The sequence below is a fragment of the Nonomuraea sp. NPDC050643 genome, assembly GCF_040654715.1.
GTDB lineage: Bacteria > Actinomycetota > Actinomycetes > Streptosporangiales > Streptosporangiaceae > Nonomuraea.
In genome coordinates this window covers 57,672-113,922 of record NZ_JBFAIM010000035.1, presented here as the reverse complement: position 1 = coordinate 113,922, position 56,251 = coordinate 57,672, and the positions used below count along the sequence as shown (strand labels likewise).

The window sequence follows — 56,251 nt, the reverse complement described above, 5'->3', positions numbered from 1 at the left end:
TTGGCGGGCACGCACTTGTCGACCTCGACCCGCTGCCCCGCGGCCATCGACACGTAGGCGGCGGTTACCGCAGCTTGCCGGAACCCCGATTGAACGCGACACCGTCGTCATTCGGCCGTCGGCTCGGCTTCACCGCACGTCGCACCCGCTGTCCGGGACGTGTCCGGCCGCGGGCGGCCCTGTCGTGGCGTCGGGTCAGCCGTCCCGGGGCAGCGGATGCGTACGTTCCCCGCCGGGCTCGTCCTTGGCCTCCGCCGCCGGGCCCTCGCCGCCCTGGCCGTTCTCGTCGTCATCGAGGTAGGCCTCCGGCACCTCGGGCGGGACCGGGACGAGCTCCTTGCGGGTCACGAACGTGTCGAGCAGCGAGAGCAGCATGGCCACCACCGGCACCGCCAGCAGCGCGCCCACCGCCCCGAAGAGCTGCGCCCCCAGGATCACACCCGCGAACGCGACGCCCGGATGCATGTTCACCGCCCGCCCGCTGATGCGCGGCTCCAGCGTCAGGTTCTCCACCTGCTGGTACAGGATCGCCCAGGCCAGCGCCGCCACCCCGATCCAGGGCTGGGGCGAGACCAGGCCCACGACGGTGGGCAGCGCGATCGCGATGTACGTGCCGATCGTGGGCACGAACTGGGCCACGATGCCCGTCCACACGGCCAGGGCCAGCCACGAGGGCATGCCGATCAGCAGGAACACGATGGCCGAGGTGGTGCCGTTGATCGTGGCCAGGATGAGCCGGGCGGAGACGTAGCCGCCGGTCTTGACCAGCGACACGTCCCACACGGTGAGGAAGACCTGCTGGACGCGGCCGGGCAGGAGCTGGGCGAGCCAGCGCCGCAGCCGGGGGCCGTCGGCCGAGAAGTAGAAGGTCAGCAGCAGCAGGGCGAAGGTGTTGAACACCGCCGCGGTGATCGTGCCGAGCAGGCCGAGTACGCCGCCGACCAGGTCCTGGGCATAGGTGGCGGCCTGTTGGGGGGTCAGGTTGATGGAGCTGAGGATGGTGGAGATGTCGTACTTCGTACCGAACCTGGCGTTGATCCAGTCGATGGCACCGGTGACCACCTCGGGCAACGCTCGAACCAGTAACGCGGCCTGCTCGATGAACAGGTTGCCGAACAGGAAGAGGAAGATCCCCGTGAGGACGGCGATCCCGATCATCACGAGGACGGCCGCGGCGCCGCGGCGCATGTGCTGGGCCAGCCGGCCCACCGCGGGCTCCATCGCCAGCGACAGGAACCAGGCCATCACCACGATGACGACCAGCGAACCCGCGTCCGTCAGGATGAAGCGGATGAGGTAGACCACGACGACGACGGCGACGATGACGAACCCGACCCGCCACACGTTGAAGGCGGACAGGACCACCTGGACCGGGCGGGCCGCCTCGGGGCGGGACTCCCGGGGCTCGATCGGCTTGCTCATGGCACTCTCCTGACCGAACCGCGCGGCGATATGCCTCACCAGTATCTCCCTCTCCGCCCGGCCATGATCGAACCGCCCCGGGCGTGGTTCGCCCGCGACGGGCGCCCCTGTCGATCTCATGACGGCCCGTCCGGTGTTCCGGCCTCGCCGGCCAGGCGGCGGAGGTAGGCCGCGAGCCGCGTGGTGTCCTGGGTGTCCCAGGTGCTCGTGAGGCGGGCGAAGACCTCTTCCTGATAGGCATGGGCGCCGGTCAGGATCTCCGTACCGGCCGGGGTGATGGTGAGCGTCGCCCGCCTGCCGTCCTGCTCGGATGAGGCGCGGACGACACAGCCGTGCCTGACGGCCTCGCTGATCATGCGGCTGGCGCCGGATCGGTCGAGCCCGAGCTCGTGGGCGACGTCGGTGACCGACACCTCGCCGAGCCTTGACGAGGCGGCGTCGATGGCCTCCAGCACCAGGATGTCCTGGACGCGGCTCATGTCGCCGGTGACCTCGTCGGCGGCGGCCATCACCCAGCGGCGCGACCAGAAGCGCACCAGCCGGAACAAGGCCGTGCCCGCTCCGGCGAGGTGCGCCCGGTCCGGAGCGGGGACGGCCTCGGCGACGGGTGCGTGCTGGTCGTGCGGTTCGGGGATCATCGTGTACGGCTCCAAGTTTGCGTGCGTTTCGCAAGCATCTTAACGTGTGCGAAACGCACGCCCACGGAGGCAGGTCATGTCCCCTCACGCCGGAGGCGGGCGGCTGCCGGGCCGCCCGCCTCCTCAGCGGTGGATGGTCAGGGCACGGGTCAGCAGTCGATCCGGATGCTGCTGGCCTGGTTGCGGTGGTGGGAGTGCAGGTTGACGCCCTGCCCGTTGTTGACGATCGAGGTCATGTAGTCGTTGCCGTAGTAGTCGCTGTAGAGGTGGATCGTTCCGCCCCCTCTGTTGCGGACCGACTCGATGTTGTTGTCGAGCCAATGTCCGCTGAGGTTGAAGGGGAAGCCGCCGACGCTGCAGTGAGGCGCGTCCCATCTGCTGCCGCCACCGTTGGTTCCCGTCCAGAAGCAGCCGTAGCCGCTCGGGCAGTCGCCGAAGGCCAGCAGGCCGGCGCCGCCGGCCGAGCCGGCGGCCGACGACGGGGCCGCCAGGCCCAGCACCGCGAAGGTCATCGCGGCGAACGTGATCAGGATCTTTCGCATGTGTCCCCTCGTTTCGGATGGCATTGCTGCGATCTCCGTTCAGGCCGGCACTCTCGATCCCGCGGCTGAACACCAGCCCCCGTTGTGGTCCCTGGACCGCGGACGATCCGGCCTGTACGACCTGGTTCTAGTGCCGGCGGGAGTTGTCCGGCAGCCCCTGCGCGCAGCGCCGAACAACGCACGGACAACGTGACGGAGATGAGCGTGATCTGTGGCCCCCGACACAGACGCGGACCGCGCCGGTGCTTGACAATGCAGACGGATTTGATCTCGCCCAGGGGGTGATCGGGATGCCACGTCCCGAGCGTCTGATCGATCCGGCGGACGGGGTGGTTCCGCGGCTCGCGGTCGAGCTGCGTGCGCTGCGCCGGACCGCGGGTAACCCCAGCTACCGGGAGCTGGCGCGCAGGGTCCACTATTCGGCCACGACGCTGGCGGAGGCCGCGGGCGGTGTCCGGCTGCCGACGTTGCAGGTCACGCTGGCCTACGTACGGGCCTGCGACGGGGACGTCACCGCCTGGGAGGCGCGCTGGCAGGCCGCCGCGGCCGAGCTCGACGCCCAGGCCGAGATCAACGGCGCGGATGCGCGCCCGCCCTATCTGGGGCTGGCGGTCTACGGCCCGCGGGACGCCGACCGGTTCTTCGGCCGGGAGCGGATGCTGGCCGTGCTCGTCGAGCGGCTGGGCCGGCAGCGGTTCGTGGCGGTGGTGGGGGCATCGGGGTCGGGCAAGTCGTCGTTGCTGCGCGCCGGGCTACTGCCCGCCCTGGCGGCCGACGACCGGCTCGCGCTGCTGTTCACGCCGGGCGCGCATCCGCTGCACGAATGCGCCGTACGGCTCGGCGCCGAACTGGGGCTGGCGCCCGGCAAGCTGGTCACCGACTTCGGCGATCATCAGCGCAATCTCGGCCTGGCGGTGCGCCAGTCCCTGCTCGCGCGACCGCCCGGCCACGAGGCGTACCTGGTCGTCGACCAGTTCGAGGAGACGTTCACGCTGTGCGCGGACGCGACCGAACGGGAGCAGTTCATCGCCGCGTTGGTGGCGGCGGCGCGTGACGCCGACAACCGGGTGCGGGTGGTGCTGGGGCTGCGAGCCGACTTCTACGCCCCGTGCGCTCGCCGGCCGGTGCTGGTCGAGGCGTTGCAGGATGCGCAGGTCCTGGTCGGGCCCATGAGCGACGACGAGTTGCGCCAGGCCGTCACCCAGCCGGCCGCCCGCGCCGGGCTTGTCGTGGACGACGCGCTGGTGGCGACGATCCTCGCCGAGGCGGGCGACCGGCCGGGCGCGCTGCCGTTCGTCTCGCACGCGCTGTGGGAGACCTGGCGGCGGCGCCGCGGCAAGGAGATGACGCTGGCCGACTACCGGGCGGCGGGCGGCCTGGACGGCGCGATCGCCCAGTCGGCCGACCGCGTCTACGCCGACCTGGACGAGGAGCGGCGGCGGACCGCCCGGGCGATCCTGCTGCGGCTGACCGCGCTGGGGGAGGGCACCGAAGACACGCGGCGGCGCGTGAGCCTGGACGAACTCGGCCAGGACGGGCACAGCGTCGAGGTGCTGCACCGGCTGGCCGCCGCCCGGCTCATCACCCTCGGCGACGACACCGCCGAGATCGCCCACGAGGCGCTCATCGGCGGCTGGCCGACCCTGCGCGAATGGCTGGCCGCAGACCGCGACGCGCTGCGGGCGCACCGGCGGCTGACCCAGGCCGCCGCCGACTGGCGCGACCAGGGGCAGGACGAGGCTCTGCTGTACCGGGGGGCGTCCCTGGCCGCCTGGCGGAGCCGGGATCCGGCGGGACTGAACGAGATCGAGCGGTCGTTCCTGGCCGCCAGCGTGGTCAGGAACGACCGCGAGCAGAGGCACGGGCGGCGCCGCCGCCGGCTGGCGCTGGCCGGGCTGGGTTCCGCCCTCGCCGCGGTCAGCCTGCTCGCCACCGTGGCGGTCGTGCAGGCCGGTCAGGCCGCCGACGAACGCGACCTGGCCCGCTCGCGCCAGGTCGCGGCCGACGCGCGCGGGCAGTTACCGGCGGATCCGGAGCTGGCGCTGCTGCTGGCCATCGAGGCGGTGGAAATCCGGCCGACCGCTGAGGCGGAGGCGGTGCTGCGCCAGGCCGTCGTGGACGCGCGCGCCCAGGTCACGCTGCCCACGGGCCAAGGGCGGAGCCTCGGCGTGGCCTACAGTCCGGACGGCCGCAAGCTGGTCACCACCGGCGACGACGGCACGATCCGGATGTGGCAGCGGTCCGGCGGCACCTGGACCGGGCCTGCCACGCTGGGCCGGCACGACCGGCCGTCATGGAACCCCGTGTTCAGCCGCGACGGCCGGCACCTGGCCACCGGAGGCAACGACGGCACGGTCAGGATCTGGGACCTGACCGGCCGCACGCCACCACGGATCCTGCGCGGCCATCGCGGGTTCGTCTTCAACGTGGCCTTCAGCCCCGACGGCCGCCGCCTGGCGAGCACGGCCGACGACGGGGTGCGGATCTGGGACCTGGCCGCCCCGCGCCGGACCGTCCTGCTGGCCGATCACCACGGGCCCGCCTACGGCGTCGCCTTCAGCCCCGACGGCAGCCGCCTGGCCACCAGCGGATTCAAGGACGGCACCGTACGCGTCCGCGATCTGGCCCGCCCGCACAAGCCGCTGGCGGTGCTGCGGGACAAACCCGGCACCCAGGGACACCTGACCTTCAGCCCGGACGGCACGCGCCTGGCCGGCACCGGCGCGGACGGCAGGGTCCGGCTCTGGGACCCCACAGGGAAGCGCGACACCGTGGTGCTACCGCTGCACGACGGCTCGGTGCTCGGGCTGGCCTTCAGCCCGGACGGGCGCATGCTGGCCAGCAGCGGCCAGGACGGCGCCGTCAAGCTCGCCGGCCTCGCCGGGACCGCCAACCCCATCGTCCTGCGCGGCCACCGCGGCGAGGTCTGGTCGGTGGCCTTCAGCCCCGACGGGCGGCACCTGGCCACCACCGGCACCGACGGCACCCTGCGGCTGTGGTCGGCCGCCCTCCCCGGCGACCCCACCGTGCTGCGCGGACACGAGGGCGCGGTGTGGACGGCCGCGTACACGGCGGACGGCTCCCGCGTTCTCAGCGGTGGCGCGGACGCCACCGTACGGCTGTGGCGGCCAGGCGACGGCGGCGGCACCGTGCTGCGCGGGCATCGCGACGAGATCCTCGCCCTCGAGTCCAGTCCCGACGGGCGGCTCATCGCCAGCGGCGACCACAGCGGCGGCCTGCGACTATGGGACTCCGCGTCCGGCGTGTCCCAAGCCCTGCCCTCCATCCAGGGCCCGCTGTGGAGCGTGGCCTTCAGCCCCGACGGCCGCCGCCTGGCCGCCACCGGAAGCGAGCGCTCCGTGCACGTCTGGCCCCTCCCCTCCCCGGCCCGCCCCCTCGTCCTGCGCGGCAACGGAAGCGAACTGCGCCAGATCGACATCAGCCCCGACGGCCGGCGGCTGGCCGGCGCGGGCTCCGACGGCGTCGTCCGCATCCAGCCCATCGACGCGGGCGGCCAGGTGACCGCCCTGCGGGGGCACCAGGGCCCGGTCTTCAGCGTCGCCTTCTCCCCGGACGGGCGGCGCCTCGCCAGCGGCGGACACGACGGCACCCTGCGCATCTGGCCGGTGGGCCAGGCCGGCGATCCCCTCGTCCTGCGCGGCCACCAGGGCATCGTCTGGAGCCTGGCCTTCAGCCCCGACGGCCGCCGCGTGGCCACCGCCGGCAGCGACGGCACCGTACGCCTGTGGGACGTCACCGGCGGCGGGCAACCGGTCGTGTTCACCGGCTACCAGGCCACCGTCGAGAACGTCTCCTTCAGCCGGAACGGGCGGCACCTGCTGACGGCGCACGACGACGGGACCGTGCGCATCCAGGAGTGCGTGGTGTGCGGCTCCCTCGGCGAGGTGCTCGCCCTGGCCACCGCGAAGACCACCCGCACGCTGACCGCCGACGAGATCAAGCTCTTCGGACTGGACCGGTAGGGCCGGCCGCACGGGGTGCCGGTACGCGGCACAGGACGAGATGGCCCCGGTGTCACGCCATGCGCTCGACCATGGTTGGATCCCTGTGACCGGGCACCGCGTCACCCACGCAGACAGGGAGGAAGCATGGCAACCCCTACGCGATGGGGAATCCTCGCCACCGGGAACATCGCCGCCTCGTTCGTCGCCGACCTGGCGCTGCTGCCGGACGCGGAGGCCGTGGCCGTCGGCTCCCGCCGTCTCGACACGGCCACGACGTTCGCGGCCGAGCACGGGATCCCGCGCGCGTACGGCTCCTGGGCCGAGCTGGCCGCCGACCCCGACGTCGACGTCGTCTACGTGGCCACCCCGCACGTGGCGCACCACGCGGCGGCCCACCTGTGCCTGTCCGCCGGCAAGCCGGTGCTGTGCGAGAAGCCGATCACCCTGGACCGGGCGAGCGCGGCCGACCTCGTGGCGACGGCGCGCGGGCGAGGACTGTTCCTGATGGAGGGCATGTGGACGCGCACCCTGCCGGCCGTGCGCCGGATGCGGGAGCTCGTCGCGGACGGCGCGATCGGCGAGGTGACCGCGGTCTACGCGGATTTCGCGATCAGCGGCCCGTTCCCTCCGGGCCACCGGCTCCGCGCCCCCGAACTGGGCGGCGGCGCCCTGCTGGACCTCGGCGTCTACCCGGTCACGTTCGCGCACATGTTCCTCGGCGTGCCGAGCCGGATCAGCGCCATGGCCACGCTGACCCCCGAGGGCGTCGACGCGAACACCGCCATGACGTTCGGCTACGACAGCGGCGCACTCGCGGTCCTGCACTGCGGCATCGTGGGCGGCAGCCCGGTGTCGGCGACCGTGGTGGGCACCCGCGGCCGGATCGTCGTACCGGCGGGCTTCTTCCGGACGACCGGCTTCACGCTGGTGCGCGGTGGGGAGAGCGAAGAGGTGACGTTCCCCCGGCGCGGCAACGGGCTCGGCTTCGAGGCGGAAGAGGTCATGGCCTGCCTCGCGGCCGGCCGCACCGAGAGCGATCTGGTGCCGCTGTCCACCACCCTCGACGTGATGGGCATCCTCGACGAGGTACGCGCGCAGATCGGGCTCACCTATCCGGCGCCCGTCCCGGCCGGCTGAACGCGCCGCCCGCCGGTCGGGGCGACCTGGTTTCCGAGAGGGCTGAGCAGGCATTTCTCTCACTTGGCGGTAAGTGGAGGGTATCGACCGGTTACGGCATTAGCGTGGGTGAGCGGGCGGAGAGTTCCCTTCCGCTCGCGGTTCCCGAAGCAGACAGGACGACGCCGTGAACGAGATGCGCGCAGCCCTCTACGACCGCTACGGCCCGCCGGAGGTGCTGTACGAGGGCAAGGTGCCCATGCCGGCCGTCAAGCCCGATGAGGTGCTGGTCCGTGTCCGCGCCGTCAGCGTCAACGGCGGCGAGTTGGCGGGCCGGACCGGGAAATTGCGCCTGGTGACGGGGCGCCGCTTCCCCCAGCGCGCCGGGATCGACTTCGTCGGCGAGATCGCCGAGCTCGGCCCCTCGGTGACCGGCCTCCGCGAGGGGGAGCGGGTGTGGGGGTTCCTGGGGCGGACGACCTTCGGCAGCGCGGCCGAGTACGTGTCCGTCCGCCCTCGGCAGATCGCTCCCGCCCCGGCCGGCCTCACGCCGGTGCAGGCCGTCTCCCTGCTGGCGGGTGGAACGACCGCGATCACCGCCCTGCGTGACAAGGCCCGTCTCAGGAAGGGCGAACGCCTCCTCGTACGCGGCGCCAGTGGCGGCGTCGGCAGCGTCGCGGTCCAGATCGGCAAGGCTTTCGGCGCTCACGTCACCGCCCTCGCGGGCCCGCGGAACCTCGGCTTCGTTCGCGGCCTGGGCGCCGACGAGGTCCTCGACTACCAGGCGACACATCCCTCCGAACTGGGCGCGTTCGACGTCATCATGGACACCGTGGGCACTCAGCACCCCGCCTACCGCCGGCTGCTGGCTCCGGGCGGACGCATGGTGGCCATCGCCTTCGACATCGCGAGCCCGCTCAGCAGCCTGTCCTACATCCTCGGCTCCGCCGTCCACGGCTCCCGGCGGGTGCGTTTCTTCAGCGGCAACCCCCGGCACGAGCTGTTCGCCGAACTGACTCGGTACGCGGAGAACGGCGACATCCGTCCCGTCGTCGACACCGTCCACCCTCTGGCCGCCATCGCCGCCGCACACCGCGCCCTGGAAGCCGGCGGCGTACGCGGGAAGCACGTCATCGAGATCCGGCACTGACCGCTCGGCAGCGTAGGGCCGGCGCGGCGGTCTCGCCGGACGGCGTCATCGCCGCCGACCACGACAGCGTCGGACCGCTCTTCGACGCGTACGCCGGCGGAGACGTCACCTGCTCCTTCCCGGGCGGCGACGACGAGCTCCGGACCACGCCGGAGACGGCCGACCGAAGAGGTGAGCCGTCAGGCGGCCGACTCCGTACCGTACGAGATGGCCACGATGTCGGCGACAGGCGGCGTCACCGTGTCTCTCACGCGGGCTCGCACGCGTGCTCGCAGTGCCGGCACTCTCTCTCCGAGTCGCCTTCATGACGTGTGCACGCGCACGGGTGGCAGCCGCAGTAGACGTCGATCGACGGCCATCCGTCGTCGTCACGGACTTCGGCTCCACCGAGGCTGACGATCTGGAAGGCGCGGGTGTCCGCACCGTCGTTCTCGATCTGGATGCGCCAGGTGCCACCGGGGCGGTCGAGAGCCACCTGAACGCCGTAGACGCCGGCGTCCCTGCGCATCCAGGCGGCCGAGCCCGCGACCTGGTTCTGGGCGTCGGTGATCGGCTGGGCCGCGGGGTACTCCGTCGCCTCCACCGGTGGTCCCGTGTCGACCTGGAGCCGGATCCGCGGCGGCGCGGCGTTGCGCGAGCCATCGGCGCCGAAGGCTATGACGCGGAGCGACATCTTCCGGTCAGAGCAGGATGTCGCGATCTCGACGGGGTCACTGGCCTCCCCGGCGGCCAGTCGCAACGGGGCTGACAAACTGAGGACGATCCCGGAGCCCATGACGGACCACCTGCCATTCAAACGATCGACGGAAATGTGTGACGAGTGCGGCTCTTGTCCCGCGTACCAAGCGCTATCGCCGCGTGTCCAGCCAGGTGAAGTCCGGGCGGATGCCGCGTTCGATGAGGTCCTGGCCGGCGGATCTCAGGTCGAACATCGCCGACACGTCCGGTTCGGCGCCCGGCGTCGTCCAGCAGGACTCCAGGCCGGTCATCAGGCCGGTCAGAATGCGCCGGAACTCCAGTGACAGCTCCGGCTCCGCCGCCGAGGGCCCGAAAGGATGGACGTCGGGCAAGGTGATGGGCGCGCCGGTGAAACTCCACTCATCGCCGACCTTGATCAGCCGCTTGCCGACGTACAGCTCCTTGAACAGGTAGTAGTGCGCGTGACTCGTTGCGCCGCCGGTGGGGGAGCTGGGCGAGTCGGAGACGCCCTCCCCTTCTCTCTTGATCCGGTCGATCGTCTCGATCGCGTCGGCGACGGTCCGGATCGGCGGAGCCTGGGGAACCTCCACCGCGAGCGCGGCCGGGTCGATCTCTGGATTGGTCTCCCGGAACGTCTCGATGATCGTGTCGTAGAAGGCGCCGATGGTCGGCGGCGCCTCCTCCAGGCGAGCCACCGGGGGGAAGTCCGGGTACTCGATCTGCATGAACACCGCGAGCTGGTCCTGGACCAGCGGTTTGAGGTCGACCGGCAACTCCTGCGGGATGCCGCCGGGCAGCTCGTTGGCCGGGTAGACGGGCAGGAAGTCCGCGTGGGCCACCGACGGCCTGCCCCCGACCGCCGTCAGCAGGTTCCCCGCCAGCGCGAAGTGGTTCATCTCCTGGATCACCACCCGGTGCACGACGTCCGCGGTGCGGTCCGGGTCGTGCCTGACCGACCACTCCGCGCACAGGTACGGCGGGATCGTGGCGAACTCCAGCCGCATCGCCAGTTGCAACGCGCCTCTCAGATCGTCCGGCGAGAGGATACGCGCCTCGACATACTCCCTGATCGCCTTGATGGGAGGCGTCCCCGTCAGCACCGGCTTCATCTCACAACGCCACTTTCAGCTCACCAGGGCCGCGAGACTCCGCCGCTCGCGGCGCCCCGTTCCCGCCTTCTCGGACGTCGAGGAGTTTTCCCAGGTCACCGGGGTTCATACGTCATCATTGTTTTGCCGGAATCCGGCCGGTTCTTCGCCGTACGCGTGTCCGCCGATCGGTCAGGACGGGCACCGCCCGTCCAGGATGCCGATGACGGCGTCGATGAACACCTGAGACTTCGGTTCGTCGGCATGAGCCACCCCCGGGAACTCGGCCCGGCACCACACGCCGTCGATGACGTCGTTGCGCGTCTCGTCGAGCGAGCTCGTCAGCAGCGTGTACCGGACAGGGTCGGGCGTCGGGTCCCCGGTGTTGAGCCGGCTGACGAACGTGCTGGTGGGGCACATCTGCCCGCCCTGGTTCGCGGGCAGGAGGCAGGCGGGCCAGTAGCCGCGTTGCGCGGTGCCCATGGAGAGGTAGCTCAGTGTCGCATCGGCGCCGCCGAGGAACTTCAGGTAGTGACGCGCCGAAAGCCCGCCCATGCTGTGCCCGACGAGGCTGACCTTCGCGCCGCCGTGCTCCTGCCGTACCTGCGTCACCAGGTCCCTGATGGCTTCGGCGTTGGCGACGTTCTCCTCGCCGGGCAGGTCGATCGCGTACGCCGGGTGGCCGGCCTGCTCCAGCGCCGACTCCATCCGGGCGAACTCGGTGGCCGAGCCGTTCCAGCCGTGGATCAGGATGACCGGCTCCGGCTCGGCGGCCTGGGCCGGCCGGCCGGCGCTCAGCCCGGCCAGCAGGGTGCCCGCGGCCACCAGCCCTCCGATGTGCCTGCGCGTCGACGACATGGCCACACCTCGCTGTCTCGAAACTCACTTACCGAGTACTCGGTAAGTGAGTTGTATACTCACATCGTGGTCCGCGATAGGCAAGCCCCCACCAGGCAGGAACAGGCGCGTCGGCGGCGAGAGGAGATCATCGCCGTGGCCTCGGACATGTTCGCGCGCGGCGGCTACCGAGGCACCTCGCTCGCCGAGGTCGCGACCCGGGCGGGCATCAGCGAGCCCGGGCTCCTGCACCACTTCGGCAACAAGGCGGGCCTGCTCCTGGCGGTGATCGAGCGGCGCGACCTCGACAGCGAGGCGTTCGCGATGGAGCTCCTGGGCATGGAGCCCACCGGCCGGTTGCGGGCCATGCCGCAGTTCGCGCGGCGCAACAAGGAGCGGGCAGGGCTGGCCAAGCTGTTCACCGTCCTGGTCGCGGAGAGCCTCGAACCGGGCGCGCCCGGCCACCGGCACTTCGTCGACCGCTACCGCGCGATCCGCGCCATCGTCGCCGACAGCATCCGCTCCGCGCAGGCCGCCGGCCTGGCCCGCGACGACATCGACCCGGCGGCGAAGGCGGCGGAGATCATCGCCACCCTCGACGGCCTGCAGTCCCAGTGGCTCCTCGACCCCGACACGATCGACATCGTGGTCAGTGTCGAGTCCTACGCCCGCACCCTGGAACACGACCTCACCTGCGGCCTGCCTCGTGGTGGTAAGACCCCTGCGCCACAATCCGGGCCAAACCTCCCGCCGAAGGCCGACAAGCCAAGCGAATAAACGGGACAGAATGCCGATAAAACCTGAAATTCATAGCGGCGATCCTGCCGCCGCGCCGAATAACCCCGCCGTGAGTAGTCGCCACATGCGATAACCATCGGTTCACGTCCGATCGCTCAAGATTTCTTGATTGTCCTTGTCCGGGGTGGCGCGCGGTGTCACAACCGATGCGGACTTACTTTCAATCTTGCTTCCTATTTGGGGCGCGATCGAAAGGAAAAATCATGCTCCGTCGTACGGTGTCAGGCGCGTTCGCGCTGACGGTCGCCGGGTTCATCGCGGCAGCGGTCTCTCCCGCACACGCCGAAGTCCAGGGTGCGCACAAGCAGGCGTCGACGTACTACGCCAGCGCCGCCGCCATCATCAACGCCGACGGCAGCCTGAACAACGGCACGAACGTCCTCAGGGCCTGGCGCGCGGGCACCGGCCACTACTGCGTCAAACTCGACCCTTCCGTGGACGCGCCGCACTCGCTCATCCTGCTCACCTCACGCGAGCCGCGACGACTGCCGCACATCGCCTACCGCAACCCGTCCGAGACCTGCTGGCGGCACAGCAACACCATCACCGTCAACGTCTACGACACCAACACGGGACGCCTGGCCAACGGCGGATTCGACCTGCTGGCGCTCTGACCGTAAGACGCGTCACCAGACAAAGGGCCGGAGGCTATGCGAGCCAGACGATCATGTGTGGCTTCCGGCCATGAGATTCCGCGCAGCGCCGGACCGAATGCCGGACCGGCGTGCCGACGCCACGCGCAAGGCGAGCCCCATGGAAGGGCTCGCCCAGGTGCCCCCGGATCAGCAGGCTCTCGACGCGAGGGTGATGACGTCGTGGTCGGCCGCGGGGGCGATGGCGATGAGAACGGCTGCCGCGGCGAGCAGGCCGCCGCTCAGTGCTGCGGTGATACGCAACGAATTCTCCATTCGAAACGATGGGAACCCCTTCGGCTACTCTTTGTAGCACGAAGATACTGAGCGTAACGATGCGCATCCCAAACTCACCCTTGACCTGGAAGCCGGAAGAGCGCCGATGACGGCTTGGGCTGCTCCCGGCCCGCCGGTCCTCGTGTGCGGCGGACGGTTTGTCCGCGTTGTCAGCCGAGCAGGCGCAGAATCCGTTCGGCCTGGCGTTTCAGGGTGCCAACGGGGTTGTGCGGGGTCGCCGGCCCGTCGGGGCCGAGCTGGAGAAACCAGCCCAGCGCGATCAGGCGGCGAAAGTCGCGCACCCGCTCGCCTTCCCCTGGGGCCAGGTCGAGGTGGGCCAGCAGCCGCTCGGCATCCAGGGCGACATCGACGCGGGAGATGTGCTCGGTCACCTCGCCGAGCTCGAAGGCGCGATCGTTGCGGCCGGAGTCTTCCCAGTCGAGCAGGCGCACCCGGCCCTCGTGATCATCCCACAGGTAGTTCGCATGGTTTCCGTCCGCCAGCCCGAGGACGGGCGGCAGCGGGTTCGTGGTGAGCGTGTCGGGCGCGGTGGAGGCCAGGCAGGCGATCCCCGCGCGGAAGGCCTCGTGCACGAGGGGGTCACTGCCGAGGTCGGGCCGCCTGCCGGCCAAGGCGCGGGTCTTGGCCACGGCCGCTGCGGGCCCCCAGGCGGCGGGCTCGGTCTCTTCCACCACCTGGGGCGGGAGTCGATGAAGCCGGTTCAGCGCGGCGGCCACCGCCCTGAGCTGCTCGCCGGTGGCGTGCTCGCCGCGCAGGACGCGGCCGGGCAGCCTGCTCATCACGATCATGGGCGGGTGAGCCTCCAGCGCGGCTTCCACGTGCGGTCTTCGCCCTTTCTGTTCCTTTTCGACTGGAGGACGTGGTTTTCCGGTCATGTCCCGCGAAATCTCGTCGTCGTGTTCAACCGCTGCGCGCCCCCGAGCCTGACGGGATCACCGTTGTCGCCCACCCCTCGACGTACGACCCCGGGGGCCCGTCGGCCGCAGTTGGTCAGTGGCGCCGACCTTGATTCACAGATGATCGTCCGAGCGCTACTCTGCCTGCGACCTCACGAAAACGGAGAGCGTGGATGCACAGATTAGCCAGATCCGGTTTTTCTCTGTCCCTGGTCGTGGCCACCGTCGCGGCCGTTCTGATCGCCGGCGCACCGGCCGCGTCAGCCGCGCCCGCGCGGGTCGACGGGCACCGGGTCACCGTCATGGTTCACGGGTTCGACCGCGAGGCCGACATCAGCTGCTCCGGCGCATGGAACAGCGCCGAGAAGGTGCTGAACGCGAATGGCTGGGGCGACGTCGTCACCTTCGGCTACTACAACAAGGCCACCAACTGCGACCTTCGGCTCCAAGGGACCACCGACACGCGCATCCAGGAGGTCGGCCGCCAGTTCGCGTGGACCGTCTACTACCTGTACTCCAGCCATGACGTGGCGATCGACGTCGTGACGCACTCCATGGGCGGTCTGGTCGCGAAGGCGGCCATCGAAGGCGTCAACAGGTACGGCGTGGGCAAGCCGGCGCCCGACCTGAGCGGGCTGACGATCGACAGGAACGACATCGGCGCGACCGAGTGGCCCAGAGACTGGCCCCCGTTCCTGTACATCGAGGACATGGTCACGTTCGCCACGCCGCACCAGGGCATCGGCAGCGCGGTGGTGACCGCGTGCGCCATCACGCACGAGCAGTGCAGCGACATGCGTCCGGGCAGCGGCTTCATCAGTTGGCTGGGAAAGCAGCCGGCCTCCCAGATGGGTACGGACTACACCTTCCTCGCATCGAGCAACGACGACACGGTCAGTGCCGACTCGGCGACGAACAAGCGCACCGCCCACCACTGGGCGCTCTACGGCTCGAACGCGGACGGCGGCACGCTGAGCCACACCTCCATCCGGAACACCTCGACCGGCGTCTGGCAGGCGTCGTACGGCGGGCAGTTCAGCGACGAGGGTGAGGGCACCTACCCCGCGCCGCTCCTGCGGATGACGGACGGCCTGTTCGACCAGCAGGCCAAGTAGGTAGCGGCGCAGAACGACGATCGGCACGCCACAGGGGTGGCGTGCCGTACTCGAAGCAAAGCCGGCGCCGCGCTCACGGATGGGCGGGCCCTGTCGAGCGGGCGTACTCGGCGGGCGTCTGACCGTACTGTTTCTTGAAGGCCCGGATGAAGTGGCTGCTGTCGGCGAACTGCCAGTGGGCGGCGAGTTCGGAGACGCTCGGCCGGCCGAACGGCGCGGTCAGCGCGAGGCCGGCCTGTTCCAGCCGCCTGCGGCGAATGTAGGCGGTGGCCGACTCCTCGGTCGCCGCGAACGCGCGCTGCAACGTTCGTACGGTCACGCGGAGCTCGCGGGCCAGCATCGTGGGCGACAGATCGGGATCGGCGAGATGGTCGTCCGCGAGATCTTTCGCGGCGCGGGCCAGGGCCGGCGCCAGCAGCGGCTCGGTGCCGTCGACCTGGCTCCTCATCACGCCCTTGGCCAGCTCGACGAGGGCGTTGCGGGCGGCCTGCGCGCCGGCCGGGGTGAGGTCGTTCAGCGTGGCGTGGACCATGTTCGCGTGCGCCATGAGCATGCGGGTCTCGGGCGAGTCGGCGGTGGCGACGATCTGCCGGTCGCCGATCAACGGTTTGAGGACGGAAGCGGGCAGCGCCAGCACCCTCGCCGTCGTGCCGGGCACCACCTGGAAGTGCGAGGGCCAGCCGTTGTACCGGAGCAGGACCTGCCCGGCCGGTACGGTGATCTCGCTGCGATCGCGCGGCCGGGTGAGCATCCATGCGCCGCGCCGCATGACGTACATCCGTACCTCGTCATTGTGGTCGCCGAGGGCTCCCGCCGTGCGGACGTCCGATGCGACGCGGACGTCCGTGATCACCGTGTCCTGGACCTTGGAGGCCCGGATCCTGCCCCGCAGGTCATCGGCGGTCGCCGCGCTGAAGGCCGGCAGCGGGAAGGCCGCGCCGATCTCGGTCTCCCACGCATGACGGAAGCGGTCGAAGAAGGGCCGGGCGCCGTTCTGGGCCGAGGTGTCCACGGAGAACGTCCCGTACGGCCTGTCCGTACGCGTGTCCGCAGCCGTCACGTCAACTCTCCCTTGGACCGTCGGGCGGCGACCAGCACGCTGCCGCCGCCTCCTCAACCCCGGTGCCAGGCGCATCGCACACCCTAGACGGGCGGGCCCGGCGCACGCTTGTACCCGGGCGTCATCCCGGTGGAACATCCGCGACAGCGTCATGGTGACGGGTGACGTCGCCCCAAGTCCAGCAGAGGACGGTGTCACCTGGATGCTGTCAACGTGACGGGCACGTTCTATCCAGGCGCCGTCGGCCGCTGCGAGGCTTGATCGCCCCTGTGAGGGGTCGTGACAGTCGAGCGGAGGAGATCGAAGTGGCGGTGAGCCGGACGAGCACGGCGTCGGTGGCGGGCTCGAACGTACAACAGCAGATCGAACAGTCGGGCACCGTCCGGATCGGCGACCTGACGGTGCACCGTATGTCTTTCGGTGCGATGCGCCTGTCCGACGCCGACATCTGGGGGCCGCCCGCAGACCGGGATCGCGCGGTCCAGGTCGCGCGCCGTGCTGTCGAGCTCGGCGTCGACCACATCGACACCGCCGACTCCTACGCCTTCGGCGTGACGGAGGACATCCTGCGCGAGGCGCTGCATCCCTACCCCGACCACCTGCTGATCGCGACGAAGGCGGGGCAGGCTCAGGTACGGCCACGGGAGTGGGAGGCGGTCGGGCGTCCCGCCTACCTGCGCCAGCAGTGCGAGGCGAGCCTGCGCCGCCTGAACGTCGACCGGATCGGGCTGTTCTATCTCCACCGGATCGACCCGCTGGTGCCGTTCGAGGACCAGCTCGGGGCCATGAAGGAGCTGCAGGACGACGGCAAGATCGCACATTTCGGACTGTCGACGGTCACCGTCGAGCAGATCGAGTCCGCTCGGGCGATCATCGATGTCGCGGCCGTCCAGAACCTGTTCAACGTCGCGAACCGCATCGGTGAGGACGTGCTCGACCACTGCGAACGGGAGCGCATTCCGTTCGTCGCCTGGTTTCCGATCATGAACGGCGAACTGGCCCGGGCCGGCGGTGTCGTCGCCGAGGTGGCGGCGGAGACCGGCTCGACGCCGGCGCAGGTCGCACTGGCCTGGCTGCTGGCCCGCTCCGACGTGATGTGCCCCATCCCCGGCACCTCCTCGATCGGCCACCTCGAGCAGAACGTCGCGGCGTCGGCGCTACGGCTGACCGACGAGCAGATCGCCCGGCTGAACCGTCTCGCATGAGGTCCCGAGCCCTGCCGTGACACGCTCGCGGGCGGCTTGGCCCGAGAGCCGGCCGCCGGCTGCAGGCCACCGTCACGAGGACGGTGGCCTGCCCGGTGCGCTGAGCCGAGTTCGCGTCGGCCGCCCGCCCTGCTACAGGCGTCGCCAGTTCGGGTATCCCTTGCACATACTGGGGCTGCAGGAGACCCGGCCCGAAGTCGACCGCCATTGGGAGGCCCGGACGAACTGGCATCCTCCCTCGCGACCGCCGATATAGGAGCACCTCAACTGGCCTCCTCTGTCTTCGCCGTAGATCCGGTAGAAGGCGTCGTACCTCATCGCGACCCGGCCGCTCATGTACCACGTGCAGCGCCTGGTGTAGAGCCGGTCACGTTCGCGGACGACACCGAAGGTGATCACCCCGTTCCCGTAGCGGTCGACGTTGCGGTGAACGACGTGTGTCCTGCGCCACGCACCGACGTACAGGTTCCCGATGGCCCTGACGGAGGTGCAGCTGACGGTGACGTTCGACGGCGGGGTGGGGTCCATCGTCCGGGCGGTGGAGGCGGTGGCGTTCGCCGGGCCGGCCGCCATGACGCCCGACCCCATGAGGGTGGCGGCGGCGAGCGTGACGATGCTGCGTTTCGTGAGCATTCGCGGTCTCCTGTCGTCGAGCTGAGCTGAGTGATGGCAGACCGACGCCCGGCCCTGGCGGACAGGCGGATCGTTTCCGACGCGAGACTGCGGGTCGGACTTTCTACGGCCTCTCGGTGTCGCGTGGCGCCGGTCGTCGCGTCCTCATGTTGTGACCGCCCGCCACCCGCCGCCCACCCTCCTGAGCTGCGCAACAAATGACGCAACAATCGCAACAATGCCCCGGGGCCCGCCGCGCGATCCTCGCCGACCCTGCCCGGCAAGGCGTTCGACGCCGCAGGCGAGGGTCTGTTCCGCGTCGGCGTGTGCTGGGGGAGCCGTCGTGGCAGTATCGAGGCGTGGAGCAGCGGGAGTACACCGTCGACAGTGAGGCGGGCGGGCGAGGGCGGCTGTTCGTTCCGGTGCCGTTCGATCCGGACGTGGTCTGGGCGCCCAAGCCTGTGCATCACGTGACGGGCACGCTCAACGGGATGGGCATCCGCGCGGTGCTCACCGAGCACAACGGGCGGCGCGGTTTTCTGCTCGGTCCCGCCTGGCTGCAGTGCGGGCTTGAGCCGGGTACGCGGGTGAGCGTGGTGCTTTCACCGGAAGGGCCGCAGCGGGCCGACCTCGCCGAGGACATCGCCGCGGCCCTGGAGGCCAATCCCGCGGCGGGAGCGTTCTTCGACTCGCTCGCCCAGTTCTACCTGCGGGCCTATCTACGCTGGATCGACGCCACAAAAGGCCGCCCCGAGATACGGGCGCAGCGGATCGCCGAAGTGGTCCGCCTGCTCGAGGCGGGGGTCAAGCAGCGTCCCAAGACCTGAGCGCGTGATCAGGGGCGACACGGTGGCGGCTCCGCCCCACCGGCGTCTCGGGCGGTGGGTGACCGGTCAGTCCCGGGCCGTCGGTGGGATGTTGTGGTTGAGGCGGAAGACGTTGTCGGGGTCCCACCGGTTTTTGAGCGCCGTCAGGCGCGCGAGCTTCTCCCTGGGGTACGCGCGCCGCACCCCCGGCTCACCCTCGTCGGTCAGGGCGTTGACGTAGACCCCCGCGGCGAACGGCTCCAGCGACGCCGCGTACCGGCGTGCGGCGGCCATGCGGTCCGCGTCCTCGGCCGGATCCGACCAGCGCGCCGCCGCGACGAACTCGACGAGGGTGCCGCGATGGCTGAAGGCCGTCTCGTCGTCGGCCACGTCCGCGATCGCGCCGCCGTACGCCTGCAAGCCGGCCGCCGGCAGACAGGCCGCGTCGGCGTCGGTGTCGGCGTCGGTGTCGGCGGCACCGCGGGCCAGGAAGGCGCGGACGGCGTCGTCCGGGAACTCGCCGAAGTAGTGACCCTTCCAGTACCTGCGGTGCCGGTGGCCCTCGACGGTGTCGTCCATCGTCTGCAGGTCGAGATAGGACAGGTCGCGGACGTGTTCGGCGACCGGCGAGCCCAGGTCGCGCAGGGCCGGCAGCAGGCGGCGGCCCTCGTCCGGATCACCCACCCAGACGTAGCCGACGGCGGCCAGCGGCCGGTCGTGCAGCGCGGGCGGCAGGTGCGGCCAGTCCTCCGTACGGCCGACCCATGCGGTGAAGGTGGCACTGCGCGGCGCGTCGCCGATCAGGTCGCGCCACCCGCTCAGCACCCCGGCGGCGTCCTCGGGCGGGAAGTACAGGTCCACGAGCAGGGCCTGGGTGCCGACCTGGTGCAGCCGGAACTCGAACTCGGTCACCACGCCGAAGTTGCCGCCACCGCCGCGCAGCCCCCAGAACAGGTCGGCGTTCTCCGTCGCGTCCGCGCGCACCACGGCGCCGTCGGCGGTCACCATCTCGAAGGACGCCACGTTGTCGCACGACAGGCCGTACCGTCTGGCCAGCCAGCCCATCCCGCCGCCGAGTGTCAGACCGCCCACGCCGGTATGGGAGACGTTCCCCGCCGTGGTGGCCAGGCCGTACGGCTGGGTCGCGCGGTCGAGGGCACCGAGCAGCGCGCCGCCCTGAACCCAGGCGCGGCGGGCCGCCGGATCCACCCGTACGGCGTCCATGGGCGACAGGTCGATCATCAGCCCGCCCTCCGCCACCGGCAGCCCGAGAATGCTGTGCCCGCCGCAGAGCACCCCGATGTCAAGGCCGTGGTCGCGCCCGAAGCGCACAGCGGCGGCGACGTCGTCGCGGCCGGCGCAGCGGGCGATGACCGCCGGACGCCGGTCGACCATCGCGTTCCACACACTCCGGTGCCGGTCGTAGCCGTCGTCGCCGGGCAGCAGCACCCGCCCCGCGAAACCGTCCTGGAGTGCCGCCACGTCGACGTGGCTCGTACCCATGGACTCTCCCGTCGTATCGGCCGGTGCGGCTGGGGGCATGACGACGCCGACGTGAAGGTCCGCTTCCCCTGCCGGCTCGCCCCCCAGTCTTCACAGCCGGGGCGCGCCATGCCAGGCCATTGAGCGGGCATTCGCCGGACATCTGCCGACCGATGCGGTTATCGCGTGATTCGGCCGTCCCCGGGAGCGCACGATGGACAGGCCCTGGCACCCCCCTACGGCGTCATGGGCCGCCTCGGGCCCGCGACGCCCTCTGCCAGGACGGTCGGTGCGGCGTGGGAGCCCGGCACGAGCCCGGCCCGGTCGGCCCGCGGCACCGACCAGTGAACGTCGCATGAAGTACCCCCAGGATTCAAGTGACCTACGGGACAACCGGTATTCGTCGCCCCAGCCCCGAGCGGAGGGACTCCTGCTCAAGGGGTGGCGGGCTCGGGCGGGCGGGAGGCGAGTTCCTCTTCGAGGATGGGCGCCGCGACCGTGGCGGCGTGGATGCCGATGACGCTGACGATGGCCAGCACCTCCATGATCTCCGCCGCCGTGGCGCCGTACCCGATGGCGTTGCGGATGTGCAGTTTGAGGCCGGGGGCGTACAGGTGTGTGGCGGAGGCGTCGAAGGCGATGTAGACGAGTTCCTTGACCTTCGGCTCGAGGACGCCGCTCGTCCAGGGGACGCCCGAGAAGGAGAGGTACGCCTCGAACAGGTCCGGGTCGAGCTCCAGCAGACCGTCCCAGAAGGCGTGCCAGTAACCCCGCCGCTCGGTGAAGGCCGCCTTCAGCTCCTCCCGGCGCTCGTCCAGGGGCGCCGGCCCGGTGCGCAGGCCCTCCTCCTCCAGCACCTCCAGCAGCAGCGGCACGCCGATGTTGGCGGCGTGGATGCCGAGCGTGCTGGTCAGCTCCAGCACCTCCATGATCTGCGCCGCCGTCGCCCCGTGGTCCAGGGCGGCGCGCACGTGCTGCCGGATGCCCGGCGTGTACAGGTGGGTGGCGGCGGCGTCCGCCGCGATGTAGATGAACTCCTTGACCACGGGCGGCAGGACGTCCCTCTGCCACGGCACCGCCGACAGGCCGAGGTAGGCCTGGAGGAAGGCCGGATCGAGGCGCAGGATGCTCTCCCACGGCTCGCCCCAGGTGCCGCGCACCCTGGTGAACTCGTCCTTGATCTGCTGCTGGTGTGGCGTCAGCGCCATGATGGATGATCTCCTTCAGTTCAGACGGGCGGTGGGGTCCAGGCGCCCGCGCCGCCGGAGCCGACGACGGTGTTGACGATGAACGCGCCGCCGTCGGCGGACACGACCTCGCCCGTGACATAGGAGGCGTCGTCGCCGAGCAGGAACGCGACCACGCCGGCGACCTCGTCGGCGCTGCCCGTGCGCCGCATCGGCGTGGTGCCGCCGCGCGCGGCGACGGTCGCGGCCCGGCCGGCGGGGAAGATGGCGGTGGGGATCAGGCCGGGCGCGACCGCGTTCACCCGGACGCCGCGCGGCCCGCCGTACATGGCGGCGCCGCGGACCAGGCCCAGCACGCCGTGCTTGGAGGTCTGGTACGGGAGCTGGTCGTCGGCGCCGCGCAGCGAGGAGATCGAGGCCGTCACGACGACGGCCCCGCCGCCCTCCTGCTCGCGGTAGCGGCGGAAGGCGGCGCGCAGGCCGAGGAAGGGCCCGCGCAGGTTCACCGCGATGACGTGGTCGAAGTCGGCGGGCTCGACGTCGGGCAGGGGCGCCATCGTGCCGAGCACCCCGGCGTTGAGATGGTGCAGGTCGATCCGGCCGAACCGGTCCACGGCGGCCCGGACGTACGCCTCCACCCCCTCCTCGGTCGAGACGTCGGCCGTCACCGCCACCGCCGGGCCGGGCAGCCCGGCGGCCACCCGCGCGGCCGCCGCGCCGTCGATGTCGGCGACGACGACGCCGGCCCCGTCCCGCGAGAGGCGGCGCGCGCTGGCGGCGCCGATCCCGCTGCCCGCGCCGGTGACGACGGCCACTTTCCCGGCCAGGCGGCCCGCCGGTACGTCATGAGTCACGAGGGACCCTCCTTTGCGGCTAGGAGACGCGGGCGACGAGGTCGCCGCCGCCGTCGAGGAGCGGGAAGCGGCGCATCACGTCGGGGTCGTGGCCGGCGACCAGGACGTGGCCCGGCTCGGAGTCCAGCTCGCGCAGCAGCTCGTACGCGCGGTAGGTGCCCTCCAGGTCGGTCAGCCACGTGAACGGCCGGTCCCGCTCGAACTCCTCGTAGAAATGGGCGGCGTCGGAGGTGAGGACGGCGTGCCCGGTCCGGGTGGCCACGCGCACGACGAGCTGGCCGGGGGTGTGCCCACCGACGGGGATCACCTCGACACCGGGAGCGACGGTGGTCGGCCGGGCCACGAAGGTGGCGCGTCCCTGGTCGCGGATCTCCACCAGGTGGGCCAGCTCGGCCGTCTCGGTCGTGAACGCGAACTGCTGCCGCCGCGCGTACGGCCCGGTCCAGAAGTCGAACTCGGCCAGGCCCATGACGACCTCCGAATCGGGGAAGGCCGCCAGGTTGCCGATGTGGTCGAAGTGCGCGTGCGTGGCGATGACCTGTGGCGCGTCCTCGGGGAGTACACCGAGGCCGGCCAGTGCGGCCATCGGCTCGGCCAGCTCGGTGCGCTGGGCCCGGCCGTCGCGGCCCGTGGGGCCGACGCCGGTGTCGATCACGACGGTGTGGTGCTCGTTCCTGGCCACCCACAGGTAGAAGTCCATGGTGATGAGGCCGTCGGGCTCGCCGTAGACGTGGTGGTTGAGGAACGTCCTGGAGCGGCGGCCGGTGCGGGTGGCGTACTTGACGGCGAGAACCTCGTAGGGGGAGACGGTCATGGGAAGAGCAGGCCGGCGGCGTTGGAGCCGAGCATGCGGCGTACGTCCTCCTCGGGCACGCCCGCGTCCAGCAGGCCGCGTGCGCCGCGGCGGAAGAGCGTGACCGGGAGCGGGTTGGCCTTCTGCCCGGAGTCCGAGGACAGCACCGTGCGTTCGGGGCCGGCGGCCTTGATGAAGGCCAGCAGCTCGCCGATGTCCCTGCGCCGCTCGGGGCGGCCGAAGTACATCACCAGGCAGTGCTCGATGTGCGCGCCCTGGCGGGCCCACTCGCCGGCCTGCTCGGTGGACGCGCCGACCACGAAGCAGGGGTGGTTGACGAGGATGCGCTCCACGCCCTCCTGCCGGGCCGCCCCGATCAGCGCGCTCGTCTCCTCGACGCCGAGGTGGCCGCAGGTCAGCACGGCCTGCTCGGCCGCGATGACGGACAGGATGTCGCGCACCTCGGGCAGCACCTCGCCGTCCGCGCCGAGGATGCGGATCACCTCGTTGGGACGCAACTCCACGACGGAGGTGGGGAAACCGGTGTCGTGATGCGCGTGGTGCTCGATGTGGGCGGACGAGGCCAGCGTGGGGAACCACACCACCCGGCCGCCCATCCGCAGGGCCAGCTCGACCGCGTACGGGTTGAGGCCGCCGACGGTGCGGTTGAGGGCGACCCCGCCGCGCACGGTCACGGGCAGGTCGTCGAGGCCGGCCGGCCCGAGGGCGAGGATGTCGGTGACCATGCTGTGGTGGTGGGACTTGGCGACGATGGCCTTGAACCCGGCGCCCGCCGCGTCGCGGGCGGCGTCGAGGATGTCCATGCGGCGCGGGAACGGGCTCGGCCCCGGGTGCTGGTGCAGGTCGACGGCGCCCACGAGCAGCGCGTCGGCCTCCGGGTCGGGGTCACGGCGGTCGCCGTCGAGGTCGGGGTCGATCAGGTGATCCGTGGTCATGCGTGCTCCTAGGGGGTCGGGGTTCGGGAGACCAGGACCTGGTGGGCCGGGTCCCAGTGGGCGGTCACGCCGCTGCCCGGCCGCAGGTCGTCGCCGGCGGCGTCGGGGGACAGGACCGCGGTGCCCGTGACGCCGCCGTAGTCGAGCTCCACCCGCTGGTGGGTGCCCTGGAAGTAGAGGCCGGTGACGGTCGCGGGCACCCGGTTCGCGCCGTCGGGGACCTGGCCGGGCTCGGTGGCGACGCGCAGGCGTTCGGGCCGTACGACCAGGTCGCGCTCATGCCCGGCACCGTCGGGGGCACCGTCGGGGGAGGTGGCGGGGGAGGTGGCGGGGGCGGCCCATTTGTGGCCGTTCCACTCGTACAGGCCGCCGGGGTGCAGCCGCCCGTCGAAGAGGTTCGACTCGCCGAGGAAGCGGGCCACGAAGCGGGTCCCGGGGTTGCGGTAGAGGTCGGCGGGGGTGCCGACCCGTTCGATCCGGCCCTCGTTGAAGACCGCGATGCGGTCCGAGAGCGACATCGCCTCGTCCTGGTCGTGGGTGACGAAGACGAAGGTCAGCTTGAGCTCCTCGTGCAGCCGCTTGATCTCCTGCTGCAGGCTCTGCCTGAGCTTGCGGTCGAGCGCGCTGAGCGGCTCGTCGAGCAGCAGCACACTGGGGGAGAAGACCACCGCGCGGGCCAGCGCGACACGCTGCTGCTGCCCGCCGGACAGCTCGTCCGGCCGCCGGTCGCCCATGCCGGTCAGGTCCACCAGCTCCAGGGTCCGCTCGACCCGCTGCGCGACCTCGGACTTGGCGACCTTGCGTTCGCGCAGCGGGAAGGCGATGTTCTGGGCCACGGTCATGTGCGGGAACAGGGCGTAGTTCTGGAAGACCATGCCGAAGTCGCGCTTGTGCGGCGGGAGCGGCGCGATGTCGCGCCCGCCGAGCCGGATGGAGCCCGAGGTGACCTCGGCGAATCCGGCGATCATGTTCAGCGTGGTGGTCTTGCCCGAGCCGCTGGGGCCGAGCAGGGTGAGGAACTCGCCGGAGGCGATGTCGAGGGTCACGTTGTCGACGACGAGCGGGCCCGTACCGTAGCGCTTGCACAGGTCCGTCAGTTCGATGCGCCCGCCGTCGGCTGGGGGAGTGGTCATCGCTGTCTTCCTCTGTTTCCTCGGCGCGCGCCGATCACCTGCGCGAGCAGGATCGGCACGCTGACCACCAGGACCATGAGGGTCGACGCCGCCGAGATGGTCGGGTCGATCTGCACGGTCACACTGTTGAACATCTGTACGGGCAGCGTGATGGCCGTCGGCGACTGGAGGAACAGCGAGATCACGACCTCGTCGAAGGAGCTCACGAACGCCAGCACCGCGCCGGACAGCACGCCCGGCATGGCCAGGGGGAGAGTGATCTTCGTGAAGACCGACCACGGCGACGCGCCGAGACTGCCGCCGGCCTTCTGCAGGGCCGGGTCCATGCCCTGCAGCCGGGCCGTCACCGCGATCACCACGAACGGCAGCGCCAGCGCGGTGTGCGCGAGCACGATGCCGGACAGGGTGCCGCTCAGGCCGAGCCGCAGGAAGGCCGAGAAGATCACCAGGGCGATCAGGATGTTGGGGATGATGATCGGCGACAGCAGGAACCCGGTGGCGACCCCCTTGGCGCGCTCGCCGAGCCGGGTCACGCCGATCGCGGCGGCGGTGCCGAGCACGGTGGCCAGCACCGCGGTGGCGGCTCCCACCTGCAAGGAGTTCACGATGGCGGTGGTCCACTCGGGTGAGGTGAACAGCCGCTCGTACCACTGCGCCGACCAGCCGGCCGGCGGGAACCTGAAGGTCTGCGACGACGAGAAGCTCATCGGGATGACGACCAGCGTCGGCACGGTCAGGAAGAGCCCGACCAGGAACGCGACGATCTTCAGCCAGGGACGTGCGGTCATCGGTCGTTGCCTCCCGCCATCACGTGGGCCGCGCCCGTCGTCGCGCCCGGCCCGGCCAGCCGCCGGCTGAGGCCGAGCACCACGAGGGTGACCACCAGGACGAAGACCCCCATGGCGCCACCGCCGCCGAAGTCGAGCAGCTCACGGGTGCGCACGCTGATCACCTGGGCGATCAGGGCGCTCTGCGGCGAGCCGAGCAGAGCGGGGGTGACGTAGAAGCCGAGGGCCAGGACGAACACCAGCGACGCCCCCGCGGCGACGCCCGGGAGTGAGAGCGGGAGGTACACCTTCCGGAACGTGGACAAGCGGCTGGCGCCCAGGCTCTGCCCGGCGAGCAGCAACCGCCGGTCGATCTGCTGCATGACGCTGAACATCGGCAGCACCATGAACGGCAGCAGCACCTGCGTCATCGAGATGGCCACGGCGGTCGTGGTGCCCAGCAGCGTGACGTCGCCCAGCCCGACCAGGCCGAGCATGCCCTGCACCACCCCGCCGTCCTGCATGAGGACCATCCACGCGAAGTTGCGCGCCAGCATGCTGGTCCAGAAGGGCACCAGCACCACGGTCACCATCAGGGCCCGCACCCCCGGCCCGGCCAGCGTCATCATGTACGCGTAGGGGTAGGCCAGCGCGATGCCCGCGACCGTGACCACCAGCGCGATCACCAGCGTGCGTCCCAGCACCCGCAGGGTGTAGCCGTCGGTGAAGAGCTGGACGTAGTTGCCCAGCCCCGGTTCGGGAGAGGTGAAGCTGTCGAGCAGGATGCTCAGCAGCGGCAGCACGAAGAACAGCGTCAGCGCGATCAGGGCGGGCAGCAGGAGCAGCAGGCCCGCGCCCCGCCTACGCCCGGCGGGCGACAGGCGGCGGCGCGGCGGCGGCTGCGCTTCGGCGGCGGCCCTGGCCGGGGCCGCGATGGGTGCCGGCATCGGTCAGCTGACCTTCCAGCTCGTCCAGCGCTTCACGACGTCGTCGGTGTTCTTGATCCACCACGGCTTGTCCTGCTCCAGCAGCCGGCCGCGGTCGGGCAGGAAGGCGTTGAACGTCTTCTGCACGTCGTTGTAGGCGATGCTGTTGATGTCGACGTCGCTGCGGGCCGGCGCGGTGCCGGTCAGCTCGGCGTACGCCTTGGCCTGCGCGGGCTCGGTGACGAACGCGAGACCCTGCTGGGCCAGCGCCTTGTGCGGCGCGCCCTTGGGGATGACCAGGACGCCGATGTCGGTGGTGGTGAAGTCCCAGACCGGCTTGAGGTTGGCGCCGCTCTGCGCGGTCACGATCGTGCGGGCGGTGACGGTCATCACCATGGAGCCCTGCCGGTCCACCATCATCTGCTGGACCGCGCCGTAGCTGGGCGCGAAGACCAGGGACGACTTGATGGTGTCGAGCTTGCGGAAGGCCCGGTCGATGTCCAGCGGGTAGAGCTGCTCCGGAGCGACGCCGTCGGCGACCAGGGCGGCCTCCAGCAGGCCGCTCTTGGGATAGTCCTGGACGATGCGCTTGCCGGGGAACCGCTTGACGTCGAAGAAGTCCTCGATCGCGGTGGGCGGGTCGTCCTTGAAGTCGTCGGCGTTGTAGCTGAAGACGTTCGCGTAGCGGTAGGTGGGCACGAAACAGTCGTGAGTGGTGCCCTCGGGGAACTTGGCACGATCCAGGGCGGGATCGTCGAGCTTCTCGTAGAGCCGGCCGCAGTAGGCGCCGGCGTAGATCCAGCTCATGTTGGCCAGGTCCCAGGCGGTCCTGCCGGAGGCGACCATGGCCTTGACCTGGGCGGCGTCGGCGGGGCTGACGTTGACGAAGGTCGTGCCGGTCTTGGCGGTGAAGGGCGCCTGCAGGGCCTTCTTCTCGTCCTCCTGGAACTGGCCGCCGGTGCTGGCCCAGGTCAGGGTCTTCTCCTGGGCCGCGGAGCCCTGGCCGCCACCGCAGGCCGCCGTGGCGGCGACGAGCGTTCCGGACATCAGCAGGGCGCGGAGATAGTTGTGCCTCATGTTCTTGCCTTTCTCGAGCGGTGATCGCCGCGCTGCCGAGAACACGCCCGGCGATCTCGGGTCGCCCCCGCCACCCGCTTGCCTGTGACCGGCCCGGCCTGGAACGGCCGGGCGGCCGGTACGACGCCCTCGCGCTAGTCGGCCGAGCTCTCCACCGAGGCCTTCAAGGCCTGGTTGATCGCCTGGGCGCCCTCGCGCAGGACCATCACCACGTCGCTGTCGTCCTCCTCCGGCACCAGAACGGTCACGCCGACCACGGCCAGCGCCGCGACGACCATGCCGCTGGCGTCCCGGATGGGCACGGCGACCGCGCGCACGCCCTCCGACGCGCTGGAGCGGATGGCCACGCCGGTCCTGCGTACCTCGTCCAGCCCGCTGACCTGCTCCTGCACGGGATCGGCCGGGCCGGAGCGGTAGGGGCGGTGAAAGGACTCGCTCTGGAACGCGCGGAACACGCAGTCCTGGGCGGTGCCGGCGCGCAGCCTGCTGCCGATCTTCACGGAGACGTGGGCGGTGCGGCTGCCGTCCTCGTGGACCTGGGCCACCACCGGGCAGTGCCCGTTCCAGATGGTCAGGACGACGGTGTGCCGGACCTGGAGGCTGACCCGCTCCATGATCGGGCGGGCCAGGTTGACCACGCCCAAGCGTGACAGGGCCAGCGTGCCGAGCTCGGCCAGCAGCGGGCCGAACTCGTACTGGTTGCGGTTCCTGCGCTGCAGGAGGCCGTGGTTCTCCATGGAGGCCAGGTAGCGGTGGGCGGTCGACTTGCCGACCGCGAGCTCCTGGGCCGCCGAGACCAGGTCGATGGTCCCGGCCTCGCCGAGCAGCCGCAGCAACTGCACGACCCGCGCGACCACCTGGATGTCGCCGCTGGGGATGTCGAGGCCCTCTTTGGCGGGCTTGGTGTCGGGGTGGAGTGCCACCGCGTAGGTCCTCCCATTCGTTCCGTCGTCCGAGTGAAGCGTTGTCCCGCTCTGCGGTGTGGCCGTCCACTCATCCGATACGCCGGACTGTAGACCAGGACCTTCCGGGGCAGTCAAGGTTTCCCAGGCATTTCACGGAGAGAAATTTTTAGGACATATCGGCCCCTTGACGCCCTTCGTCACACCGGCCTACCGTCACCACATCCCGGTAGACAGGAAATCGGTCCCGGAATACGGAACATCTCGATCCCGTAGCGAGGACGAACAGGAGAGCCCCCATGCGCATGCTCGAACGGATCCGTGGCGCCGACCGTTGCCTGGTCGGAACCTGGGTGAAGATCCCGGCTCTGGAGACCGTCGAGCTGCTGGCCCGGGCGGGCTTCGACTTCGTGGTCGTCGACATGGAGCACAGCCCGATGAGCCTGGAGTCGGCGTACCGGGCGATCGTCGTCGCCCAGGGGCTGGGCGTGCACGCCCTGGTGCGCGTGCCCGACGCGGGCGGCAGCCACCTGCAGCGCGTGCTCGACACCGGCGCGGACGGCATCCTCGTGCCGCACGTCACCGGCAGGAGCGACGCCGAACGCGCCATGCGCGGCATGACCTTCCCCCCGCACGGCGACCGGGGTCTCGGCACCACCTCCCGCGCCGGGGCCTGGGGGCTCGACGCCACGCCCGACTACCTGCGGCGCGGCGACGAGGAGACCATGCGCATCCCGCAACTGGAGGACCTGGCGGCGCTGGAGACGGCCGAGGAGATCCTCGACGTGCCCGGCCTGAACGGCGTCTTCCTCGGCATGGGCGACCTGACGCTCTCCACCGGGCTGCCCGCCGGCGACCCCGGCCTGCGGCGGCACGTCGACCGCCTGCTCGACGGCACGAAGGCGCGCGGCCTGCCCTGCGGCACCGCCGTACGCGACCCGGAGGCGGCCCGCGCGGCGGCCGGCCGGGGCTTCTCGTTCGTGATGATCGGCAACGACGCCGGCATCTTCGGCGCCGCGGCCACCGAGCTCCGCCGCGCCACCGGCACCCTCCCCCTGACCGCCCGCTCCTGACCGCCCGCTCCTGACCGCCCGCACCTGACCGCCCGCGACCGACCGGCCGCACCTGACCGGTCGCACTTGACCGCCCGCACCTCACAGCCCGCACCCGTCCGACGAGAGGGACACCTTTCATGCCCTACGACCCGAGCGACGCCCGCTCCGCCCTTCCCGCGAGCGCCGCCGCGGCGCCGGCCGGCCCCATCGCCGACGCCGACCACGTCAAGTTCTACGAACTGCCGCCCGTCGCCACCGACGGGGACACCCGCACCTGGTACGGCCGCAGCCAGCACCTCGTCATCGGCTACACCGATCTGGCGGGCGAGATCGAGTTCGCCCTGCCGGGCGCCGGCGGCGGGCACGCCGACGAGTGCGCGGTGCTGATGCCGGAGACCACCACCACGGCCGTCATCAAGGCCGGCGACGAGAGCGCCGAGGTGCCCGGCGGCACCCTCACCTTCGTCCCGCCCCTGGAGGGCGGTGTCCGGCTGCGCGGCCACGGCCGCGTCATCACCATCTTCACCGCCCGCACCGCACCCGAATGGGCCACGCCGGCCAACGCCGCGTCCTACCGTGAGCCGCATCCGGTCGTCGGCCCCCTGACCGCCTGGCCGGAGCCCGCCGGCGGGCACCGGTTGCGCACCTACGACCTCGACGTGCCCGGACTGGCCGAGCCGCCGTTCCGGATCTTCCGCTGCTCGACGTTCATGGTCAACTACATCCACCCCCGCACCGGGCCGCGCGACACCACCAGGATGTCCCCGCACACGCACGACGACTTCGAGCAGTGCTCCCTGATCCTGGACGGCGAGTACGTCCACCACCTGCGCTGGCCCTGGAGCACCGACCTCGCGGACTGGCGGCCGGACCAGCACGAACGCTGCGCCGCGCCGTCCCTGACCGTCATCCCGCCACCGTCGCTGCACACCAGCCAGGCCCTCGGCGACGGGGTCAACCACCTGATCGACATCTTCGCGCCGCCCCGCCTCGACTTCTCCCGGATGGAGGGCTGGGTCCTGAACGCCGACGAATACCCCATGCCCGAGGAGGATCGATGAGCAGGCTCGAGCCCTTCGAGGTCGACACCCTCGACGACGCCCAGCGCGAGGTCTACGACCGGCTGGTGAAGGGCCGCCGCGTCGGCAGGCCGCAGCCGTACCCGCTGGTGGACGAGCGGGGCCGGCTGACGGGCCCCACCAACGCGTGGCTGCTCAGCCCGCCCATCGGGGCGGCGTTCGAGCTGCTCGGCGCCGCCATCCGGTTCGACCTGTCGATCAGCCACCGCATCCGCGAGATCGTCACCTTCCAGGTCGCCCGGCATCGCGACAGCCCGTACGAGCTGTACGCCCACCGCCTCAGCGCGCCCGGTGCCGGGCTGTCGGAGACCGAGATCGAGGAGTTGTGCGCCGGCCGCGACGCCGGCCTCACCGACGCGGCCGAACGGGTCGCGTACGAGGTCACCGAGGCCCTCATCCACGTGGGCGACCTGGACGACGCGACCTACGACAGGGCCGTCGCGCTGCTGGGCGCCCGAGGGCTCTTCGAGATCACCGTGGTCGTCGGCTACTACCTGCTCACCGCCACGCAACTGGCCGTCTTCGGCGTGACACCGCCCGGCGAGGCCCCATGATGTCCCCGGACGCGCCGGGGCAGGTCGCGATCATCGGCGGCGGGTTCGGCGGCATCGCCGCGGCGGTCAAGCTGCAGGCCGCCGGGATCGGCGACTTCACCGTGTACGAGCAGTCGCCCGGCCCCGGCGGCACCTGGTGGGACAACCGCTATCCCGGCTGCGAGGTGGACATCCCCTCGCACGCCTACTCCTTCTCCTTCGCCCCGCGCGACTGGCCGCGTACGCACGCCACCCAGCCGGAGCTGAAGGCGTACGCGGAGTCGGTGATCGAGCAGTTCGGGCTGCGCTCCCGCTTCCGTTTCGGCGTCCGGGTGGAGTCGGTGACCTGGGACGACGCGGCCGGCCACCACCTCGTGCGCACGAGCGACGGCGCCCAGCGCGCGTACCGCTTCGTCATCAGCGCCGTCGGCCTGCTCAGCGTCCCGCGCTACCCGTCGTGGCCGGGCCTGGAGGACTTCGCCGGGCACAGCTTCCACACCTCCCGATGGGAGGAGGAGCTGGACCTGACCGGACGGCGGGTCGCCATCGTCGGCACCGGCTCCACCTCGGTGCAGATCGTCCCGGCCATCGCGCCGCAGGTCGAACGGCTGCGGGTCTTCCAGCGCGAGCCCGGCTGGGTCGAGGCCAAGGGCGAGCGGGCCTTCACCCCCGCCGAACGCGCGCTCTTCCGCCGTTTCGCCCCGCTGCGCAGGCTCTACCGGCTCAAGCTCTTCCTGCAGTCCGGCCGCCGCTTCAAGGCCTACGACCTGGCCGGCCGCCGGCAACGGCAGATGCGCGAGCTGTGCCTGCGCTACATCGCCACCGCCGTCCACGACCCCGAGGTGCGCGCGGCGGTGACGCCCGCCTACCCCTGGGGCTGCAAACGGCCCATCTTCGCCAGCGGCTTCTATCCCGCGCTGAACCGGCCGAACGTCGAGCTGGTCCCGCACGCGGTCACGAAGGTCACCCCCAAGGGCGTCGTCGACGAGCGCGGCGTCGAGCACGAGGCCGACGTCCTCATCCTCAGCACCGGCTTCCAGCCCACCCGGTTCCTGTCGCAGTTCGGGGTCACCGGGCGGCACGGCCGCGACCTCCAGGACTTCTGGGGCGACCGGCCGCGCGCCCTCCTCGGCACCACGGTGCCGGGCTTCCCCAACTTCTTCATCCTGTACGGCCCCAACACCAACGGCGGCTTCTCCATCATCGCCCAGCTCGAACGCCAGGCGGAGATCGCCGTGCGCGCCATCCGCACGGTCCGGCGCAGGCGCGCCAAACTGGTCGACACCCGGCCGCGCGCCCTGGAGCGGCACGTGCGGTGGCTGGACCTCCAGCTCGCCCGGCACGCCTCGGCGATGAACTCGGGCTGCAACAACTACTACCACTCGGCCTCGGGCGCGAACGTGACCCAGTGGCCCCGCACCCACGCCGTCTACTACCTGCTGTCCAAGATCCTGCCGCGCTTCGCGCTCGTCTACCGGGACCGGTGAGGCCGTCATGAGCTACGAGGTGCTCGCCATCCGCTACGCCACCCGGGACACGTGGACGCGCGACATCTACGCCAACCCGTGGGTCTACGACGAGCCGGACCGGCCGGCGCGGATGGACTACTTCTTCTGGCTGCTGCGCGGCGGCGGCCGGATCGTCCTGGTGGACACCGGGTTCACGCCGGAGGTCGGCGCGGCCCGCGCACGTACGACGCTGTGCCCGCCGCCTCGGGCGCTCGCCCGGCTCGGCGTCGAGCCCGCCGACGTCGACACCGTGGTGATCACCCACGCGCACTACGACCACACGGGCAACGCCGGGATCTTCCCGCGGGCCCAGATCGTGATCAGCGACCGGGAGCTGGCGTTCTGGACCGGCCCGTACGGCGGCCGCCAGCAGTTCGCGCACTCCGCCGAACGGGCCGACCTCGGCACACTGCGCCGGCTCGACGACGCCGGCCGGGTCACGCGGATGAGCGGCCGGCACCAGGTGGCGCCCGGCATCGAGCTGATCGAGGTCGGTGGGCACACGCCCGGGCAGCTCATCGCGCTGGTGGACGGCGAGGCCGGGCCCGTGCTGCTCGCCTCCGACGCCGTGCACTACTACGACGAGCTCGACCTGGACCGGCCGTTCGCCGTCTTCGCCGACCTGGCGGGCATGTACGCGGGCTTCGACACCGTCCGCGACCTGGCCGCCGCCTCGGGAGCGGCCGTGGTCGCCGGCCACGACCCCGCCGTGCTGACCCGCTTCACCCCGTGGGACACGGCCGATCCCGGCTTCGCGGTCCGCGTGGGCTGACATGAACGCAAAGGAGGAGCACATGAGCGGCAGATTCGAGGGCGCCGTCGCCGTGGTGACCGGCGCCGGGTCGGGCATCGGCGCGGCCACGGCGCGACGGCTGGCAGGGGAGGGGGCGTCGGTGGTCGTCGTCGACGTCGAGGAGGAGTCCGCGCGCCGCGTCGCCGATGCGCTGCCCGGCCCCGCGCTCGCGGTGCGCGGTGACGTGTCGCGCGAGGAGGACACCGAGGCGTACCTGGCGGCGGCCGTGGCCCGGTTCGGCCGGGTGGACCTGCACCACCTGAACGCGGGCATCGTCGGCACCTTCGACCGGCTGCCCGACGTCACGGTCGAGGACTTCGACCGGGTCGTGGCGGTCAATCTGCGCGGCGTCTTCCTCGGCGTGCGCGGCGCCTTCCGCCGCTACGCCGAGCAGGGCAGCGGCGGCGCCATCGTCATCACCGCCTCCATCGCCGCCCTGCGCGGCAGCCATGACCTGCTGCCGTACGAGTCGTCCAAGCACGGCGTGCTCGGCGTCATGCGCGGCGCCGCGATGTACGGGGGACCGCAGGGCGTGCGGGTCAACGCGGTCGCGCCCGGCCTGGTCCCCACCGGCCTGTTCGCCGGGGCGGGCACCGCCGGCGGCGCGGGCGGCGACCTGCTGCGGCGGGGCACGACCGTGCCGCAGCGGCGCACCGGGACCCCGGAGGAGGTGGCGGGCGCCGTGGCGTACCTGCTCAGCGACGACGCGTCGTACGTCAACGGCGAGGTGCTGTCCGTGGACGGCGGCTCGGCCTGGGTGAACACGGTACGCCCCGGCGGCGGCGCCGGTGCCTGGGACCCGGCCCCCGTCGACGAGGCGGCCCGCGTGATCCGGGAGCGGACGTCATGACCGGCACCGCGCACCCGCGCATCGGCTTCATCGGCCTCGGCAACATGGGCGGCCGGATCTCCCGGCGGCTCGGCGAGGCCGGGCACGCCGTTCTCGGATACGACCCGGCCGCCGGCGCCGCCGAGGGGGCCGGCGCGACCCCCGCGGAGAGCGTCGCCGAGGTGGCCCGCGGCACCGACGTGATCCTGCTGTCCCTTCCCGACAGCCGGGTGGTGGAGGCCGTGATGCTCGGTGCGGGTGGCGTGCTCGCCCACGCCCGCCCCGGGCAGGCCGTGGTGGACCTCAGCACCGCCGCCCCCGACTCCACCCGCGCCATCGCCGCGGCCCTGGCCGAACGCGGCTGCGACCACCTGGACGCGGGCGTCTCCGGCGGCGCCGCCGCGGCGGAACGCGGCGCCCTCACCCTCATGGTCGGCGGCGAGCAGGACGTCCTCGACCGGCTGCGGCCGACGCTGGACCCGTTCGCCGCGAAGGTCGTCCACATGGGCCCTTCCGGCGCCGGCCACTCGGCCAAGCTGCTCAACAACTTCCTCAACGCCGTCAGCCTGGCCGCCACCAGTGAGGTCATGGTCGCGGGCCACAAGGCGGGACTGGACCTGCGCGCCCTGCTGGACGTCCTGAACTCCTCCAGCGGCGCCAACTGGGCCACCGCCCACCGCTTCCCGCACATCATCGAAGGCGATTATCTGGAGGGCGGGCTCACCTCCGCCCTGATGACCAAGGACCTGGTCCTGTACCTGGACCACCTGCACAGCCTCGGTGTCCCGTCGCTCAACGCGGCCGGCCCCCTGGCCAGCTTCGGCCTGGCCGCCAACCTCGGGTACGCCGACCGCATCAGCAACCACGTCGTGGACGCCATCGGCGACATCGCCGGCGGGGTGCGGGTGCACGAGAAACGGAGCACGCCATGAAGATCGTACGCGGCCACGCGGACGGGACGGCCTCGGTCGTCAAGTCCGACACCTTCGCGGGCACGGTGTGGGCCGACGCCGTCCTGCCGGCGACCGACGGCACGACCATCAACGTCGTGACGTTCACCCCGGGCGCCCGTACCCACTGGCACGAGCACACCCATGGCCAGATCCTGCAGGTGCTCGCCGGCCAGGGCTGGGTGTGCGCCGAAGGCGGGCGCCCGCGGCGGCTCCTGCCCGGCGACACCGTCTGGGTGCCGCCCGGCGAGCGCCACTGGCACGGCGCCACGGCCACCACCCTGATGATCCACACCGCCATCTCCCTCGGTCCCACGCTCTGGCACGCCGAGGTCGGCGACGACGACTATCCCGCCGAATCCGCCTCTCACCTCGAGGAGTCACCATGACCGACCACGACGACAGCCGGTCCGAGCGCTTCCACGCGGGCCTGGAGGTTCGCAAGCAGGTGCTCGGGGCCGAGCACGTCGAACGCTCGCTCGCGGCGGTCAGCGACTTCGGCCGCCCGGTGCAGGAACTGGTGACCGAGTACTGCTGGGGGGAGATCTGGACCCGGGACGGCCTCGACCGCCGTACCCGCAGCCTGCTCAACCTCGCCATGCTGACCACGCTGAACAGGGGTCACGAGTTCGCCGTGCACGTCCGGGGCGCGATCGCCAACGGCGTCACGGAGCCGGAGATCCAGGAGGTGCTGCTGCAGGCCGCCGTCTACGCCGGTGTGCCCGCCGCCCTGGAGTCGTTCCGCATCGCGGAGCGGACGCTGACGGAGCTGCGCGAGCAAGGGGTGACGACCTCATGACCGCCGGCCCCGACGGGGGACCGCTGCGGGCGGGCGCCGTGATCGGGTTCGTCGGGCTGGGCAACATGGGCGGCCCGATGGCCGCCCGGCTGGCCGCGGCCGGTTACCGCGTCCAGGCGTACGACAGCTCCGAGCCGGCCCGCCGTACCGCCCCCGGCGGCGTCACCGTCACGGGGAGCGCCGCCGGGACGGGGGCGTGCGCCGGCGCCGTGGTGCTGATGCTGCCCGGCTCCGACGTGGTCGAGGCGGTGCTGCGCGAGGGGGGCCTGCTCGACGCCCTGGCGCCCGGCGCGACGGTCGTCGACATGAGCTCGTCGCAGCCGCTGCGTACCCGGGAGCTGGCGGCCGAGGCGGCCGGGCGGGGGATTCGCCTGGTGGACGCCCCGGTGTCCGGTGGCGTCAAGGGCGCGGCCGAGGGCAGCCTCACCATCATGACCGGCGGCGAGGAGCACGACCTGGCCCGGGTCCGCCCGGTGCTCGACGTCCTCGGCTCCCGGATCCTGCGGCTCGGCCCGGCCGGTTCCGGGCACGCGCTGAAGGCCCTGAACAACCTGATGTCGGCCACGCACCTGCTCATCACCGCCGAGGCCATGCTCGCCGGCGAGCGCTTCGGCCTGGACCCGGAGACCATGCTCGCGGCCGTGAACGGCTCCAGCGGGCGCAGCGGCTCGACGGAGAACAAGTGGCCGAACTTCGTCCTTCCCGGCACCTTCGACTCGGGTTTCGGGCTGCGCCTCATGCTGAAGGACATGCGCATCGCCCTGGACCTCGCCACGGCGACCGGCGTGGCGCCGCACCTCGCCCGCGCGGCGGTGGACCTGTGGGCGGACGCGGCCGAGCACCTCCCGCCGTTCGCCGACCACACGGAGATCGTCAGGCGGGTGAGCGAGCCGCGTTGAGCAGGGCGATGTGGCCGGTGGATCCGCGAGGCGCCAGGACCGTGATGTTCGTGCCGGACGCCACGACGAGCCGTCCATCCGGTGCCGCGGCCAGCGCGGTGATCGGCTCTGGAAAGACCAGGGGGTCACCGACGAGGCGGCCGGTGTCCAGGTCCCAGATCCACACCGTTCCATCGTCGCCGCCGCCGACCACGCGAGGGCGGCCGTCCACCACCATCGTGGCGACCGACCGCACCGGGCCGGTGCCGGCGGTCAGCGGTTGCCCGTGCGGCCTGCGCGTGGTCAGGTCCCAGATCCGCACCGTTCCGTCCGAGCCGCCGGTCACCGCGAGAGGGCGCTCGTCCACCCGCAGCGTCACCACCGATCGCACCCAACCGCGGTGGCCGCCGAGCCAGCGGCCCACCGGCCGGCCGGTGGTCATGTCGTACAGCCGCAGCGACCGGCCCTCCGCACCGGAGGGCATCAGCACGTGCGGCCGGCCGTCGATCACGACCGTGTCCAGCACCCGGTCGGAGGGCATCAGCACCTCAAGAAGGGCACCGGTCGGCAGCACCCGGATCAGATGAGCGAGGCCGGTCAGCGGCTCTCCGACGGGTCGCCGGGTGGTCAGGTCCCACATCCGCACGGTTCCGTCGTTGCCGCCGCTGACCGCGCAGGGGCGGCCGTCCACCGTCACGGTGACCACCGACCGCACCGGGCCGTTGTGGCCGGTCAGCGGCTCGCCGACGGGCTGCCGGGTGGTCAGGTCCCACACCCGCACCGTCCCGTCGCCGCCGCCGCTGACCGCGCGGGGCCGGCCGTCGATCAGCACGGCGGCCAGCGAGTACACCGTATCCGTGTGGCCGGTCAGCGACTCGCCGACGGGGTGCCCGGTGGAAAGGTCCCACACCCCCACGGTCTTGTCGTCGCCACCGCTGATCAGGCAGGGACGACCGTCCAGCAGCACCGTGGCCACCGACCGCACCCAGCCGGTACGGCCGCTCAACCGGGCGTCGGTGGGCTGTGCGACGGCCAGGTCCCACACCCGCACCGTCCCGTACGCGCTGACGGCGACCGCACGCGAACGACCGTCGACCACCTCGGCCGCCACGGACTCCACCGCGCCCCGATCGCCCGCCGGGTCGGTGGAGTCGGTCAGCGGGGCGCCCACCTGACGCCCGGTGATCAAGCACCAAGCCCGCACGGTGCGGTCGTCGCCGCACGTGACCGCGTAGGGGCGGCGGCCGATCATCGTCGTGGCCACCGACCGTACCGCTCTGGTGTGGCCGGTCAGCAGTTTGCCGACGGGTTGCCCGGTGATCAGGTTCCATCTCCGAAGAGTGCCGTCATGGCTCGCGCTGACCGCGTGGGGGCGGCTGTCGATCATCGTCGTGGCCACCGACCACACCGGGCCGTCATGGCCGGTCAGCGGCTCGCCTGCGGGTCGTCCGGTGGTCAGGTCCCACACCCGCACCGTCTGATCCTTGCTGCCGGTGACCGCGCAGGGGCGGCCGTCGATCACTGTCGTGGCCACCGACATCACCCAGCTCGTGTGGCCGGTCTGTGGCTCGCCGACGGGTTGCCGGGTGGTCAGGTCCCACACCCGCACCGTGTTGTCCATGCCGCCCGTGACGGCGCAGGGGCGGCCGTCGATCATTGTCGTGGCCACCGACATCACCCAGCTCGTGTGGCCGGTCAGTGGCTCGCCGACGGGTTGCCGGGTGGTCAGGTCCCACACGCGCACGGTCTTGTCGTTGCCGGTGGTGACCGCGCAGGGGCGGCCGTCGATCAGCACGGTGGCCATCGCCCGCACGGTGTCCGTGTGGCCGGTCAGCGGATCACCGGCGGGCCGTCCGGTGGTCAGGTCCCACACCCGTACCGAACCGCCGTCGCCGTTGGTGATCGCGAGGAGGCGGTCGTCCACCAGCGCCGTGATCACATCCGTGGGGTAATACGGGGTGTGGAACGCGCTCACGAGGCGCGGATCGAACAGGACCCCGCTGGCCCAGTCCACCTCCCAGTCGGCCCCCTTTCCGGCCACGGAGACCGCGCTGATCCTGACGGAGAGGTCACGGTCGCCGAGCCGAGCCGCGGCCAAGGCCAGCGCCTGCCGGCGCTCGACCGCCGTCGCGTCGCGATGCCACTGCTGCGAGGTGCGATACACCGCTGCGGCCGGCAACCACTCGCCCCGCGACACCGCGGCTTCGAGAGCCGGCCCCACCCGATCGGGATCCCCGTGCACCAGCACCTCGGGATCGTCCGCATCGGTCGATAAGTCCTCTCGTGTCGGCATTTCCTGATTCCCCTCGCCCACCGGCAATCCCCTTCTCCGAACCGCGCCGCGGCGCCGTCGGCCGGGACCCGACGAACCTACCGCCCCGCGGGCGCGGGCACCTGTCGTCCACCTGCCCCGGCCGACCACACCGCCAAGCACGGCCGCGTCCACCGTCCACATGATCACGGTCAACGGCTTCAAGTAGGCTTGAAGTCACATGGACGAGCAGTTGACGATCGGTGAGCTGGCGACCCGCACCGGTGTCGCCACCTCGGCGCTGCGCTACTGGGAGGAGCTCGGCCTGTTCCCGGCGCCGGCCCGGATCTCCGGCCAACGGCGCTACCCGCCCTCGGCGGTCGAGCTGGTCGGGGTGGTCGTGTTGCTGCGCGAGGTCGGCTTCACGTTGCGGGAGATCAAGGCGTTCATCGCGTCTCGCTCGCCGGCCGGCGACGGTTGGCGCGAGCTGTACCAGCGCAAGCTCACCGAGCTGGATCAGCGGATCGCCCAGGCTCAGGTGGCCCGTACGGTCATCGCCCATGGCCTGGCCTGCCCGCACCAGGACATCTTCGAGTGCGCCAACTTCACCGGCGGGGTCGCGGCGCTCCTGGCGGGCTCCTCCCTCGAAGAGGCGCACGAAAGGGCTCATCCGCGGACCTCGCCGTCGAAGTAGGCGGACGACGCCGCTGACGTAACGGCCGCCCTTGACGTCGCCCGGTACGACCAGGCGCAGTTGCGCGTTCTTGGTCTCAGGGTCGACGCGGGGCTCGGTCAGGTTGAGGACGACGGCCGGCGGCGGGCGCGAGCGTGGCCAGCAGGACGGTGGCAAGGACGGAGGTTGCGGCCCAGCGACGCGGGGAACCCCGGCTCGTAGGGATGTGCTGCGATCTCGTGGATGCCACGACAGAACCGTAGATCATGCCGCTGTTGCGGCGTAAGACCGGTATTCATGCTGGAATGTGCGGCAGGTATGGTGATGGCTTGTGACGACGTTTCGGATCCGCGAGGCCGCGGCGCCGCTCGGGGTGTGCTCCGACACCGTCGCCGAGGTGGTCCGCGATGCGGTGATGGCGCAGGTGGAGATCGCCGCGGGGCCGTTCCGGGTGGTGTCGCTGATGAGCTGGGCCTGGAGGTGGGGGTGGTGGCGGTCGCCGTGATCAAGTCCACCAGTGTCGTCGTGGAGATTCCCGGCCACGAGCGCGTGGCCGGTTACCTGTGAGGAGCCCCTCTTGGTGTTCAGGCGTCTTTCCCGATGGGCGATCGCCCTGCCCGTCGCGCTCGCCCTGGCGGGCCTGTCCGGTTGCGGCTCCGGCGAACCGGCCACGACCTCCGCGTCAACCCCGGCGTCGGCCTCCGCCGGTGGCGGCGCGAAGGAGGTGACGGTGTTCGCGGCGGCGTCGCTGACCGGGACGTTCACCGAGCTCGGCAAGACCTTCGAGGCCGCGCATCCGGGCACGACGGTGAGGTTCAACTTCGGCTCCAGCGCCACGCTGGCCCAGCAGATCGTCCAGGGGGCGCCGGCGGACGTGTTCGCGGCGGCGAGCCCGGCCACGATGAAGACGGTCACCGACGCCTCGCTGGCGGCCTCGCCGACCACGTTCGTGCGCAACACGCTGCAGATCGCGGTGCCCGCCGACAACCCGGCCAAGGTGGACGAGCTGAAGGATCTGAGCGATGCCGAGGTGAAGGTGGCGCTCTGCGCCGAGCAGGTGCCGTGCGGGGCGGCGGCGGTCAAGGCGCTGGACGCGGCCAAGCTGGAGGTCAAGCCGGTCACTCTGGAGCAGGATGTGAAGGCCACCCTGACGAAGGTGGAGCTGGGCGAGGTGGACGCGGCGCTGGTCTACAAGACCGACGTGATCGCCTCGGCGGGCAAGGTGCGGGGCATCGGGTTCCCGGAGGCGGACCAGGCGATCAACGACTACCCGATCGCCACCCTGTCGAAGGCTCCGGCCGGTGATGCGGCCAAGCAGTTCGTGGACCTGGTGCTGTCGCAGCAGGGCAAGGACGTGCTGACCAAGGCCGGCTTCGAGGCCCCCTGATCACGGATGGGCTCTTCCGCGTCGGAGCGGCTCGACCCGGTGGCCCGGCGGGCTGGGCCCGCCGGGCAGGTCAGGCCGGTGTGCGGGGCTCCGACCAGGACTCCCCGGACGTTGGGAAAGGCGGGCCCGGGGATCGAGAGGCGGGCGATCAGCCGGACGGCTCCATGCCAGTGGTGCCCGTCCAGATGAGCACGGTGAACGGGACGGCGCTCGAAGGGTGGTGCACGCGCCCGGAGGTGATCCGGTACGCGCTGCTGAGGGTTCCGCCGGACAGCTCAACCGATACCTGTACGATGCCGACGTCCTGCTGGATGCGGGTAAGCCTGCCGTCGCAGGGCCCTCCGGCACAGATGGCGTTCGGTCGGGGTTTCATCCCCGGCCGGACCCTAAGGCGGCCGCCCTGATCCCTCTCATCTGGCATGTCCTCCGAACCCTGCGGCTAGTCCTTTTGAGACTACTCTGGGCCTTCCGGCGACCACGCCCGGCCCTACGCTTGAAGGCGTGGAGTCTCCCGAGTTGTCGCTCACCGAGTGGGTCGTGCTCGCGCTGGTCGCAGAGGGCCCCACGCACGGCTTCGCCGTCTCCCGGCTCACCGCGCCCTCCGGTCCCGTCGGCACGATCTGGCAGGTGCCCCGGCCGCGCGTGTACCGCGCGCTCGACCGGCTGGTGGAGCTGTCGCTGGCCGAGCCGTCGGGGACGGAGCCGGGCCGCGGCGGCCCGCACCGTACGCTGCTCGCCGTCACCGCGCCGGGGCGATCCGCCGTGGACGCGTGGCTGATGCGGCCGGTGCGGCACATCCGGGACGTCCGCAGCGAGTTCCTGGTCAAGCTGGCCCTGCTCGACCGCGTCACGACGGATCCACGGCCGCTGCTGGAGGCGCAGGCGGAGCGCATCGAGCCGATCATCGCCGGCCTGCGCGAGCAGCGTGACCAGGCGCACGGGTTCGAGCACCTGGTGGCCTCCTGGAGATACGAGACCGCCGAAACGGCCCTGCGCCTGATGCGGACGACCAGGGGATGACCGGCGTCGGCCCGCGTTCCGTCCGGGCCGTGACCACCGCCGTCCGATCACGTGCCCGAGGGGTCGTGGCCGGCCGCGTACACCCAGCCGTGGAGCCCGGACGCGAGCGGCACCAGGACGCGCCGGTAGTCGTCGACCTCATAGGCGTCCGCCGCGGCGAGCTCGTCCTCGGTGAGGCGGAGCGCGGTGCCCTCGACGACGTCGGCGGCTTCACCGGTGGCCTCCAGGATCGGGTGGTGCGTGGCGCCACTGATCGCGATGACGTGCGGATCGGTGATCTCCACCATGGACAGCCGATAGCCGGGCAACCCGTCCGGAGTGCCGGCCACCTCACGGCCGAACACCGACAGTTGCACCTCGCGTTGACGCAGCGTGCCATAGGAGAACAGAACGACAGGGTGAGCGACCATGGGCCCATCATCCCGGAGCCCTGATCACCGATCTTCCCCGGCCTCCTGCATGACCCTCCACGGCGTGACCTAGCATGCGGTCATGCAGACTGCTGCGGGCGTGGTACTTGCCGGCGGGCGCTCCACGCGGATGGGCCGGCCGAAGGCGTGGCTGGAATGGCACGGGTCGACGTTGCTCTACCGGGCCACCGCGGTCCTCGCCAGGACGGTCGGCGGCCCGGTCGTCGTGGTGGCCGCGCCCGGGCAGGAGCTGCCGCCGCTGCCCTCGGGGGTGTCGGTGGTCGAGGACCCCGTGGAAGGGCTGGGCCCCATGCAGGGGCTGGCCGTGGGGCTCGCCGCGGTGTCCGGCCGGGCCGAGACGGCCTTCGTGTGCTCCACCGACATGCCGTTCCTCCACCCGGCCTTCGTCCGGCGCGTCCTGCGCGCCCTGACCCCCGGAACGGACGTCGCGTTGCCGGTGGCCCGGGGTTTCCGGCAACCGCTGGCCGCCGGCTACCGGACCGCCCTGGCCGGACTGGTCGCGGAGCTCCTGGCCGAGGGCGACCTCCGGCCGGGCATGCTCTTCAAGCACTGCGAGGTGGCCCGGCTGGGCGACGAGGAGCTGCTGGCCGACGGCGATCTCGCGCGGACCGATCCGGAGCTGGAGTCCGTGGTGAACGTCAACTCCCCGGACGACTACGCGGCGGCCCGGGACCGGCCGCCACCGGAGGTCGCGGTGGAGTGCTTCGGCGCGCTGGCGAGGAACGGCGGCCATCGGCCGCGCGGGGTCCGGGCCGCCACGCTCGGGGCCGCGGCCGCCTCGGTCGGGCTGGCCCTGGACCGTCACGTGGTGGCCGCGCTCAACGGCGATCAGGTCACCCGGGACGAGTGGCTGCCCCTGGTGGCCGGGGACACCGTCGCCTTCCTGTCGGCGGACGCCGGGGGCTGAGGCCGTAGAGTCGTGGCATGGTGCCTGGTGGATTCTTCGGACGCGCGTTGGTGATCGACGTCGCCGGCCGTGCGGCGAGCGGCACCGCCCACGAGCTGGACGAGCGGGTGCTCCGGTCCTACCTGGGCGGGGTGGGGCTCGGCACGTGGCTGCTGCACCGGCTGGCGCCCGCCGGGGTCGACCCCCTGGCTCCCGAGGCGCCGCTGGCCTTCGTCTTCTCCTCGCTGGTGGGCACCCCGCTGACGACCAGCGCGAAGTTCGCGGTGGTGGCCAAGTCGCCGCTGACCGGACTGCTCACCGACGCCCTCGCCTCCAGCCGGTTCGCCATCGCCGGCAAGCTGACCGGGCATGACGCGATCGTGATCCGCGGGCGCGCCGACGAGCTCTCGGTGCTGCTGATCGAGGGCGACGACGTCCGGCTCGAACCGGCTCCCGAGCTCGCCGGGATGACCGCGGCCGAGGCGGAGACCGCGGCCAGGGCGCGGTTCGGCCGCACCTGGCAGACCGCGGCCATCGGCCCGGCGGGCGAGCGGCAGGTGAGATACGCGACCATCAGCCATGACGGCCGCCACGCCGGCCGGGGCGGCCTGGGCGCCACGATGGGCGCGAAGAACCTCAAGGCCGTGCTGGTCAGAGCGGCGACCAAGGTCTCGGTCGCCGACCAGGCCGGCGTCCTCGCCGCCGCCCGCGACCTGCGCCGGCGCAGCTTCGGCCCGGCCACCGCGAAATACCGGGAGCTGGGCACGCTGGCCAACCTCCTGGCCTTCAACGCCGTCAGCACCCTGCCCACCCGCAACTTCACCGCGGCGACCTTCGAAGGCGCGCCCCGGCTGGCCGCCGAGGAGCTGCACGAGCTGCGCGGGGTGGCGCGCAACAGTTGCGCGTCGTGTTCCATCGGCTGCGAGCACATCTACTCCCGCAAGGGCGGCGGCAGCCAGCGGATGGAGTACGAGAACGTCTTCGCGCTCGGCCCGCTGTGCGGCGTGTCCGATCCCGACGAGGTGTTCGCCGCCAGCGCGCGCTGCGACGAGCTGGGCCTCGACACCATCTCGGCGGGCGGCACGATCGCGTGGGCCATGGAGTGCGTCGAACGCGGCCTGCTCGACGAGCCGTGGCTGCGCTTCGGCGACGGCGCCGCCCTGTTGCGCGCGCTGGACGCGATCGGGGAGCGGTCGCCGGGCCTGGGGGAGCTGCTCGCGCAGGGCTCGCGCCGGGCCGCCGCCGTGGTCGGGCAGTCCTCGATCGACTTCGCGCCGCAGGTCAAGGGGCTGGAGCTGCCCGGCTACGAGCCGCGCACCCTGCAGGCGATGGCGCTCGGGCTCGCGGTGAACGCCAGGGGAGCCGATCACAACCGATCCGGCGCCTATGAGGCCGACCTGTCGGGCGAGCACGACCGGCTGGCCGGCGGCGCCGCCCATGTCGCCGCCGCGATCGCCACCGAAGACCGCGCCGCGGTCATGGACTCGATGATCCTGTGCAAGTTCCTGCGTGGTGTCTTCGACGACCCCTTTACGGAGTGGGCCGGGCTGCTCGCCCTGGTCACCGGCTGGCCGATGGACGCCGCCGAGCTGCGCGACACCGCCCGGCGGATCGTACGGGCCAAGCGCGCGTTCAACCTGCGCGAGGGGGCCACCGCGGCCGACGACACGCTGCCGGCCCGGATGCTGGAGACGCCGCTGGAGCTCGGTTCCGGCCGTCGTGCGGCTCTGGACTCGGGCCGCCTGCGGTCGATGGTCGCCGGCTACTACTCCGCGCGGGGGTTGGACGAGGAGGGTCGCGTCGCGGCGGCCGACCTCGCAGATCTCCTGCTGGACGCGTAGCCGTACGAGAGCGGGGTCCTTGTGTGTCGGAACGAGCGAGGGGGTAGAAGACCGGTCACGCAAAGGGGTAGATTGCTGAACATGGTGTATGCCGTATTCTGTATACCGGTTTGCTGGTGAGGTTGAGATGACGACGCTCGAGGAGCCGGTGACCGCCGTACGGACCGTGACCGTAGAGATCGACGGTCATGCCGTGACCGTGCCGGAGGGCACCAGCATCTACGATGCCGCGAAGGCGCTGGACATCGACATACCGGTGTTGTGCCACAACGAGCGTTACGACCCCGTCGGGGTCTGCCGCATGTGCGTGGTGGACACGGGTGGGCGGGCCTTCGCCGCCGCGTGCGTACGCCCCTGTGAGGAGGGCATGCAGGTCAGGACCAGCACCCCGGAGCTGGAGCGCAACCGCGCCACGCTGACCGAGCTGCTGATCTCCGACCAGCCGCCGCGCGCCGAGGACCCGAAACAGACGACCACCGGCGACAACCTGCTCCTCGACCTCGCCGACCGGTTCGACGTGGCCAAGGAGACGACCGACCTGCCGTGCGGCTCGGGCCGGGGCCTCGACATCTCCAACCCGGTGATCGCGGTCGACCACGACGCGTGCATCCTCTGCGACCGCTGTGTCCGCGCGTGCGACGACGTCCAGGGCAACGACGTCATCGGCCGTTCGGGCAAGGGATACTCGACCACGATCGCTTTCGACCTCAACGATCCGATGGGCGCCAGCTCGTGCGTGACCTGCGGCGAGTGCGTACAGGCCTGCCCGACCGGTGCCCTGACCAACAAGGCGATCAACGACGTCCCCATCCGGCCCCGCGAGGAGCTCGACGCGGTCGACACCGTCTGCCCCTACTGCGGCGTCGGCTGCGCCCTCACCTACTACGTCGACCGGTCGCGCGGCGCGATCGCCTTCGCCGAGGGCCGCGACCAGCCGGGCTCGAAGAGCCGGCTGTGCGTCAAGGGCCGGTACGGCTGGGACTACGCGGCCTCGCCACAGCGCCTGACCGTGCCGCTGATCCGGGTGGACTCGTCCTACCCCAAGGGCCCGCTGTCGGCGGACGTGCGCGGTGACGCGTACAACGACCGGGGGCGCGCCGGCGGCGGAGGCGACCGCAGCGCCCGGCTGAGCAAGAACGGCAAGGACCGCCGGCGCAAGCCCGGCGGCCTGGTCGACTACGACGAGGTGCTGCCGCACTTCCGCGAGGCCACCTGGGAGGAGGCGCTCGACCTCGTCGCCCGGCGGCTGAAGGAGATCCACGCCGGGCAGGGCGCCGGCGCCCTCGCGGGGTTCGGCTCCGCGAAGTGCTCCAACGAGGAGGCCTACCTCTTCCAGAAACTGATCCGGGCCGGGTTCGGCACGAACAACGTCGACCACTGCACCCGGCTCTGCCACGCCTCGTCGGTGGCCGCGCTGTTCGAGGGCGTCGGTTCCGGCGCGGTCTCGACCACGTACGGCGACGTCGCCAACGCCGAGGTCGTGATCATCACCGGATCGAACCCGACGGCGAACCACCCCGTCGCCAGCTCCTTCTTCAAGCAGGCCCGCCGGCGCGGCACGAAGATCATCTATGTCGATCCCCGTGCCAGCACGGTGGCCGAGCACGCCGACTACTACTGCCAGGTCAAGCCCGGCACCGACGTGGCGTTCTACAACGGGGTCATGCACGAGGTGATCCGCCTCGGCCTGATCGACCGGGAGTTCATCAAGGCCCGGGTGTCGAACTTCGAGGAACTGGTCCGCACGGTCAACGACTATCCGCCGGAGCGTGCCGCGCAGATCACCGGCGTCGACGCGGACCTGATCCGGACGGTCGCCCGCGTCTGGGGCGAGGCCAGGGCCGGCGTCATCTACTGGGGGATGGGCATCTCCCAGCACACCACCGGCACCGACAACGCCCGCTGCCTGATCGCGATGTGCTCGATCACCGGAAACGTGGGCAAGCCGGGCGCCGGCCTGCATCCGCTGCGGGGGCAGAACAACGTCCAGGGCGCCTCCGACGCCGGGCTGATCCCCATGTTCTTCCCCGACTACCAGGGCGTCGACCGGGAGGGCACCCGCCGGCGGTTCGAGGAGGCCTGGGGCACCCGGCTCGACCCCGACCGCGGTCTCACCGTCACCGAGATCATCGGATCGGTGCTGAAGCCGGGCGGGGTGCGGGGCATGTACATGCTCGGCGAGAACCCGTTCCTGTCCGACCCCAACATCAACAAGGTGCGCAAGGCGCTGTCGCAGCTGGAATTCCTGGTGGTGCAGGACATCTTCCTGACCGAGACCGCGGAGTTCGCCGACGTCATCCTGCCGGCGTCGTCGTACCTGGAGAAGGACGGGAGCTACACCAACACCGACCGGCGCGTGCAACTCGGCCGCAAGGTGATGGACCCGCCGGGTCAGGCCCGCGTCGACTGGGAGATCATCCAGGACATCGCCCGGCGCATCGGCCTGGACTGGTCCTACACCTCGGCCAGCGAGGTGTTCGACGAGATGGTCGCGCTCATGCCGTCGTACGCGAACCTGCGCCACGACAACCTGGGGCTGAGCGGCAAGCTCTACCCCAACGCCGACCCCGAGCACTCCGACGGGACCGTGGTCCTGTTCGACGAGCGGTTCAACACCGACGACGGCCTGGCCCATCTCGTCCCGGCGCACTGGCTGCCGGCCAAGGAGCTGCCGGACGCGGAATACCCGCTGGTGCTCAACACCGGCCGGCTGCTCGAACACTGGCACACCGGGTCGATGACGCGGCGCTCGTACGCGCTGGACACGATCGCACCGATCGCCGAGGTGTACATGCACCCCAAGGACGCCGCCGACCGGGGACTGTCGCACGGTCAGATGGCCCGGGTGCGGTCCCGGCGCGGAGCCATCACGCTGCAGGTGCGCGTCTCCCACCGCGAGCAACTGGGCAACTGCTTCATCCCGTTCCACTTCCGGGAGGCGGCGGCGAACCTGCTGACGATCGACGAGATCGACCCCTTCGGCAAGATCCCCGAGTTCAAGTTCTGCGCGATCCAGGTCGAGGCGCTGAGTGTGGAAGACGCCGAGGCCCTCAGTGATATGGGAAGTGTCTGAATGACCCTGAGTTTCGAGCTGGGACGTCCGCGGGTGCCGGGTGTCGAGGCACGCGCCGGCAAGTTCCCCGGGCCGTCGCTGATCCCGGCGCTCAACGCCGTCCAGGCGCGGCTGGGCTGGTTGCCGCGAGAGGAGATCGAGGAGCTGGCCCGCACCATGCGGCGGCCGCTCTACGAGATCCAGGGGCTCATCTCGTTCTACCCGCACTTCCGCACGACGCCGCCCGCCAAGGTGGCCGTGAACGTGTGCCACGACCTGTCGTGCTGGCTGCGCTCGGCCGACGATCGGATCGCCGAGGTGCGCGAGCGCTACGGCGACGACACCGAGATCGAGCTGGTCGAGGTCTCCTGTCTGGGCCGCTGCGACGACGCCCCGGCGCTGGCCGTCAACGAGCACCCGGCGCCGGTCGCCGGTGTCGACGCGCTCGTGGCCGCCGCGCGGGGGGACGAGCTCGGCGAGGCCACCGTGACGGGCCGCGCCGAACCCTGGCCGAACGACCCGTACCCGGCCGGATCGGACGTCTCCACCCGGTACGCGAGCCTGCGCGCGCTGCTGGCCGGCGAGGTGAGCGCCGAGAGCGTGGTGGCCACGCTGGAGGCCTCCGGGCTGCGCGGCATGGGCGGCGCCGGGTTCCCCACGGGCAGGAAGTGGGGCCTGGTCGCCTCGGCCGAGCCGGGCGGCGTCAAATACGCGATCTGCAACGCCGACGAGTCGGAGCCGGGCACGTTCAAGGACCGGCAGATCCTGACCGATCAGCCGCACCTGGTGATCGAGGGCCTGCTGCTCGGCATGGCCGTGGTCGGGGCCGAACAGGGCTGGATCTTCATCCGGCACGAGTACGGCCCCGAGGAGCGCGTGCTGCACGCCGAGATCGCGCGGCTGCGCGCGGCCGGCGTGATCGGCGAGAACGCCTGCGGCAGCGGCCGACGCCTCGACCTCGACATCTTCGTCTCGCCCGGCGGCTACATCCTCGGCGAGGAGACCGCGCTGCTGGAGTGCATGGAGGGCCACCGCGGCGAGCCGCGCAACAAGCCGCCCTTCCCGGGCAACTACGGCCTGCACGGCCGCCCCACGTTGATCAACTCGGTGGAGACCTTCGCCGACGTGCCGGTGATCCTGCGGCGCGGCGCCGCATGGTGGGCCGAGCAGGGCGAGGGCGACTCCGTCGGCTGGAAGTTCTTCGCCGTGTCCGGGCACGTCGAGAACCCCGGCGTCTACTGCGTGCCGATGGGCACCACGGTTCGCGCGCTGATCGACCTGGCCGGCGGCGTGCTCGGTGGCGCCCGGGTCGGCGCCGTGCAGCCGGGCGGCGCGTCCTCCAACTTCATCGGCCCCGACCGGCTGGACCTGGCACTCGACTTCGGGACGCTCGCCGAGGCCGGGACCATGCTCGGCTCCGGCGCCCTCGTGGTGCTCGCCGAGGGCACCGATCTGCTGGCCGCCTCGACGAACGTGCTGCGCTTCTTCCGCAACGAGTCGTGCGGCAAGTGCGTGCCCTGCCGGGTCGGCTCCACCAAGGCCCACGAGGTGCTGCGCGGAGTGCTGGACTCCGGCTCCGCCACCCTCGACGACGCGCAGAAGGGCCGGATCCTGCAGTTGGAGGAGACCATGCGCAAGACGTCGATCTGCGGGCTCGGGCAGGTGGCGCTGGGGCCGGTGGTGTCCGTGCTCGGGCTGGACAAGGGCGGCGCGGCGGCGCGTCCGCAGCCCCGGCCGGAAGGCTCGAAGGAGCAGCCGGACCGTTGAGCGGCAAGGAGTTCTTCACCGCCCGGACCCTCGCCGAGGTCCGCTCCGGATTCCGGCCCGCGCACCGCACGCCCGCCGAGCGCGTCCCGCTGTCCGAGGCGCTGCGCCGGGTGCCGGTCGCGGACATCACGGCGCCCGCCGCCCTGCCCGGGTTCGCCCGGTCCACCGTGGACGGCTTCGCGGTCCGGGCGATGGACACCTACGGCGCCTCCGACGGGCTTCCGTCCTACCTCGACCTGCTCGGCGCGGTGCCGATGGGCGCCGAACCCACCGTGGCGGTCCTGGCCGGCGGCTGCGTCGCGATGCCGACCGGGGGAGTGCTTCCGGCCGGCGCCGACGCGGTGGTCATGGTGGAGTACACCGCCGAGACGATGCCGGGCACGATCGAGGTCACCCGGCCCGTCGCACCGGGCGGCGGTGTCGTCCGCGCCGACGAGGACGTGGCGGCGGGCGGTGTCCTGGCGCCCGGTGGCCGGCCGTTGCGCGCCCCGGACCTCGGCTTCCTCGCCGCCGCGGGGGTGACCACGGTCGCCGTGCACCGCCGCCCCCGGGTGGCGATCATCTCCACCGGCGACGAGGTGGTGCCGCCCGGCACCGTGGAGCTCGCCCCCGGGCAGGTACGCGACGCCACCGCCTCCGCCCTGGCCGGGCTGGTCACCGACGCGGGCGGCCAGCCGGTGATCGCCGGCATCGTCCCCGACGAGCCGGGCGCGCTCAAGGACCGGCTGACCGCGGTCGTGGCCGAGTCCGACCTGGTGGTCGTGTCGGCGGGCTCGTCGGTCGGCGCGAGAGACGAGACGGCGGGCGCGGTGGCCGCCATCGGCGACATCTGGTGCCACGGGATCGCCATCAAGCCGGGCAAGCCCACGCTGCTGGCGGAGTGCTCCGGGATTCCGCTCATCGGGCTGCCGGGCAACCCGCTGTCCGCGCTGGTCGTGTTCGGGCAGGTCGGAGTGCCGTTGTTGTGGCGCATCGGCGGGTGCGAGGCCCCGCCACCGCAGCCGAGCACGCGTGCCCGGCTCTCGCGCGACCTGGCGTCGGCGGCCGGCCGGCTCGACGTGGTCCAGGTGGGGATCCGGGACGGCGTGGCGGAGCCGCTGTTCGGCCCGTCGGCGCTGCTGTCGGTGCTGACCCGCGCCGACGGATACACGATCGTGCCCGAACCGGCCACCGGCCTGGACGCGGGCACCGAAGTAGAGGTCGTCCTGTACCGATGAGCGCAGAAAGTCCCTTCGTCTCCGACGTCCCCGCGGCGCAGGCCCTCTCCGTCTGGCGCGAGGCGCGCGCCGCGGCGGGGTGCCCCGCCCGGGTCGACCTGGTCCGGGTGCCGGTCGGTGCCGCCGTGGGCCGGGTGACGGCCGAGCCGGTGTGGGCGCTGCGGTCCTCGCCCGCCTTCGACTCCGCGGCCATGGACGGCATCGCCGTACGCGCCGCCGACACCGTCGGCGCGTCCGAGACCAGCCCCATGCTCCTCGCCGCCGGTGACTTCGCCGTCGTCGACACCGGCGACCCGCTGCCCGACGGATACGACGCCGTGGTCATGCGAGAGCACGTCCATCGCACGGCGAAAGGGGAGGCCGAGCTCAGGGCGGCCGTCCCGCCCTACCAGCACGTCCGCTCCATCGGGGAGGACATCAGCGCCGGCGAGCTGCTGCTCCCGGAGGGCCATCGGCTGCGGCCCGTCGACGTCGCCGCCTGCGCCGCGGCGGGAGCCGTCGAACTCGGCGTACGCCGCGCGCCGCGCGTGGTGATCGTGCCGACCGGCGACGAGATCCGGCCGATCGGCGCGGAGCTCGCCCCCGGTGACATTCTCGACACGAACTCGATGATGCTGGCCGCGCAGGCCCGGGAGGCGGGCTGCGCGGCCCGGATCACCGAGATCGTCCCCGACGACCCCCAGGCCATCGCGGCGGTGCTCCTGGAGGCCACCGGCGACGCCGACCTGGTCCTGCTCATCGCGGGCTCCAGCGCGGGGCGCGACGACTACACCGCCCGCGTGGTCGCCGGGGCCGGCGTCGTCGCGGTCCACGGGGTCGCCGTGCGCCCCGGCCATCCCGTCGTGCTCGGCGCGGTCGCGGCGACGCCCGTCATCGGCGTACCCGGCTATCCGGTGTCGGCGGCGCTGACCTTCGAGATCTTCGCGGCTCCGATGCTCGCCGAGCTGGCGGGCGCCGCCCCGCGAGAACGCCCGTCGGCCACGGCGCACCTGGCCAGGAAGCTGCCGTCCGCCATCGGCATGGACGACTGGGTACGCGTGCGCCTGGGGCGGGTGCGGGACCGGCTCGTCGCCACCCCGCTGCCCCGGGGGGCCGGCGTGCTCACCTCGCTCGTGCGCGCCGACGGCCTGCTCGTCGTGCCCTCGGGCGTGGAGGGTCACCATGCGGGGGAGCAGGTCCGGGTCGAACTGCTGCGCGGGCTGTCCGAGATCGGCCGGACCATCGTCGCGATCGGCTCGCACGACCTGGTGCTCGACCTGGCGGCCTCCGCCCTGCGCGCCGCCGACCCGCTGATCACTCTCGCGTCGTCGAACGTCGGCTCGCTGGGCGGCCTCGTGGCGCTGCGCGACGGCCTGTGCCACATCGCCGGGTCGCACCTGCTGGACCCGTCCACCGGCGAGTACACGCTGCCCTACGTGGACAGGCTGCTGGGCGCGGACGCCGACGTCGCCGTGGTCAGGCTCGTCCACAGGGACCAGGGTCTGATCGTCGCCCCGGGAAACCCGCTCGGCCTGACCGGCGTCAAGGACCTGACCAGGCCGGACCTGCGCTACGTGAACCGGCAGCGCGGCGCCGGGACGCGGGCGCTGCTGGACCACGAGCTGGCCGGCCTGGGCATCGACGCGGACGAGGTGTCCGGCTACTCCCGCGAGGAGCACACGCACCTGGCGGTGGCGGCGGCCGTGGCCGCGGGGCGCGCGGACGCCGGGATGGGCATTCTCGCCGCCGCCCGCGCCTTCGGGCTCGACTTCGTCCCGGTGGCCCAGGAACCCTACGACCTGGTGCTGCGTACCGGTGCGCTGTCGGACGAGCTGTTGGCCCCGCTGTGGGCGCTTCTGGAGCGGCCGGACTTCCGCGCCGACGTGGAGGCGCTGGGCGGCTACTCCTGCGCCGAAACAGGGCGGCGCATCCGCTGAACCGCCGCCGCCGGGTGACCGCCACCCGGTGGCCGTCCGGCAACGGCGAAGCACGGCCACCGGGTTGCTAATACGAATTTCTTCAGCGATTACCCCTTGACGCCCCTCCGGGGCCGGTTCCACAATGGCGAAACTAATACGCATTATCAACAAGGCGGGGTGATACGCGCTGTGACTCCTACAGGCCGGCGTCTGACGCAGCAGGACATCGCACGCATGGCAGGAGTGAGCCAGACGACGGTGTCCCTGGTGCTCAACGGAAGGGCCGAGGGAGAGGTGCGGATCTCCCCGGAAACCCGCGACCGGGTGCTCCAAGTGATCAGGGAGACCGGCTACGTGGCCGACCCGGCGGCGCGCCGGCTCGTCGAACGGCGCAACCGCATCTACGGCGTGTTCACCTACGAGGCCGTCTTCCCCGCGGAGAGCGCCGACTTCTACCGCCCGTTCCTGGTCGGGATCGAGGAGTGCGCGGAGGAGGCGGGCTGCGACCTGCTGCTGTTCACCAGTGCCAAGGTGGAGCAGGGTGAGCGGCGGCGGATCTTCAGCGCGGAGAGCCGGATCCGGCTGGCGGACGGATGCGTCCTGCTCGGCCGCACCATCGATCGGGACGACCTGTCCAGGCTGCTGTCCGAGGGCATCCCGTTCGTCTCGGTCGGCCGCCGCGACGACGCCGGCGGGCCGGTGCCGTACGTCGGCGCGGACTACCCGCCGGCGATGCGCGCGCTGGTCGAGCGGGCGGCGGCGCTCGGGCACCGGCGGATGGCCTACGTCGGAGCCGGACAGGGCGCCGAGTCCTACGCCGACCGGTTGCGCGGCTTCACCGAGGGCGTGGCCGCGGCCGGCGTCGAAGGCGTGCACCTGACGAGCGCGGACGGGCTGTTCGGCTCCGGCGCCACCGTGGTGTTCGCCGAAGAGCTGGCCGACGGCGCGGCCATCGCCGAGGTCGCCCGCACCCGCGGCCTGGACGTGCCCCGCGACCTGTCCATCGTCGCGCTGGGCGCGCCCACCAGGCCGGTGTCGACCGACATCGACTTCGCGGGGTTCCGCATCCCCCGGCGGGAGATGGGCCACCGTGCCGTCGAGCTGCTCACCCAGGTGCTGGAGCGCGGCGGCACCCCGCAGGAACTGCTGGCGTGCGAGCTGGTCGAGGGCTCGACGCTGGCGCCCCCTGCTTGAGACCGGCTTCCCTGCTCGACCCCGGCGCCCCTCCGTGACGCCGGCGACCCTGTACTTGAGGAGAGGTAACCCCCACGTGGTGGAGATATCGGCAGACGCGCTCGTCATCGGCGGCGGGCTGGGCGGCGTGGCCGCAGCGCTCGCCCTGCTGCGGGCGGGCCGCTCGGTGGTGCTCACCGAGGAGTACGACTGGCTGGGCGGCCAGCTCACCAGCCAGGCCGTGCCGCCGGACGAGCACACCTGGGTGGAGCGGTTCGGCGTCACGGCGAGCTATCGCGCGCTGCGCGACGGCATCCGGCGCTACTACCGCGACCACTACCCGCTCACCGACCGGGCGCGGGCATGGCGTGAGCTGAACCCGGGCTCCGGGCACGTCAGCAAACTGTGCCACGAGCCCCGGGTCGCCGTCGCGGTCATCGAGGCCATGCTGGCCCCGTACCGGGGATCGGGCAGGTTGCGCGTGCTGCAGCCGTACCGGCCGGTCGGGGCCGACGTGGACGGCGACCGCGTCACGGCCGTGCGGCTCGCGCACCGCGACGGGGGAGAGGAGATCACGGCTGTGGCGCCGTACGTGCTGGACGCCACCGAGACCGGGGAACTGCTGCCCCTGACCGGCACCGAGTACGTGACCGGCTTCGAGTCGCAGGACGACACCGGCGAGCCGAGCGCCCCCGCGACGGCGCAGCCGATGAACATGCAGGCCGTGTCCGTGTGCTTCGCGGTCGACCACGTGGACGGCGACCACACCGTGGACAAGCCCGCCTCGTACGACTTCTGGCGTGCCTACCAGCCGCCCTTCTGGGGCGACCGGCTGCTGTCGTGGCGCTGCCCGAGCCCGCGCACGCTGGAGATCATGGAACGTTCCTTCACCCCGAACCCGGGCGACGACCCCCGGCTGGTGGAGGCCGACCAGCGGGTCAACCCGGGCGACGGCAACCTGTGGACGTTCCGCAGGATCGCCGCCCGCGACAACTTCCAGCCCGGCGCGTACGACAGCGACATCACGCTCGTCAACTGGCCGATGATCGACTACCTGGAGGGGCCGGTCATCGACGTGCCGGACGCCGACCGGCATCTGGCGGCGGCCCGCGAGCTGTCCCTGTCGGTGCTGTACTGGCTGCAGACCGAGGCCCCCCGTCACGACGGCGGCACCGGATACCCCAGCCTGCGGCCGCGCGGCGACGTCACCGGCGGCGCCGACGGGCTCGCCCAGGCCCCCTACATCCGCGAGTCCCGGCGCGTCCGGGCCCTGACC

The 56,251-nt window shown here is 71.8% G+C and carries 52 protein-coding genes and 1 pseudogene (2 of these 53 only partly in view); 30 read left to right on the top strand and 23 right to left on the bottom strand.

The genetic code is table 11. The annotated features are described in order from the left end of the window. The 4 genes from AB0I15_RS37405 to AB0I15_RS37390 form a co-directional block, all read right to left on the bottom strand. Window positions 1–53 carry the 5' portion of a hypothetical protein gene (locus tag AB0I15_RS37405; RefSeq protein WP_358106462.1) on the bottom strand. The gene continues 145 nt to the left of window position 1, outside the view, so 53 of the gene's 198 nt are visible here — the first part of the coding sequence; it begins with the start codon at window positions 51–53; the stop codon falls past the left edge of the window. Window positions 54–195: 142 nt separating this feature from the next. Continuing rightward, complete coding sequence (locus AB0I15_RS37400) at window positions 196–1,422, bottom strand: AI-2E family transporter (RefSeq protein ID WP_358106459.1); 1,227 nt, start codon at window positions 1,420–1,422, stop codon at window positions 196–198. A 116-nt stretch (window positions 1,423–1,538) separates the two neighbouring features. Beyond that, a complete protein-coding gene (locus AB0I15_RS37395) occupies window positions 1,539–2,060 on the bottom strand; it encodes a MarR family winged helix-turn-helix transcriptional regulator (RefSeq protein WP_358106456.1) in 522 nt (173 codons plus the stop codon). A gap of 149 nt (window positions 2,061–2,209) precedes the next feature. Next, window positions 2,210–2,602, bottom strand: coding sequence for a peptidase inhibitor family I36 protein (locus tag AB0I15_RS37390; RefSeq protein ID WP_358106453.1), 393 nt, complete (start codon window positions 2,600–2,602; stop codon window positions 2,210–2,212). A gap of 290 nt (window positions 2,603–2,892) precedes the next feature. On the opposite strand from AB0I15_RS37390, the gene AB0I15_RS37385 reads away from it, so the two are divergent. The 3 genes from AB0I15_RS37385 (at window position 2,893) to AB0I15_RS37375 (ending at window position 8,833) form a co-directional block, all read left to right on the top strand. Next, window positions 2,893–6,585, top strand: a complete 3,693-nt coding sequence (locus AB0I15_RS37385) for a hypothetical protein (protein WP_358106450.1) — start codon at window positions 2,893–2,895, stop codon at window positions 6,583–6,585. A gap of 126 nt (window positions 6,586–6,711) precedes the next feature. After that, window positions 6,712–7,704 carry a Gfo/Idh/MocA family oxidoreductase gene (locus AB0I15_RS37380; RefSeq protein WP_358106447.1) on the top strand — a complete coding sequence of 331 codons (993 nt, stop codon included), beginning with the start codon at window positions 6,712–6,714 and terminating at the stop codon, window positions 7,702–7,704. A 175-nt stretch (window positions 7,705–7,879) separates the two neighbouring features. Beyond that, a complete protein-coding gene (locus tag AB0I15_RS37375) occupies window positions 7,880–8,833 on the top strand; it encodes an NAD(P)-dependent alcohol dehydrogenase (protein WP_358106489.1) in 954 nt (317 codons plus the stop codon). 247 nt (window positions 8,834–9,080) lie between these two features. Here the strand turns inward: AB0I15_RS37375 and AB0I15_RS37370 are convergent, their stop codons facing one another. From AB0I15_RS37370 to AB0I15_RS37360, 3 genes are all read right to left on the bottom strand, one after another. Then, window positions 9,081–9,506, bottom strand: a complete 426-nt coding sequence (locus AB0I15_RS37370) for a hypothetical protein (protein ID WP_358106444.1) — start codon at window positions 9,504–9,506, stop codon at window positions 9,081–9,083. 175 nt (window positions 9,507–9,681) lie between these two features. After that, window positions 9,682–10,641 (bottom strand): ferritin-like protein, encoded by a 960-nt coding sequence (locus AB0I15_RS37365; protein ID WP_358106441.1) that lies wholly within the window; start codon window positions 10,639–10,641, stop codon window positions 9,682–9,684. Between the two features lie 171 nt (window positions 10,642–10,812). Then, window positions 10,813–11,478, bottom strand: coding sequence for an alpha/beta fold hydrolase (locus AB0I15_RS37360; RefSeq protein WP_358106438.1), 666 nt, complete (start codon window positions 11,476–11,478; stop codon window positions 10,813–10,815). Window positions 11,479–11,544: 66 nt separating this feature from the next. Here AB0I15_RS37360 and AB0I15_RS37355 point away from each other — a divergent pair, with 66 nt between their 5' ends. Next, window positions 11,545–12,234: a TetR/AcrR family transcriptional regulator gene (locus AB0I15_RS37355; RefSeq protein ID WP_358106435.1), complete on the top strand. Its 690-nt coding sequence runs from the start codon at window positions 11,545–11,547 to the stop codon at window positions 12,232–12,234. Window positions 12,235–12,458: 224 nt separating this feature from the next. Next, a complete protein-coding gene (locus tag AB0I15_RS37350) occupies window positions 12,459–12,869 on the top strand; it encodes a hypothetical protein (protein ID WP_358106432.1) in 411 nt (136 codons plus the stop codon). Window positions 12,870–13,333: 464 nt separating this feature from the next. On the opposite strand, the gene AB0I15_RS37345 is transcribed toward AB0I15_RS37350, so the two are convergent. Beyond that, window positions 13,334–14,002, bottom strand: a complete 669-nt coding sequence (locus AB0I15_RS37345; RefSeq protein ID WP_358106429.1) for an aminoglycoside phosphotransferase family protein — start codon at window positions 14,000–14,002, stop codon at window positions 13,334–13,336. Window positions 14,003–14,253: 251 nt separating this feature from the next. Here AB0I15_RS37345 and AB0I15_RS37340 point away from each other — a divergent pair, with 251 nt between their 5' ends. Beyond that, window positions 14,254–15,195 carry a hypothetical protein gene (locus AB0I15_RS37340; protein WP_358106426.1) on the top strand — a complete coding sequence of 314 codons (942 nt, stop codon included), beginning with the start codon at window positions 14,254–14,256 and terminating at the stop codon, window positions 15,193–15,195. 73 nt (window positions 15,196–15,268) lie between these two features. Here the strand turns inward: AB0I15_RS37340 and AB0I15_RS37335 are convergent, their stop codons facing one another. After that, the gene (locus tag AB0I15_RS37335; RefSeq protein WP_358106424.1) at window positions 15,269–16,255 is read right to left on the bottom strand and encodes a helix-turn-helix domain-containing protein; all 987 of its coding nucleotides are present in this window, start codon (window positions 16,253–16,255) and stop codon (window positions 15,269–15,271) included. 410 nt (window positions 16,256–16,665) lie between these two features. Between AB0I15_RS37335 and AB0I15_RS37330 the strand changes: the two genes are divergently transcribed. Then, a complete protein-coding gene (locus AB0I15_RS37330) occupies window positions 16,666–17,460 on the top strand; it encodes an aldo/keto reductase (RefSeq protein ID WP_358106486.1) in 795 nt (264 codons plus the stop codon). 132 nt (window positions 17,461–17,592) lie between these two features. Here the strand turns inward: AB0I15_RS37330 and AB0I15_RS37325 are convergent, their stop codons facing one another. After that, entirely contained in the window at window positions 17,593–18,093 is a 501-nt protein-coding gene (locus tag AB0I15_RS37325; protein ID WP_358106421.1) for a hypothetical protein, read from the bottom strand. A gap of 338 nt (window positions 18,094–18,431) precedes the next feature. Between AB0I15_RS37325 and AB0I15_RS37320 the strand changes: the two genes are divergently transcribed. Continuing rightward, window positions 18,432–18,899 carry a YdeI/OmpD-associated family protein gene (locus tag AB0I15_RS37320; RefSeq protein ID WP_358106418.1) on the top strand — a complete coding sequence of 156 codons (468 nt, stop codon included), beginning with the start codon at window positions 18,432–18,434 and terminating at the stop codon, window positions 18,897–18,899. 66 nt (window positions 18,900–18,965) lie between these two features. Here AB0I15_RS37320 and AB0I15_RS37315 read toward each other — a convergent pair whose 3' ends face one another. The 10 genes from AB0I15_RS37315 to AB0I15_RS37270 form a co-directional block, all read right to left on the bottom strand. Continuing rightward, window positions 18,966–20,381 (bottom strand): FAD-binding oxidoreductase, encoded by a 1,416-nt coding sequence (locus AB0I15_RS37315; RefSeq protein WP_358106415.1) that lies wholly within the window; start codon window positions 20,379–20,381, stop codon window positions 18,966–18,968. A gap of 413 nt (window positions 20,382–20,794) precedes the next feature. Further along, window positions 20,795–21,568: a carboxymuconolactone decarboxylase family protein gene (locus tag AB0I15_RS37310; protein WP_358106412.1), complete on the bottom strand. Its 774-nt coding sequence runs from the start codon at window positions 21,566–21,568 to the stop codon at window positions 20,795–20,797. A 20-nt stretch (window positions 21,569–21,588) separates the two neighbouring features. Further along, complete coding sequence (locus AB0I15_RS37305; protein ID WP_358106409.1) at window positions 21,589–22,401, bottom strand: SDR family NAD(P)-dependent oxidoreductase; 813 nt, start codon at window positions 22,399–22,401, stop codon at window positions 21,589–21,591. A 19-nt stretch (window positions 22,402–22,420) separates the two neighbouring features. Beyond that, complete coding sequence (locus AB0I15_RS37300) at window positions 22,421–23,215, bottom strand: N-acyl homoserine lactonase family protein (RefSeq protein ID WP_358106406.1); 795 nt, start codon at window positions 23,213–23,215, stop codon at window positions 22,421–22,423. Beyond that, window positions 23,212–24,150: a DUF6282 family protein gene (locus tag AB0I15_RS37295; protein ID WP_358106403.1), complete on the bottom strand. Its 939-nt coding sequence runs from the start codon at window positions 24,148–24,150 to the stop codon at window positions 23,212–23,214. The genes AB0I15_RS37300 and AB0I15_RS37295 overlap by 4 nt, the downstream gene beginning before the upstream one ends. 8 nt (window positions 24,151–24,158) lie before the next feature. Continuing rightward, a complete protein-coding gene (locus AB0I15_RS37290; RefSeq protein ID WP_358106400.1) occupies window positions 24,159–25,283 on the bottom strand; it encodes an ABC transporter ATP-binding protein in 1,125 nt (374 codons plus the stop codon). Next, on the bottom strand, window positions 25,280–26,071 hold the full coding sequence (locus AB0I15_RS37285) for an ABC transporter permease (protein WP_358106397.1): 792 nt from the start codon (window positions 26,069–26,071) through the stop codon (window positions 25,280–25,282). The genes AB0I15_RS37290 and AB0I15_RS37285 overlap by 4 nt, the downstream gene beginning before the upstream one ends. Further along, window positions 26,068–26,997, bottom strand: a complete 930-nt coding sequence (locus AB0I15_RS37280; protein WP_358106394.1) for an ABC transporter permease — start codon at window positions 26,995–26,997, stop codon at window positions 26,068–26,070. Before AB0I15_RS37280 ends, AB0I15_RS37285 begins: the two co-directional genes overlap by 4 nt. Window positions 26,998–27,000: 3 nt before the next feature. After that, on the bottom strand, window positions 27,001–28,053 hold the full coding sequence (locus AB0I15_RS37275) for an extracellular solute-binding protein (protein WP_358106391.1): 1,053 nt from the start codon (window positions 28,051–28,053) through the stop codon (window positions 27,001–27,003). Window positions 28,054–28,187: 134 nt separating this feature from the next. Beyond that, complete coding sequence (locus tag AB0I15_RS37270) at window positions 28,188–28,976, bottom strand: IclR family transcriptional regulator C-terminal domain-containing protein (RefSeq protein ID WP_358106388.1); 789 nt, start codon at window positions 28,974–28,976, stop codon at window positions 28,188–28,190. Between the two features lie 278 nt (window positions 28,977–29,254). Here AB0I15_RS37270 and AB0I15_RS37265 point away from each other — a divergent pair, with 278 nt between their 5' ends. The 10 genes from AB0I15_RS37265 to AB0I15_RS37220 all read left to right on the top strand — a co-directional run bounded on the left by AB0I15_RS37265 (window position 29,255) and on the right by AB0I15_RS37220 (window position 37,400). Then, window positions 29,255–30,028 carry an aldolase/citrate lyase family protein gene (locus AB0I15_RS37265; protein WP_358106385.1) on the top strand — a complete coding sequence of 258 codons (774 nt, stop codon included), beginning with the start codon at window positions 29,255–29,257 and terminating at the stop codon, window positions 30,026–30,028. A gap of 119 nt (window positions 30,029–30,147) precedes the next feature. After that, a complete protein-coding gene (locus AB0I15_RS37260; RefSeq protein WP_358106382.1) occupies window positions 30,148–31,071 on the top strand; it encodes a hypothetical protein in 924 nt (307 codons plus the stop codon). Continuing rightward, window positions 31,068–31,643, top strand: coding sequence for a carboxymuconolactone decarboxylase family protein (locus AB0I15_RS37255; RefSeq protein ID WP_358106379.1), 576 nt, complete (start codon window positions 31,068–31,070; stop codon window positions 31,641–31,643). Before AB0I15_RS37260 ends, AB0I15_RS37255 begins: the two co-directional genes overlap by 4 nt. Further along, on the top strand, window positions 31,640–33,109 hold the full coding sequence (locus AB0I15_RS37250) for an NAD(P)/FAD-dependent oxidoreductase (protein WP_358106376.1): 1,470 nt from the start codon (window positions 31,640–31,642) through the stop codon (window positions 33,107–33,109). Before AB0I15_RS37255 ends, AB0I15_RS37250 begins: the two co-directional genes overlap by 4 nt. Window positions 33,110–33,116: 7 nt before the next feature. Continuing rightward, on the top strand, window positions 33,117–33,902 hold the full coding sequence (locus AB0I15_RS37245; RefSeq protein ID WP_358106373.1) for an N-acyl homoserine lactonase family protein: 786 nt from the start codon (window positions 33,117–33,119) through the stop codon (window positions 33,900–33,902). Window positions 33,903–33,924: 22 nt separating this feature from the next. Beyond that, entirely contained in the window at window positions 33,925–34,773 is an 849-nt protein-coding gene (locus AB0I15_RS37240; protein ID WP_358106370.1) for a glucose 1-dehydrogenase, read from the top strand. Beyond that, a complete protein-coding gene (locus tag AB0I15_RS37235) occupies window positions 34,770–35,684 on the top strand; it encodes an NAD(P)-dependent oxidoreductase (protein ID WP_358106367.1) in 915 nt (304 codons plus the stop codon). Before AB0I15_RS37240 ends, AB0I15_RS37235 begins: the two co-directional genes overlap by 4 nt. Continuing rightward, window positions 35,681–36,091, top strand: a complete 411-nt coding sequence (locus AB0I15_RS37230; protein ID WP_358106364.1) for a cupin domain-containing protein — start codon at window positions 35,681–35,683, stop codon at window positions 36,089–36,091. Before AB0I15_RS37235 ends, AB0I15_RS37230 begins: the two co-directional genes overlap by 4 nt. Beyond that, on the top strand, window positions 36,088–36,501 hold the full coding sequence (gene pcaC, locus AB0I15_RS37225) for a 4-carboxymuconolactone decarboxylase (protein ID WP_358106361.1): 414 nt from the start codon (window positions 36,088–36,090) through the stop codon (window positions 36,499–36,501). The genes AB0I15_RS37230 and pcaC overlap by 4 nt, the downstream gene beginning before the upstream one ends. Next, window positions 36,498–37,400, top strand: a complete 903-nt coding sequence (locus tag AB0I15_RS37220; protein WP_358106358.1) for an NAD(P)-dependent oxidoreductase — start codon at window positions 36,498–36,500, stop codon at window positions 37,398–37,400. Before pcaC ends, AB0I15_RS37220 begins: the two co-directional genes overlap by 4 nt. On the opposite strand, the gene AB0I15_RS37215 is transcribed toward AB0I15_RS37220, so the two are convergent. Then, complete coding sequence (locus tag AB0I15_RS37215) at window positions 37,375–39,672, bottom strand: WD40 repeat domain-containing protein (protein ID WP_358106355.1); 2,298 nt, start codon at window positions 39,670–39,672, stop codon at window positions 37,375–37,377. The genes AB0I15_RS37220 and AB0I15_RS37215 overlap by 26 nt on opposite strands. A 199-nt stretch (window positions 39,673–39,871) precedes the next feature. Between AB0I15_RS37215 and AB0I15_RS37210 the strand changes: the two genes are divergently transcribed. The 3 genes and pseudogenes from AB0I15_RS37210 to modA all read left to right on the top strand — a co-directional run bounded on the left by AB0I15_RS37210 (window position 39,872) and on the right by modA (window position 41,690). After that, window positions 39,872–40,324: a MerR family transcriptional regulator gene (locus AB0I15_RS37210; protein ID WP_358106352.1), complete on the top strand. Its 453-nt coding sequence runs from the start codon at window positions 39,872–39,874 to the stop codon at window positions 40,322–40,324. Window positions 40,325–40,634: 310 nt separating this feature from the next. Then, window positions 40,635–40,870: pseudogene (locus AB0I15_RS37205) on the top strand (hypothetical protein). 10 nt (window positions 40,871–40,880) lie between these two features. Continuing rightward, on the top strand, window positions 40,881–41,690 hold the full coding sequence (gene modA / locus AB0I15_RS37200; RefSeq protein WP_358106349.1) for a molybdate ABC transporter substrate-binding protein: 810 nt from the start codon (window positions 40,881–40,883) through the stop codon (window positions 41,688–41,690). Between the two features lie 148 nt (window positions 41,691–41,838). On the opposite strand, the gene AB0I15_RS37195 is transcribed toward modA, so the two are convergent. Further along, entirely contained in the window at window positions 41,839–42,063 is a 225-nt protein-coding gene (locus AB0I15_RS37195) for a hypothetical protein (protein WP_358106346.1), read from the bottom strand. A 128-nt stretch (window positions 42,064–42,191) separates the two neighbouring features. On the opposite strand from AB0I15_RS37195, the gene AB0I15_RS37190 reads away from it, so the two are divergent. Further along, window positions 42,192–42,710, top strand: coding sequence for a PadR family transcriptional regulator (locus AB0I15_RS37190; protein WP_358106344.1), 519 nt, complete (start codon window positions 42,192–42,194; stop codon window positions 42,708–42,710). 47 nt (window positions 42,711–42,757) lie between these two features. On the opposite strand, the gene AB0I15_RS37185 is transcribed toward AB0I15_RS37190, so the two are convergent. Further along, window positions 42,758–43,120 (bottom strand): gamma-glutamylcyclotransferase family protein, encoded by a 363-nt coding sequence (locus AB0I15_RS37185; protein ID WP_358106341.1) that lies wholly within the window; start codon window positions 43,118–43,120, stop codon window positions 42,758–42,760. Window positions 43,121–43,202: 82 nt separating this feature from the next. On the opposite strand from AB0I15_RS37185, the gene AB0I15_RS37180 reads away from it, so the two are divergent. The 8 genes from AB0I15_RS37180 to AB0I15_RS37145 form a co-directional block, all read left to right on the top strand. Further along, window positions 43,203–44,048 carry an NTP transferase domain-containing protein gene (locus AB0I15_RS37180; RefSeq protein ID WP_358106338.1) on the top strand — a complete coding sequence of 282 codons (846 nt, stop codon included), beginning with the start codon at window positions 43,203–43,205 and terminating at the stop codon, window positions 44,046–44,048. A 17-nt stretch (window positions 44,049–44,065) separates the two neighbouring features. Continuing rightward, complete coding sequence (locus AB0I15_RS37175; protein ID WP_358106335.1) at window positions 44,066–45,868, top strand: aldehyde ferredoxin oxidoreductase C-terminal domain-containing protein; 1,803 nt, start codon at window positions 44,066–44,068, stop codon at window positions 45,866–45,868. Between the two features lie 127 nt (window positions 45,869–45,995). Then, a complete protein-coding gene (gene fdhF, locus AB0I15_RS37170; RefSeq protein ID WP_358106332.1) occupies window positions 45,996–48,941 on the top strand; it encodes a formate dehydrogenase subunit alpha in 2,946 nt (981 codons plus the stop codon). Further along, window positions 48,942–50,687: an NAD(P)H-dependent oxidoreductase subunit E gene (locus AB0I15_RS37165; RefSeq protein WP_358106329.1), complete on the top strand. Its 1,746-nt coding sequence runs from the start codon at window positions 48,942–48,944 to the stop codon at window positions 50,685–50,687. It begins immediately after the preceding gene. Continuing rightward, window positions 50,684–51,904: a molybdenum cofactor synthesis domain-containing protein gene (locus tag AB0I15_RS37160; RefSeq protein ID WP_358106326.1), complete on the top strand. Its 1,221-nt coding sequence runs from the start codon at window positions 50,684–50,686 to the stop codon at window positions 51,902–51,904. Before AB0I15_RS37165 ends, AB0I15_RS37160 begins: the two co-directional genes overlap by 4 nt. Then, window positions 51,901–53,820, top strand: coding sequence for a molybdopterin biosynthesis protein (locus AB0I15_RS37155; protein WP_358106324.1), 1,920 nt, complete (start codon window positions 51,901–51,903; stop codon window positions 53,818–53,820). Before AB0I15_RS37160 ends, AB0I15_RS37155 begins: the two co-directional genes overlap by 4 nt. A gap of 159 nt (window positions 53,821–53,979) precedes the next feature. Next, window positions 53,980–54,996: a LacI family DNA-binding transcriptional regulator gene (locus AB0I15_RS37150; protein WP_358106321.1), complete on the top strand. Its 1,017-nt coding sequence runs from the start codon at window positions 53,980–53,982 to the stop codon at window positions 54,994–54,996. Window positions 54,997–55,075: 79 nt separating this feature from the next. Continuing rightward, on the top strand, window positions 55,076–56,251 hold the 5' portion of the coding sequence (locus AB0I15_RS37145; RefSeq protein WP_358106318.1) for an FAD-dependent oxidoreductase. Its footprint extends 426 nt past the window's final position; 1,176 of the gene's 1,602 nt are visible here — the first part of the coding sequence; its start codon is at window positions 55,076–55,078; its stop codon lies off the right edge, out of view.

Excerpts from the sequence above, each read along its gene's own strand:
- AB0I15_RS37350 (WP_358106432.1), top strand. The coding sequence starts at position 12,459 with ATGCTCCGTCGTACGGTGTCAGGCGCGTTCGCGCTGACGGTCGCCGGG.
- AB0I15_RS37340 (WP_358106426.1), top strand. The coding sequence starts at position 14,254 with ATGCACAGATTAGCCAGATCCGGTTTTTCTCTGTCCCTGGTCGTGGCC.
- AB0I15_RS37395 (WP_358106456.1), bottom strand. The coding sequence starts at position 2,060 with ATGATCCCCGAACCGCACGACCAGCACGCACCCGTCGCCGAGGCCGTC.
- AB0I15_RS37390 (WP_358106453.1), bottom strand. The coding sequence starts at position 2,602 with ATGCGAAAGATCCTGATCACGTTCGCCGCGATGACCTTCGCGGTGCTG.
- AB0I15_RS37275 (WP_358106391.1), bottom strand. The coding sequence starts at position 28,053 with ATGAGGCACAACTATCTCCGCGCCCTGCTGATGTCCGGAACGCTCGTC.
- AB0I15_RS37215 (WP_358106355.1), bottom strand. The coding sequence starts at position 39,672 with ATGCCGACACGAGAGGACTTATCGACCGATGCGGACGATCCCGAGGTG.
- AB0I15_RS37185 (WP_358106341.1), bottom strand. The coding sequence starts at position 43,120 with ATGGTCGCTCACCCTGTCGTTCTGTTCTCCTATGGCACGCTGCGTCAA.
- AB0I15_RS37385 (WP_358106450.1), top strand. The coding sequence starts at position 2,893 with ATGCCACGTCCCGAGCGTCTGATCGATCCGGCGGACGGGGTGGTTCCG.
- pcaC (WP_358106361.1), top strand. The coding sequence starts at position 36,088 with ATGACCGACCACGACGACAGCCGGTCCGAGCGCTTCCACGCGGGCCTG.
- fdhF (WP_358106332.1), top strand. The coding sequence starts at position 45,996 with ATGACGACGCTCGAGGAGCCGGTGACCGCCGTACGGACCGTGACCGTA.
- AB0I15_RS37310 (WP_358106412.1), bottom strand. The coding sequence starts at position 21,568 with ATGGCGCTGACGCCACACCAGCAGCAGATCAAGGACGAGTTCACCAGG.
- AB0I15_RS37230 (WP_358106364.1), top strand. The coding sequence starts at position 35,681 with ATGAAGATCGTACGCGGCCACGCGGACGGGACGGCCTCGGTCGTCAAG.
- AB0I15_RS37175 (WP_358106335.1), top strand. The coding sequence starts at position 44,066 with ATGGTGCCTGGTGGATTCTTCGGACGCGCGTTGGTGATCGACGTCGCC.
- AB0I15_RS37370 (WP_358106444.1), bottom strand. The coding sequence starts at position 9,506 with ATGTCGCTCCGCGTCATAGCCTTCGGCGCCGATGGCTCGCGCAACGCC.
- AB0I15_RS37240 (WP_358106370.1), top strand. The coding sequence starts at position 33,925 with ATGAGCGGCAGATTCGAGGGCGCCGTCGCCGTGGTGACCGGCGCCGGG.
- AB0I15_RS37165 (WP_358106329.1), top strand. The coding sequence starts at position 48,942 with ATGACCCTGAGTTTCGAGCTGGGACGTCCGCGGGTGCCGGGTGTCGAG.
- AB0I15_RS37380 (WP_358106447.1), top strand. The coding sequence starts at position 6,712 with ATGGCAACCCCTACGCGATGGGGAATCCTCGCCACCGGGAACATCGCC.
- AB0I15_RS37210 (WP_358106352.1), top strand. The coding sequence starts at position 39,872 with ATGGACGAGCAGTTGACGATCGGTGAGCTGGCGACCCGCACCGGTGTC.
- AB0I15_RS37265 (WP_358106385.1), top strand. The coding sequence starts at position 29,255 with ATGCGCATGCTCGAACGGATCCGTGGCGCCGACCGTTGCCTGGTCGGA.
- AB0I15_RS37300 (WP_358106406.1), bottom strand. The coding sequence starts at position 23,215 with ATGACCGTCTCCCCCTACGAGGTTCTCGCCGTCAAGTACGCCACCCGC.
- AB0I15_RS37260 (WP_358106382.1), top strand. The coding sequence starts at position 30,148 with ATGCCCTACGACCCGAGCGACGCCCGCTCCGCCCTTCCCGCGAGCGCC.
- AB0I15_RS37255 (WP_358106379.1), top strand. The coding sequence starts at position 31,068 with ATGAGCAGGCTCGAGCCCTTCGAGGTCGACACCCTCGACGACGCCCAG.
- AB0I15_RS37285 (WP_358106397.1), bottom strand. The coding sequence starts at position 26,071 with ATGACCGCACGTCCCTGGCTGAAGATCGTCGCGTTCCTGGTCGGGCTC.
- AB0I15_RS37400 (WP_358106459.1), bottom strand. The coding sequence starts at position 1,422 with ATGAGCAAGCCGATCGAGCCCCGGGAGTCCCGCCCCGAGGCGGCCCGC.
- AB0I15_RS37220 (WP_358106358.1), top strand. The coding sequence starts at position 36,498 with ATGACCGCCGGCCCCGACGGGGGACCGCTGCGGGCGGGCGCCGTGATC.
- AB0I15_RS37360 (WP_358106438.1), bottom strand. The coding sequence starts at position 11,478 with ATGTCGTCGACGCGCAGGCACATCGGAGGGCTGGTGGCCGCGGGCACC.
- AB0I15_RS37155 (WP_358106324.1), top strand. The coding sequence starts at position 51,901 with ATGAGCGCAGAAAGTCCCTTCGTCTCCGACGTCCCCGCGGCGCAGGCC.
- AB0I15_RS37290 (WP_358106400.1), bottom strand. The coding sequence starts at position 25,283 with ATGACCACTCCCCCAGCCGACGGCGGGCGCATCGAACTGACGGACCTG.
- AB0I15_RS37315 (WP_358106415.1), bottom strand. The coding sequence starts at position 20,381 with ATGGGTACGAGCCACGTCGACGTGGCGGCACTCCAGGACGGTTTCGCG.
- AB0I15_RS37250 (WP_358106376.1), top strand. The coding sequence starts at position 31,640 with ATGATGTCCCCGGACGCGCCGGGGCAGGTCGCGATCATCGGCGGCGGG.
- AB0I15_RS37325 (WP_358106421.1), bottom strand. The coding sequence starts at position 18,093 with ATGCTCACGAAACGCAGCATCGTCACGCTCGCCGCCGCCACCCTCATG.
- AB0I15_RS37365 (WP_358106441.1), bottom strand. The coding sequence starts at position 10,641 with ATGAAGCCGGTGCTGACGGGGACGCCTCCCATCAAGGCGATCAGGGAG.
- AB0I15_RS37245 (WP_358106373.1), top strand. The coding sequence starts at position 33,117 with ATGAGCTACGAGGTGCTCGCCATCCGCTACGCCACCCGGGACACGTGG.
- AB0I15_RS37375 (WP_358106489.1), top strand. The coding sequence starts at position 7,880 with ATGCGCGCAGCCCTCTACGACCGCTACGGCCCGCCGGAGGTGCTGTAC.
- AB0I15_RS37295 (WP_358106403.1), bottom strand. The coding sequence starts at position 24,150 with ATGACCACGGATCACCTGATCGACCCCGACCTCGACGGCGACCGCCGT.
- AB0I15_RS37235 (WP_358106367.1), top strand. The coding sequence starts at position 34,770 with ATGACCGGCACCGCGCACCCGCGCATCGGCTTCATCGGCCTCGGCAAC.
- AB0I15_RS37195 (WP_358106346.1), bottom strand. The coding sequence starts at position 42,063 with ATGAAACCCCGACCGAACGCCATCTGTGCCGGAGGGCCCTGCGACGGC.
- AB0I15_RS37330 (WP_358106486.1), top strand. The coding sequence starts at position 16,666 with ATGTCTTTCGGTGCGATGCGCCTGTCCGACGCCGACATCTGGGGGCCG.
- AB0I15_RS37180 (WP_358106338.1), top strand. The coding sequence starts at position 43,203 with ATGCAGACTGCTGCGGGCGTGGTACTTGCCGGCGGGCGCTCCACGCGG.
- AB0I15_RS37280 (WP_358106394.1), bottom strand. The coding sequence starts at position 26,997 with ATGCCGGCACCCATCGCGGCCCCGGCCAGGGCCGCCGCCGAAGCGCAG.